The organism is Paraburkholderia aromaticivorans, assembly GCF_012689525.1.
In the GTDB taxonomy this organism is placed as follows: domain Bacteria; phylum Pseudomonadota; class Gammaproteobacteria; order Burkholderiales; family Burkholderiaceae; genus Paraburkholderia; species Paraburkholderia aromaticivorans_A.
This window is the reverse complement of sequence record NZ_CP051514.1, coordinates 1095010-1152680: the sequence shown is the minus strand read 5'-3', so window position 1 is coordinate 1152680 and position 57671 is coordinate 1095010. Positions and strand designations below refer to the sequence as shown.

General features: G+C 61.4%; 49 protein-coding genes and 8 pseudogenes (2 of these 57 only partly in view). 32 read left to right on the top strand and 25 right to left on the bottom strand.

Features of this window, described 5'->3' with window-relative positions; genetic code table 11:
• From HF916_RS05340 to HF916_RS05315, 6 genes are all read right to left on the bottom strand, one after another.
• Nucleotides 1–329 carry the beginning of a crotonase/enoyl-CoA hydratase family protein gene (locus HF916_RS05340; protein ID WP_168788074.1) on the bottom strand. It extends 454 nt beyond the left edge of the window, so only the first 329 of its 783 coding nucleotides appear in the window; its start codon is at nt 327–329; its stop codon lies beyond the left edge, outside the window.
• 55 nt (nt 330–384) lie between these two features.
• Nucleotides 385–1368: a PDR/VanB family oxidoreductase gene (locus tag HF916_RS05335; RefSeq protein WP_168788073.1), complete on the bottom strand. Its 984-nt coding sequence runs from the start codon at nt 1366–1368 to the stop codon at nt 385–387.
• Between the two features lie 19 nt (nt 1369–1387).
• Complete coding sequence (locus tag HF916_RS05330) at nt 1388–2626, bottom strand: aromatic ring-hydroxylating dioxygenase subunit alpha (RefSeq protein WP_168788072.1); 1239 nt, start codon at nt 2624–2626, stop codon at nt 1388–1390.
• Between the two features lie 33 nt (nt 2627–2659).
• A complete protein-coding gene (locus tag HF916_RS05325; protein ID WP_168788071.1) occupies nt 2660–3661 on the bottom strand; it encodes an amidohydrolase family protein in 1002 nt (333 codons plus the stop codon).
• Between the two features lie 75 nt (nt 3662–3736).
• Nucleotides 3737–4114 (bottom strand): RidA family protein, encoded by a 378-nt coding sequence (locus HF916_RS05320; protein ID WP_168788070.1) that lies wholly within the window; start codon nt 4112–4114, stop codon nt 3737–3739.
• Between the two features lie 36 nt (nt 4115–4150).
• Complete coding sequence (locus tag HF916_RS05315; protein WP_168788069.1) at nt 4151–4894, bottom strand: GntR family transcriptional regulator; 744 nt, start codon at nt 4892–4894, stop codon at nt 4151–4153.
• Nucleotides 4895–5221: 327 nt separating this feature from the next.
• On the opposite strand from HF916_RS05315, the gene HF916_RS05310 reads away from it, so the two are divergent.
• The 15 genes from HF916_RS05310 to HF916_RS05240 all read left to right on the top strand — a co-directional run bounded on the left by HF916_RS05310 (nt 5222) and on the right by HF916_RS05240 (nt 20584).
• Nucleotides 5222–7372, top strand: coding sequence for an acetate--CoA ligase family protein (locus HF916_RS05310; RefSeq protein WP_168788068.1), 2151 nt, complete (start codon nt 5222–5224; stop codon nt 7370–7372).
• Between the two features lie 26 nt (nt 7373–7398).
• Nucleotides 7399–8580 carry an acyl-CoA dehydrogenase family protein gene (locus HF916_RS05305; RefSeq protein ID WP_168788067.1) on the top strand — a complete coding sequence of 394 codons (1182 nt, stop codon included), beginning with the start codon at nt 7399–7401 and terminating at the stop codon, nt 8578–8580.
• A 14-nt stretch (nt 8581–8594) separates the two neighbouring features.
• Entirely contained in the window at nt 8595–9740 is a 1146-nt protein-coding gene (locus HF916_RS05300; RefSeq protein WP_168788066.1) for an acyl-CoA dehydrogenase family protein, read from the top strand.
• Complete coding sequence (locus tag HF916_RS05295; protein ID WP_168788065.1) at nt 9737–10900, top strand: thiolase domain-containing protein; 1164 nt, start codon at nt 9737–9739, stop codon at nt 10898–10900. Before HF916_RS05300 ends, HF916_RS05295 begins: the two co-directional genes overlap by 4 nt.
• Nucleotides 10901–10902: 2 nt before the next feature.
• The gene (locus HF916_RS05290) at nt 10903–11364 is read left to right on the top strand and encodes a Zn-ribbon domain-containing OB-fold protein (RefSeq protein ID WP_168788064.1); all 462 of its coding nucleotides are present in this window, start codon (nt 10903–10905) and stop codon (nt 11362–11364) included.
• A gap of 25 nt (nt 11365–11389) precedes the next feature.
• A complete protein-coding gene (locus HF916_RS05285) occupies nt 11390–12619 on the top strand; it encodes a CaiB/BaiF CoA transferase family protein (protein WP_168788063.1) in 1230 nt (409 codons plus the stop codon).
• A gap of 40 nt (nt 12620–12659) precedes the next feature.
• Nucleotides 12660–13658 carry a protocatechuate 3,4-dioxygenase gene (locus HF916_RS05280; RefSeq protein ID WP_168788062.1) on the top strand — a complete coding sequence of 333 codons (999 nt, stop codon included), beginning with the start codon at nt 12660–12662 and terminating at the stop codon, nt 13656–13658.
• 77 nt (nt 13659–13735) lie between these two features.
• Entirely contained in the window at nt 13736–14389 is a 654-nt protein-coding gene (locus HF916_RS05275; RefSeq protein WP_168788061.1) for an RraA family protein, read from the top strand.
• Nucleotides 14390–14419: 30 nt separating this feature from the next.
• A complete protein-coding gene (locus HF916_RS05270) occupies nt 14420–15079 on the top strand; it encodes an RraA family protein (RefSeq protein WP_168788060.1) in 660 nt (219 codons plus the stop codon).
• A 2-nt stretch (nt 15080–15081) separates the two neighbouring features.
• On the top strand, nt 15082–15744 hold the full coding sequence (locus HF916_RS05265; RefSeq protein ID WP_168788059.1) for a 4-carboxy-4-hydroxy-2-oxoadipate aldolase/oxaloacetate decarboxylase: 663 nt from the start codon (nt 15082–15084) through the stop codon (nt 15742–15744).
• A gap of 7 nt (nt 15745–15751) precedes the next feature.
• The gene (locus tag HF916_RS05260) at nt 15752–16531 is read left to right on the top strand and encodes an enoyl-CoA hydratase/isomerase family protein (protein ID WP_168788058.1); all 780 of its coding nucleotides are present in this window, start codon (nt 15752–15754) and stop codon (nt 16529–16531) included.
• 68 nt (nt 16532–16599) lie between these two features.
• Nucleotides 16600–17019 (top strand): PaaI family thioesterase, encoded by a 420-nt coding sequence (locus HF916_RS05255; RefSeq protein ID WP_168788057.1) that lies wholly within the window; start codon nt 16600–16602, stop codon nt 17017–17019.
• A 50-nt stretch (nt 17020–17069) separates the two neighbouring features.
• Nucleotides 17070–18611, top strand: a complete 1542-nt coding sequence (locus HF916_RS05250; protein WP_168789014.1) for a methyl-accepting chemotaxis protein — start codon at nt 17070–17072, stop codon at nt 18609–18611.
• Between the two features lie 245 nt (nt 18612–18856).
• Nucleotides 18857–19606 (top strand): electron transfer flavoprotein subunit beta/FixA family protein, encoded by a 750-nt coding sequence (locus HF916_RS05245; RefSeq protein ID WP_168788056.1) that lies wholly within the window; start codon nt 18857–18859, stop codon nt 19604–19606.
• 33 nt (nt 19607–19639) lie between these two features.
• Nucleotides 19640–20584 carry an electron transfer flavoprotein subunit alpha/FixB family protein gene (locus HF916_RS05240; protein ID WP_168788055.1) on the top strand — a complete coding sequence of 315 codons (945 nt, stop codon included), beginning with the start codon at nt 19640–19642 and terminating at the stop codon, nt 20582–20584.
• A 24-nt stretch (nt 20585–20608) separates the two neighbouring features.
• Here the strand turns inward: HF916_RS05240 and HF916_RS05235 are convergent, their stop codons facing one another.
• The gene (locus HF916_RS05235; protein WP_168788054.1) at nt 20609–20809 is read right to left on the bottom strand and encodes a hypothetical protein; all 201 of its coding nucleotides are present in this window, start codon (nt 20807–20809) and stop codon (nt 20609–20611) included.
• Between the two features lie 1306 nt (nt 20810–22115).
• On the opposite strand from HF916_RS05235, the pseudogene HF916_RS50440 reads away from it, so the two are divergent.
• The 3 genes and pseudogenes from HF916_RS50440 to HF916_RS05225 form a co-directional block, all read left to right on the top strand.
• Nucleotides 22116–22417: pseudogene (locus HF916_RS50440) on the top strand (FUSC family protein); the annotation flags it as partial.
• A 95-nt stretch (nt 22418–22512) separates the two neighbouring features.
• Nucleotides 22513–22743: a hypothetical protein gene (locus tag HF916_RS50435; protein WP_240975377.1), complete on the top strand. Its 231-nt coding sequence runs from the start codon at nt 22513–22515 to the stop codon at nt 22741–22743.
• 119 nt (nt 22744–22862) lie between these two features.
• Nucleotides 22863–23024 carry a hypothetical protein gene (locus HF916_RS05225; RefSeq protein WP_168788053.1) on the top strand — a complete coding sequence of 54 codons (162 nt, stop codon included), beginning with the start codon at nt 22863–22865 and terminating at the stop codon, nt 23022–23024.
• A 536-nt stretch (nt 23025–23560) separates the two neighbouring features.
• Here HF916_RS05225 and HF916_RS05220 read toward each other — a convergent pair.
• The 14 genes and pseudogenes from HF916_RS05220 to HF916_RS05155 all read right to left on the bottom strand — a co-directional run.
• Nucleotides 23561–23986, bottom strand: a pseudogene (locus HF916_RS05220) (CoA transferase); the annotation flags it as partial.
• Nucleotides 23983–25188: an FAD-dependent monooxygenase gene (locus HF916_RS05215; RefSeq protein WP_168788052.1), complete on the bottom strand. Its 1206-nt coding sequence runs from the start codon at nt 25186–25188 to the stop codon at nt 23983–23985. The pseudogene HF916_RS05220 and the gene HF916_RS05215, both read right to left, overlap by 4 nt.
• Nucleotides 25176–26159: a cupin domain-containing protein gene (locus HF916_RS05210; RefSeq protein ID WP_168788051.1), complete on the bottom strand. Its 984-nt coding sequence runs from the start codon at nt 26157–26159 to the stop codon at nt 25176–25178. Before HF916_RS05210 ends, HF916_RS05215 begins: the two co-directional genes overlap by 13 nt.
• A complete protein-coding gene (locus HF916_RS05205; RefSeq protein ID WP_168788050.1) occupies nt 26156–27049 on the bottom strand; it encodes a fumarylacetoacetate hydrolase family protein in 894 nt (297 codons plus the stop codon). Before HF916_RS05205 ends, HF916_RS05210 begins: the two co-directional genes overlap by 4 nt.
• 91 nt (nt 27050–27140) lie before the next feature.
• Nucleotides 27141–28514 carry a spinster family MFS transporter gene (locus HF916_RS05200; protein WP_168788049.1) on the bottom strand — a complete coding sequence of 458 codons (1374 nt, stop codon included), beginning with the start codon at nt 28512–28514 and terminating at the stop codon, nt 27141–27143.
• A 229-nt stretch (nt 28515–28743) separates the two neighbouring features.
• Complete coding sequence (locus HF916_RS05195) at nt 28744–29898, bottom strand: porin (RefSeq protein ID WP_168788048.1); 1155 nt, start codon at nt 29896–29898, stop codon at nt 28744–28746.
• A 225-nt stretch (nt 29899–30123) separates the two neighbouring features.
• Nucleotides 30124–31122: an amidohydrolase family protein gene (locus HF916_RS05190; protein WP_168788047.1), complete on the bottom strand. Its 999-nt coding sequence runs from the start codon at nt 31120–31122 to the stop codon at nt 30124–30126.
• A gap of 62 nt (nt 31123–31184) precedes the next feature.
• On the bottom strand, nt 31185–32180 hold the full coding sequence (locus HF916_RS05185) for an extradiol ring-cleavage dioxygenase (protein WP_168788046.1): 996 nt from the start codon (nt 32178–32180) through the stop codon (nt 31185–31187).
• A gap of 39 nt (nt 32181–32219) precedes the next feature.
• On the bottom strand, nt 32220–32894 hold the full coding sequence (locus HF916_RS05180) for a 4-carboxy-4-hydroxy-2-oxoadipate aldolase/oxaloacetate decarboxylase (RefSeq protein ID WP_168788045.1): 675 nt from the start codon (nt 32892–32894) through the stop codon (nt 32220–32222).
• Nucleotides 32891–33547, bottom strand: coding sequence for an RraA family protein (locus HF916_RS05175; protein ID WP_168788044.1), 657 nt, complete (start codon nt 33545–33547; stop codon nt 32891–32893). The genes HF916_RS05180 and HF916_RS05175 overlap by 4 nt, the downstream gene beginning before the upstream one ends.
• 3 nt (nt 33548–33550) lie before the next feature.
• The gene (locus HF916_RS05170; RefSeq protein WP_168788043.1) at nt 33551–34234 is read right to left on the bottom strand and encodes an RraA family protein; all 684 of its coding nucleotides are present in this window, start codon (nt 34232–34234) and stop codon (nt 33551–33553) included.
• Nucleotides 34231–35448, bottom strand: coding sequence for a Rieske 2Fe-2S domain-containing protein (locus HF916_RS05165; protein ID WP_240975376.1), 1218 nt, complete (start codon nt 35446–35448; stop codon nt 34231–34233). The genes HF916_RS05170 and HF916_RS05165 overlap by 4 nt, the downstream gene beginning before the upstream one ends.
• A 56-nt stretch (nt 35449–35504) precedes the next feature.
• Nucleotides 35505–36317, bottom strand: a complete 813-nt coding sequence (locus tag HF916_RS05160; RefSeq protein ID WP_168788042.1) for a crotonase/enoyl-CoA hydratase family protein — start codon at nt 36315–36317, stop codon at nt 35505–35507.
• 33 nt (nt 36318–36350) lie between these two features.
• The gene (locus HF916_RS05155) at nt 36351–38234 is read right to left on the bottom strand and encodes an AMP-binding protein (RefSeq protein WP_206001789.1); all 1884 of its coding nucleotides are present in this window, start codon (nt 38232–38234) and stop codon (nt 36351–36353) included.
• Nucleotides 38235–38439: 205 nt separating this feature from the next.
• Here HF916_RS05155 and HF916_RS05150 point away from each other — a divergent pair, with 205 nt between their 5' ends.
• The 4 genes from HF916_RS05150 (at nt 38440) to HF916_RS05135 (ending at nt 44278) form a co-directional block, all read left to right on the top strand.
• On the top strand, nt 38440–39609 hold the full coding sequence (locus HF916_RS05150; protein ID WP_168789011.1) for a thiolase domain-containing protein: 1170 nt from the start codon (nt 38440–38442) through the stop codon (nt 39607–39609).
• Nucleotides 39610–39614: 5 nt separating this feature from the next.
• The gene (locus tag HF916_RS05145; protein ID WP_168788041.1) at nt 39615–41288 is read left to right on the top strand and encodes a 3-hydroxyacyl-CoA dehydrogenase NAD-binding domain-containing protein; all 1674 of its coding nucleotides are present in this window, start codon (nt 39615–39617) and stop codon (nt 41286–41288) included.
• Nucleotides 41289–41290: 2 nt separating this feature from the next.
• A complete protein-coding gene (locus HF916_RS05140) occupies nt 41291–43111 on the top strand; it encodes an acyl-CoA dehydrogenase C-terminal domain-containing protein (protein ID WP_168788040.1) in 1821 nt (606 codons plus the stop codon).
• A gap of 198 nt (nt 43112–43309) precedes the next feature.
• A complete protein-coding gene (locus HF916_RS05135) occupies nt 43310–44278 on the top strand; it encodes a PDR/VanB family oxidoreductase (protein ID WP_168788039.1) in 969 nt (322 codons plus the stop codon).
• Nucleotides 44279–44342: 64 nt separating this feature from the next.
• Here HF916_RS05135 and HF916_RS05130 read toward each other — a convergent pair whose 3' ends face one another.
• Nucleotides 44343–45026, bottom strand: coding sequence for a MarR family winged helix-turn-helix transcriptional regulator (locus HF916_RS05130; RefSeq protein ID WP_168788038.1), 684 nt, complete (start codon nt 45024–45026; stop codon nt 44343–44345).
• Nucleotides 45027–45242: 216 nt separating this feature from the next.
• Between HF916_RS05130 and HF916_RS05125 the strand changes: the two are divergent.
• The 6 genes and pseudogenes from HF916_RS05125 to HF916_RS05100 form a co-directional block, all read left to right on the top strand.
• Nucleotides 45243–45755 (top strand): annotated as a pseudogene (locus HF916_RS05125) (electron transfer flavoprotein subunit beta/FixA family protein); the annotation flags it as partial.
• Between the two features lie 713 nt (nt 45756–46468).
• Nucleotides 46469–46894, top strand: a pseudogene (locus HF916_RS05120) (DDE-type integrase/transposase/recombinase); the annotation flags it as partial.
• Nucleotides 46895–47203: 309 nt separating this feature from the next.
• Nucleotides 47204–47542: an XRE family transcriptional regulator gene (locus tag HF916_RS05115; RefSeq protein WP_240975375.1), complete on the top strand. Its 339-nt coding sequence runs from the start codon at nt 47204–47206 to the stop codon at nt 47540–47542.
• Nucleotides 47543–47552: 10 nt separating this feature from the next.
• Nucleotides 47553–48092: a hypothetical protein gene (locus tag HF916_RS05110; RefSeq protein ID WP_168788036.1), complete on the top strand. Its 540-nt coding sequence runs from the start codon at nt 47553–47555 to the stop codon at nt 48090–48092.
• A 413-nt stretch (nt 48093–48505) separates the two neighbouring features.
• Nucleotides 48506–48880: pseudogene (locus HF916_RS05105) on the top strand (SDR family NAD(P)-dependent oxidoreductase); the annotation flags it as partial.
• A gap of 367 nt (nt 48881–49247) precedes the next feature.
• Nucleotides 49248–49415: pseudogene (locus HF916_RS05100) on the top strand (IS6 family transposase); the annotation flags it as partial.
• Nucleotides 49416–49629: 214 nt separating this feature from the next.
• On the opposite strand, the pseudogene HF916_RS51940 reads toward HF916_RS05100, so the two are convergent.
• Nucleotides 49630–50109: pseudogene (locus HF916_RS51940) on the bottom strand (tyrosine-type recombinase/integrase); the annotation flags it as partial.
• A 427-nt stretch (nt 50110–50536) separates the two neighbouring features.
• On the opposite strand from HF916_RS51940, the gene HF916_RS05095 reads away from it, so the two are divergent.
• Together HF916_RS05095 and HF916_RS05090 are read left to right on the top strand one after the other, a co-directional pair.
• Nucleotides 50537–50848, top strand: a complete 312-nt coding sequence (locus HF916_RS05095) for a DUF4148 domain-containing protein (RefSeq protein WP_168788035.1) — start codon at nt 50537–50539, stop codon at nt 50846–50848.
• A gap of 494 nt (nt 50849–51342) precedes the next feature.
• A complete protein-coding gene (locus HF916_RS05090; RefSeq protein ID WP_168788034.1) occupies nt 51343–51639 on the top strand; it encodes a hypothetical protein in 297 nt (98 codons plus the stop codon).
• A gap of 866 nt (nt 51640–52505) precedes the next feature.
• Here the strand turns inward: HF916_RS05090 and HF916_RS51655 are convergent.
• Nucleotides 52506–55437, bottom strand: a pseudogene (locus tag HF916_RS51655) (Tn3 family transposase).
• A 331-nt stretch (nt 55438–55768) separates the two neighbouring features.
• Here HF916_RS51655 and HF916_RS05075 point away from each other — a divergent pair.
• Nucleotides 55769–56758, top strand: coding sequence for a zinc-dependent alcohol dehydrogenase family protein (locus tag HF916_RS05075; RefSeq protein ID WP_168789010.1), 990 nt, complete (start codon nt 55769–55771; stop codon nt 56756–56758).
• 152 nt (nt 56759–56910) lie between these two features.
• Here HF916_RS05075 and HF916_RS49790 read toward each other — a convergent pair whose 3' ends face one another.
• On the bottom strand, nt 56911–57372 hold the full coding sequence (locus tag HF916_RS49790; protein ID WP_206001788.1) for a hypothetical protein: 462 nt from the start codon (nt 57370–57372) through the stop codon (nt 56911–56913).
• A 297-nt stretch (nt 57373–57669) separates the two neighbouring features.
• On the opposite strand from HF916_RS49790, the gene HF916_RS05065 reads away from it, so the two are divergent.
• On the top strand, nt 57670–57671 hold a 2-nt sliver of the coding sequence (locus tag HF916_RS05065) for a trypsin-like peptidase domain-containing protein (protein WP_431311381.1). The gene runs 1576 nt beyond the window's last position; a 2-nt sliver of its 1578-nt coding sequence is all that appears in the window; only part of the start codon is in view: it crosses the right edge, with 2 bases visible at nt 57670–57671; its stop codon lies off the right edge, out of view.

Genomic DNA, 57671 nt, shown 5'->3' with positions numbered 1-57671 from the left:
ACCACGGCGCCGTGCAGCGCCGCGACGAACGGGATCGGGCCGCGCGCGATCATGTCGAACACTTCATGCCACGAGTGGCGGCGGCGCTTCTTCGGAGGCGCCGTCTGGCCGGTCGCACGGGACAGCGCCTCGCGCAGGTCGAGGCCGGCCGAGAAGTTGCCGCCATGGCCGTAGATCACGCCGCACATGGCTTCGTCGCTGGCGCGGTTGACCGCGTCGCGCAATTGGCAAATCACGTCTTCGTTGATTGCGTTGCGCTTTTCGGGGCGATTCAGACCGATCAACGCCACAGCGCCGTCGAGTTCATAGGTAACCAGAGTTTCGCTCATACGGTGCTCCGTTGGATATGTTGTTTAGTGATGTTCAGTAACGCTAATCGGCCGGTCACAGGTCGAGCACGAGGCGCTCGCTCTTGCAGCGCGAGATGCAGACCTGCATGACCTTGCCGGCGGCCCTGTCGCCATTCGAGAGGTAGGTATCGCGGTGGTCGATCTCGCCGCCGCAGACTTGCGTCGAGCACAGGCCGCAGTAACCGGCACGGCAGTCGTACATGACGTCGACGCCGTTATCGAGCAGGGTGTCGAGCACCGACTTGTCGGAGGGCACGGTCAGCACCTTGCCCGAGGACTTCAGCTCGATTTCAAAGGTCGTGTCGCCTGCCTGCGGCGCAGCTTCGCTGAACAGTTCGTAATGCAGGTCGCAGTCGTGCCAACCACGTTCGCGTGCCGCCGCGAGCACCGCGTCGATCATGCCGGACGGGCCGCACACATAGATCGGCTGGTTGACCTGGGCGCCGTCGAGCAGCGCGTCGATCGACAGGCGCGTGGCGCTGTCGTCGTCGGCGTGCAGCACGAGGCGCTCGCCCGCGAACGCGCGCAGCTCTTCGACAAACGGCAGCGCGTCGCGCGTGCGGCCCGAGAAGTGCAGCGAGTAATCGCGTTTGAGTGCGCTCAGTTCTGCTGCCATGGCCGCCATCGGCGTGATGCCGATGCCACCGGCAATCAGGATTACCGAAGGTGGGGCGGCGAGCGGAAAGTGGCTGACCGGTGCCCGCACCGTGAGCGTGGCGCCGGCCTCCAGCGTGTGCATGAAGCGCGATCCGCCGCGGCCCTCGTCCTCGCGTCGGATGCCGAGATGGTAGGTGCGCACGCCGGCGCGCGTATCGATCTGCGGATCGGTATTGATCAGCGAATACGAGCGCCATTGCGCCAATTGTCCGTCGGCACCCGGGATCTGAACCTGGATATGCGCGCCGGGCTCATAGCCCAGCAGCGGCGCGCCGTCCTCGGCTTCGAGCGTGAAGGACTTGATCAGCGAGGTCGGTGCGTCAACCGACGCGACACGCAACTTGAGGGTAGGTGCGAGCATGGTGGTCATTCCGTAGGTATTACTTTGCGTCGGTCAGGGTGCGCCAGTCGGCGCCGGCCTCGACCACGCCGCCCACAGAGACGGCCTTCGAGTAATCGAGTTCCGGGCTGTCGGCGAGCGTCGGCGTCTTGCCGCCCATGAACTCGCGCGCGGCCTTGAGCAGCAGTGCGCGCACGCGCAGCACGGCGCCGTCGGCCGAGCACAGTTGTTCCTGGGTGCGGTCGTAGATCGGGCCCTGGCCGAGGAACATCGCGAAGTCTTCCGTGCCGAGGTGCTGGTAGAAGCCCGTCGCGTGGCCGCGCTTCATCAGGTCGCGGTTCTGGCCGAACGATTCCTCGCGCGTGCCCGGCGGCAGCGGCGGGAAGTTCCAGACGTCCGGCGTGGCTGACATGATCGTCATACCGAGTGGGCGGTGCGGGTTGTACTGCACGAACCACGCGCGGTGCGTCACGTCGTCGACCGGGGTCGAGAAGAACACCGTGGTCGGACCCTTCGCGTCGGGCGGACAGATGATGCCGTACCACGGCATCACGAAGTTGTTGACGCGCGCGTAGACCTTCTCGTCTGAAATGTCCCGCAGGGCCGCATAGCGGTAGCCATACGGGCGGTCTTCAAATTCGAAGCGCGGCGCCAGTGCCTTCGTCATGATCATGCGCTCGTTGCCGCCGCCCGCGGTGATCTGCGTGGTCGACTCGTGCAGCACGCCGACGTGCGACGAATCCATTGACGCTTCGACAGCCTGCACCCAGTTCGTCGGCACTTCGACGCTCGTGACGGAGCGGTGCTCGGCCGGCAGGTCCATGAACGGCAGTTCGGGGAAGCGCGGCGGGGTCTCGCCCTTGCCGAGCCACACCCAGATGAGACCGCCGCGCTCTTCGACGCGGTACTGGCCGGTCTTCACGCGCTTGCAGAACTGCGCCTGATCGCCGACCTGATTCGGCGCCTCGACAACGGCACCGCTCGCGTCCATCTTCCAGCCGTGGAAGATGCAGCGCAGGCCATTGTTCTCATTACGCGCCATCATCAGCGACGTGCGGCGGTGCGGGCACAGTTCGTCCACGATGCCGACGTGGCCGTCGGTCGCGCGGAACGCCACATAGTTTGTTCCGAGCAGACGCACGAGCACCGGTGCGCCATCGGCCACGAGCTTCGCCGACGGCACGGCCGGAATCCAGTAGTGCTGGCGGATCATGTCGCCCATCGGCGCGCCGTTCCCGACGCGCGTCAGCAGCTCATTGTCCTCACGAGTCATTGCCATGATGTGTCTTCTCCGAGTTTTGGGTCTGGCGCGTCAGGCCTTGTAGTTGCGGAAAGCACGCGTGTAGACGCGCGTGCAGTTGCATTCGAAGATGTTCTTGCGCTGCTCGTCGGTCAGCCACTCGATGCTTTCGATAACCGGCTTCATGTCGTCGTAGTCGCGGCCCGAGATCGGATCGCGCGCGCTGCCCGTACCCGGCTTTTCGGTGCCGAACATCACGTTGTCGGTGCCGGCGACCTTAAGCAGCAATTCGATCGAATCCTTCGAGTAGTTGCAGGTGTCGAAGTAGAGCTTGCGGAGCTGCTCGTCGAACGTCTGCGGGCTGTTGCGGCGCGCGGCCCACGAACGGAAGCGGCCCATCTGGTAGGGGATCGCGCCGCCGCCGTGCGCGACGATGATCTTCAGGTTCGGATACTTCTCGAACACCTTCGATTCGAGCAGCGAGATCACGGCGATGTTCTCTTCGTTGATGAACTTCAGCGTGTACGACTCGCGCGGGTTGCAGCTGCCTGCCGAGTGGATCAGCGCCGGCACGTCGAGTTCGGTCATCGCGTCATAGAGCGGGTACCAGAACGGGTCGCCAAGGCCAGCCGGTGCGGGGCCGTCGCCTTCGGTCGGGTCCGGGTTCAGCAGCGTGCCGACGAAGCCGAGTTCGTTCACGCAGCGCTTGAGTTCGGCGACGCAGCGCTCAGCCGGCGAATCGTTCATGAACTGCGGCAGGCCGGCCACGCCACGGAAGCGGTCCGGGAACATGTCGACAAAGCGCTTGATCAGGTCGTTGCAGTGACGCGTCCACAGTTCGGTCACGCGCGCCGGCTTGACCGAGTGCATCTGCAGGTAGGGGCGCGGCGAGATGAACTGGATGTCAGTGCCGACTGAATCCATGCTGCGCACGAGTTCCTCGGCCTGCTTGCGCACTGCTTCGTCGGGGATGTTCGGCGTGGTCGACGGGTTCGCGCGGCCGCCGACGAGTTCCGCCATGTAGCGGAAGCTTTGCGGGGGCATCACGACGTGGGCGTGGGAATCGATGATCATGGATGAGCCTTTGTTGGGTTCGGAGTGTTCAGTAAAAGAGTGCGATAACTTGTGTCCGGCGCGCTTTTGTGGCGCTCAAGCGATTACCGCAAGGGTTTCGAGCTGGATGACCATGCCGTGCTGCAGATCGTGCACGGTCACATGCCGAGCCGGGCGATGCGCGGTATCGGGCCAGAAGTCCAGCCAGTGCGCGTTGATGTATTCGCGCACCGAGTCGTCCTTGACGTAGACGGCGAGCTTCACCACGTGGTCCAGCGTGGCGCCGCCCGCGTGGAGGAAGCGCTTGAGGTTTTCAAATGCGAGGCGCACCTGATCGGCCGGGCTCTCGGCGAGCTTGCCAGTGGCGGGGTCCTTGCCCGCAATCGCCGACGAGCACAGCACGTTGCTGACGCGCGAACCGACAGGGATCGGTACCTTGTGCGCGAGGCCAGGAACGTCGATGGATTGGGGCATGTCTCCTCCGTGTTTATACGTGGTGAAGGGCGCGCGTCAGTCCGCGCCCAGATCGAAGAAATGGCGCGGCACGGCCGCGAGGAATTCAGAGAAACCGCTTGTGCCGGCCGGCACGTGTTTCATCATGACTTCGGCGGCTTTGCCTTCGTTGCCGCTCTGGATCGCACGCGCGATGTCGAAGTGCTCTTGCAGCGAACGCGCGATCTGGCCGCGGTTGCGCAGGTCGGCCATGCGATAGCGCTGTGAGCGGCGGCGCGCCGTGCGGATCTGCTCGGCCAGGTACCGGTTGAGGCTGCCTTCGTAAATCAGGTCGTGGAACTGCGCGTTGGCGATCGCATACTGGTCCGGATCGCCTTCTATGGCTGCCTGCTGGCATGCCATCAAGGCCCGGTCCAGTTGTTCGCGCAGCTCGTCGCTCGCGCGGCGCGCGGCGAAACGGGCGCACAGTGTCTCAAGCTCGCCTATGTATTCGAGCATCGCGCGCACCTTGCCAATCGACAGGCGCGCCACGGTAATGCCCTGACGCGGCGAAATCACCACCAGATCGCGCGCGACGAGATGCTGCAGCGCTTCGCGCACCGGCGTGCGTGACACATTGAACCGTGCGGCGAGCGCGCGCTCGTCGATCGGTGTGCCCGGGGTGAGCTTGCCCTGTTCGATTTCGTCCTGCAGGGTGGCCCGAATATCGCTCGCGAGACTGGCCCTACCACGCGCAGGCGCCTCGGGCGCTTCGCCCGGCGCGCCGCTTCGCTCAAGAGTGGGGTCGATTGCAAGTTTCATTGAGTTGCCAAGGTTTGGTATGTTGACGAGTCACAACAATATACCAATAGTAATTTCTGGTATGCAATACGGTGTTTTCATTGATGGATCTCCGCCGCAACCCGGCGGTCGCTCCTCTGAAACGTAAAACCGTTTTATTTCAATGGGATAGATTGATATGCGACGCTCCTTCTCCCATTGCCCAGGGAAAATACCAGGGAGTGCCAAGGCGGGTTTTTGCTGTCTGGTGTATTGAGAATGGCATTCTGGTATGCCAGAATGCGTCATATCGCAACGGAGTCTGGTATGCCAGATCCGGATTCAATCCAACATCACAGGTCAGATCAGATGAGCAAGAGCCTTATAGGTGTGGCCGGCGTGCAGCCGGTCGAGCGTGTGCTCAAACCGAAGTCGATCGCGATCGTCGGTGCATCCGCCGATTCGCGTGCTTTCGGTAATTTCGTGCTGCAAAACCTCGAGCGTTTCGGTTATGCAGGCGATATCCACCTCGTGTCGCGCAGCAGCCAGGAAATCAATGGCCACCCCTGCGTGAACAGCGTCGAGGCGCTGCCGCAGGGTATCGATCTGGCCGTGCTGTGCATTCCCGAGTCGGGCGTGCTCGATACGGTGCGCACACTCGGCACGCTGAAGGCCGGCGCCGCCGTGATCTTCGCGTCGGGTTATGCCGAGGCGGGCGACGAAGGCCGCGCGAAGCAGGAAGAACTGGCGCGTGTGGCAGCCGAAGGCGGCGTTGCGCTGATCGGCCCGAACTGCATGGGCTTCACGAACTTCGAGGCCGGCGTGCCGGTGACCTTCGAAGCCGTGGCGCCGTACCCGCTCGGCGGCCGCCGTGGCGTGGGCGTGGTGGCGCAGAGCGGCGCGATGGCCGCGAACCTGCGCGATGCGTTCATGGGCCGTGGCCAACCGCTGACGGCGACCGTTTCGACCGGTAACGAGGCGAGCCTTGGTATCGAAGACTATCTGGCCTGGTTCATCGCCGATTCGCAAACGAGCGCGATCGCGGTGTACGCCGAGCAGATTCGCCGCCCGCAGACGTTCCTGCTGCTCGCACGCGAAGCACGCGCGGCCGGCAAGCCGATCGTGATGCTGATGCCGGGCAAGAGCGCGCGTGCCCGCGAGGCGGCGCAGTCGCACACCGGCGCTCTGGCAGGCGATCACGCGACAGCGAGCGTGCTGCTGGCGCGCGAAGGCGTGGTGGTCGTTGATTCGCTCGACGAACTGTTCGACACGACGACGATTCTGGCGCGCTTCCCCGTGCCGCCGTCGGCCGGCACGGCGGTGATGACGGCTTCGGGCGCGGTCAAGAACATCACGCTCGATTTCGCCGAGGACATCGGCCTGACGCTGCCGAGCCTGACCGAGCCGACCATCAAGAAGCTGACCGAACTGCTGCCCGACTATGCTGTGGCCGACAACCCGCTCGACTACACGACCATCGGCGTGCGCAACCCGGGCCTGATCGGCGAACTGATCGATGTGATGCTGGCCGATCCGAACATCGGTTCGCTCGTGCTCTCGATCATGGGTGGCCCATCGATTGCCCAGCGTGACAAGGCCGATTACCTCGTTCCGGCTCTTGCGCGCGCGACCAAACCGGCCGTGCTCGCCGTGATGGGCGACAACAACAAACTCGAAGATTTTTTCGCGGAAGCGATCGCCGCGAGCGGCGTGCCGTTCTTCCGTTCGCCGGATCGCGCGCTGCGTGCGTGCGCCCGCGTGGCCTCATATGGCGAATCGCTGGCACGTGCCGAGCGTGCCCGCGCCGAAGCGCCGAAAGCGATCCCGCTGCCGGGCGCCGTGCCACCGAACGGCATCTTCGCCGAATACCAGGGCAAGGGTTGGCTCGCTGCGGCCGGTCTGCCGGTGCCGAAGGGCGGTCTAGCGAAGTCGTTCGACGCAGCGCTCAAGATCGCCGATGAAATTGGCTACCCGGTCGTGCTCAAGGCTCAGGCGAGCGAACTGCCGCACAAGAGCGATGTCGGTGGCGTGGTGGTCGGCCTCGCCGATGCCGCCGCGCTGCGCGCCGGTTGGGACAAGCTGCACACGAGCGTGAAGTCGCACCGTCCGGAACTGGTGCTCGACGGCGCGCTGGTCGAAGCCATGGGCCCGCGCGGTCTGGAACTCGTGGTGGGCGCCAAGCGCGACGCCGATTGGGGTCCGGTCGTGCTCGTGGGTCTCGGCGGCATCTTCATCGAAGTGCTCAAGGACGTGCGCCTCGTGCCGGCAGATATGTCGGAAGACGACATCGTGGTCGAGCTTGGCCGCCTGAAGGCCGCAGCGATGCTCGAAGGCGTGCGCGGCGCGGCAGGCGTGAACACCAGGGCCGTCGCGAAGGCCGTGGCGGCGATTGCCGACCAGATGCGCGCGAACCCCGAAATCACCGAAATCGACGTCAATCCGCTGGTGGCCTATCCGGACCGCGTGCTGGCGCTCGACGCACTCGTGGTATGCGGCGGCCACGGCCCCGCCCGTCACTGAGCCCCAGATCAGAGGAGACATATCGAATGAAGCTGGAATTCTCCGCCGAGGACCAGGCATTCCGCGCCGAAGTGCGCGAGTTCGTGAAGCAGAACCTGCCGCCGCGCCTGAAGCGAAAGGCCGAACTCGGTCTGCGCATCGAGCGTGAAGACTACGTCGAGTGGTATACGAAGCTCTACGAGAAGGGCTGGATCGCGCCGTCGTGGAAGAAGGAACACGGTGGCCCGGGCTGGACGCACGTGCAGCGCTACATCTTCGACGAAGAGACGCTGCTGGGCGGTGCGCCGCGTATCGTGGCGAGCGGCATCAACATGCTCGGCCCGGTGCTCAATGCATTCGGCACGCCTGAGCAAAAGGCCAGGTACGTCCCGAAGATCCTGCGCAGTGAAACGTGGTGGGCGCAGGGCTTCTCGGAGCCGGGCGCGGGCTCGGACCTCGCTGCGGTGCGCACGACGGCCGTGCTCGACGGCGATTACTTCGTCGTCAACGGCCACAAGGTCTGGACCTCGTACGCGCACTGGTGCGACATGATGTTCGCGCTCGTGCGAACCGATCCGGGCGCGAAGCCCCAGGAAGGCATCTCGTTCCTGCTGATCGACATGCATGCGCCGGGCGTCGAAGTTCGCCCGATCAAGATGCTCGAAGGCGGTACCGACCTCAACGAGGTCTACCTCGACAACGTGCGCGTGCCGAAGGAAAACCTCGTCGGCGAACTGAACAAGGGCTGGACCTACGGCAAGTTTCTGCTCGGCCATGAGCGAACCGGTATCGCCGGTATCGGTTCGTGCAAGCAGCAGCTTGCGCGAGCCAGACACCTCGCGAAGCAGCAGGGCCTCGAAAACGATCCGCTGCTCCAGTCGCGCATCAGCCGCTTCGAAGTCGAGCTGATGGCGCTCGAATTCACCGGCCTGCGCATGCTAAGCGCGAACCAGGCGAGCCGGGTGCCTATAGTCGAGGCGCCGATGCTCAAGGTGCGCGGCACGGAGCTACGTCAGGGCATCTACGCGCTCCTGACAGAAATCGCCGGCCCGTTTGCCGTGCCGTTCGACGAGCAGGCCCTGCTCGATGCGCCCGGTTGCGAAGGCCCGAGCCCGGACGAACTGATCGCGGTCGCGGCGAACTACTTCGACGCACGCAAGGTGTCGATCTACGGCGGGACCAACGAAGTGCAGCGCAATCTGATTAGCCGCGCGTTCTTCAATGCTTGAGGCGGAATAAGAACATGGATTTTTCTCTGACTGAAGATCACGTCACGCTGCAGGACGCCGTGCGCCGCTTCTGCGATGGCGAATATCCCGCGCATCTGCGCGGCAACGCCGAGAATAAGGAACTGGCCGCAAAGCGTCGCCATGGCCTCGCCGAGATGGGCCTGACCGGCCTCGTGATCGACGCCGATCATGGGGGCAGTGGCTACGGTGCGGTGGAAACGATGCTCGTCGCGCAGCAGCTCGGTCGCGCGCTCGGCGGCGCTGGCTGGCTCGCGAGCGGCCTGCCGGCTACCATGCTGATCGGCTCGGCCGGCAGCGACGAACAGAAGGTCGCATGGCTCGAAGCCGTGGCAATGGGCGAACAGGTGCTGGCGTTCGCCATTAGCGAAGCCGAGGCGCGTTACGACATCACGCGTCTGGCTGTGCCCGCCACTGAAACCGGCGACGGCTGGAAGATCAACGGCACGAAGACGATCGTATTCGACGCCGCAATCGCCGATGCCTTCGTGGTGGCCGTGCGTACGGCGGGCCAGCGCGGCGACCAGCAAGGCCTGTCGCTTTTCCTCGTGGACGCGAAGGCGCCCGGCATCAGCCTGCGCAACTTCGAGACGATCGACGCACGCGAAGCCGCGCACGTCACGTTCGACAACGTGGCCGTGAACAAGGCCGATCTGATCGGTGCTGCCGGTGCGGCCCACGACCTGATCGAAGCTGCCCTCGACCGCTCGAATGCGGCGCTGGTGGCGGAGTCGGCCGGCGTGCTCGAAGCACTGCTCGAACACACGTCCGAACACCTGAAAACACGCACGCAGTTCGGCGCGCCGCTCGCGAAGTTCCAGGCGCTGCAGCACCGCGTGGCCGACATGCTGATCTCGCTCGAACAGAGCAAGTCGATGGCCTGCGCAGCCGCGATGGCCGTGGACGGTAACGACCCCGAGCGTCGCCGCCGTTTCGTGTCGGCTGCGAAGGCCTATGTCGGCGACGCGTGCCGCTCGGCCGGCGAATGGGGCATCCAGCTGCACGGCGGCATGGGCATGACCGAAGAGTGCCGCGTTGGCCATTACGCCAAGCGCATGTTCGCGATCAACATGACCTATGGCGATGCGGGCTGGCATCTGCAGCGCTTCACCTCGCAGCGTCTCGCCGAGGGGGCAGCATGAGCCTGAACGGAGCAGCCTATATCGTCGGCGCTTACGAGCACCCGACACGCAAGGCCGACGACCTGTCAGTGCTGCGTCTGCACGCCGATGTGGCGAAGGGCGCGCTCGAAGACGCGGGCCTGACCAAGGACGACATCGACGCTTACTTCTGCGCCGGTGACGCGCCGGGTCTCGGCACCACCACAGTCGCCGAATACCTGGGCCTCAAGCTGCGCCACGTCGATTCGACCGAGTGCGGCGGTTCCGCGCCGATTCTTCACGTGGCGCACGCGGCCGAAGCGATCAAGGCCGGCCGTTGCAACGTGGCGCTGATCACGCTCGCGGGCCGTCCGCGCGCAGCCGGCGCCGCGCTGTCGCTGAAGGCGCCGGACCCGGACGCGCCAGAAGTGCAATTCGAACTGCCGTTTGGCCCGGCCACGCAGAACCTGTACGGCATGGTCGCGAAGCGTCACATGTACGAGTTCGGCACCACGAGCGAACAACTCGCGTGGATCAAGGTCGCGGCCTCGCACCACGCGCAGCACAACCCGAACGCGATGCTGCGCAACGTCGTGACCGTCGAGGAGGTCGTCAATTCGCCGATGGTGTCCGATCCGCTGCATCGTCTGGACTGCTGCGTGATGAGCGACGGCGGCGGTGCGCTGATCGTCGCGCGCCCGGAAATCGCGAAGAAGCTCAAACGTCCGCTCGTCAAGGTGCGTGGCAGCGGCGAGGCGCCTAAGCACTCGGCTGGCGGCAACATCGACCTGACCTGGTCGGCAGCGAAGTGGTCGGGTGCGGCTGCGTTCGCCGAGGCCGGTCTCACGCCGCAGGACATCAAGTACGCGTCGCTGTACGACAGCTTCACGATCACGGTGCTCATGCAACTCGAAGACCTCGGCTTCTGCAAGAAGGGTGAGGGCGGCAAGTTCGTGATGGACGGCAACCTGATCTCGGGCGTCGGCAAGCTGCCGTTCAACACCGATGGCGGCGGCCTGTGCAACAACCATCCGGCCAACCGCGGTGGTGTCACAAAGGTAATCGAAGCAGTGCGCCAACTGCGTGGCGAGGCGCATCCCGCCGTGCAGGTCAAGAACTGCGATATCGCGCTCGCAAACGGTATCGGCGGCGCGCTGGCGTCGCGTCACACCGCGGGCACGCTGATCATGGAACGGGAATAATCATGAGCACGACCCAACCGACTACCGGCGCGCCGGCTCAGCGCGCCACGCCTGCTGCCAGACCCGCAGCGAAGCCCGCTGGCCCGCGTCGCATCCACGCGCCGCGCGTGCTACCCGAGGCCATGCCGTACTGGGAAGCCGCGAAAGAAGGCCGCCTGCTGATCAAGCGCTGTGAGGACTGCGGCGAAACGCATTACTACCCGCGCGACATCTGCCCGCACTGCATGAGCTCGAAGACCGAATGGCTCGACACGAAAGGCCTGGGCACAGTTTATTCGTTCAGTTCGATGGGCAAGGGCGAGGCGCGCTACACGCTCGCGTACGTGACGCTCGACGAGGGCGTGACGATGCTGACCAATCTGGTCGACTGCGATCCCGCAGAGCTTTCGATTGGCCAGCGCGTGAAGCTCGTCTTCAAGCCGAGCGAGGGCGAATACCCGGTGCCGATGTTCACACCGGCCTGAACGAAATACAGAGAGGAGACAAGGCATGTCAGCCGATTTCAAGGAACAGCACAGGCGCCACGATCCCAGGAAAGGTCCGCTGTCGCGTTTCACCATCATCGACGCCTCGCGCGTACGCGCCGGTCCGACGGCCATGCGCGTGTTCGCGGACATGGGCGCGCGCGTAATCAAGCTGGAGATTCCGTCTGGCGCGCCCGGCGGTGACGACATGATCGGCGGCCGCGACCATAACCGCGCCGACTATGAAAACCTGCACCGCAACAAGGAGAGCCTGACTCTGAACATGAAGGATCCGGCCGGCCTCGAGATTCTCCGCGAGCTGGTCCAGCGTGCCGACGTGTTCATCGAGAACTTCCGCCCCGACGTTAAGGATCGCCTCGACATCGGCTACGAAGCCTTGCGTGCCGTCAATCCGCGGCTCGTGTACGCAAGCATTTCGGGCTTCGGCCAGGACGGCCCGTATGCGAAATGGCCCGGTTTCGACTCGATTGCGCAGGGCATGGGCGGCTTGATGAGCCTGACCGGCAAGCCGGGCGAAGGTCCGATGCGCGTCGGTATCCCCATTGCCGACTTGTGCTCGGGGCACTTCTGCGCGCAGGCGATCATGACCGCGCTGCTCGAACGCGAAGCCTCGGGCGAGGGGCAGTGGGTGCAGACCTCGCTGCTCGAAGCACAGATCGCGATGCTCGACTTCCAGGCCGCGCAGTGGCTCGTTGACCACAAGGTGCCGCAGCAGATCGGCAACGAGCATCCGCTCACGGTGCCGACCGGCGTGTTCCCGACCAGCGATGGCTTCCTTAACCTGGCCGCGATCGGCAATTCGATGTTCGCGCGCCTGTGCGAGGCGCTCGGCCTGTCGCACCTGCTCGGCCAGCCTGGATACGAATCGGACCCAGCGCGCGTCGAAAACCGCGATGCGGTCAACAAGGCGGTCGGCGATGTGTTCCTCACGCGTACCACGCGCGAGTGGACCGAGCTGCTGATCAAGGTCGGCGTGCCGTGCGGCCCGATCTACAAGGTTAACGAAGTATTCGACGATCCGCAGGTCAAGCATCTGGGGATTGCGTGGCCGGCCAACGTGCCGGGCAAAGGCGAAGTGTCGTTCGTCGGCACGCCATTCCGTCTGTCGCGCTACCCACGCGCGCAGACGCCGCGCCTCGCGCCGGAGCAGGGCGAGCATACGCAGGCGATCCTGAACGAGCTTGGCTACGACGATCAGCAGATTGAGCAGTGGCGCTCGGCCTTCGTGGTCTGACGCGCGTTAACGGCAGGAATTGAAGAGAGAGGGAGACGAAATGGCACGACTGGTCGCCGGATTCGGTTCATCGCACAGCATCATGCTGGTTTGCCAGCGCGAAGACTGGCAGCATGGTTTCAAGCAGGTCGATCCGAAAAATCCGTATTACTTCGATCGCCTCGGCAACCCCACGACTTACGAGGAGCTGCTCAAGATCGCCCCGACGGATTCCGAGGCGATGGTAGTGGCCGAAAGGATGGGCGAGCGCTACGATCAGGCCGAAGCGGCCATGGACGAGTTGCGCGAGCGTATCCGCGCGGCGAACCTCGACGTGCTGCTCGTGATCGGCGACGATCAGACGGAATTGTTTCGGGTGACGAATAATCCGGCCTTCGCGATCTACTACGGCGAGACGATCCGCAACGCGAAGCGGGTGTCGAGCCCGAACGAAAGCTGGTACGCGAAGGCGCGCACCATGCGCCAGGAGCCGGATGCCGACGTTCACTATCCGGTAAAGGCCGACATGGCGCGCTGGCTGATCCGCGAGCTGTGCGACCGCGATTTCGACATCACGGCGATGGACGGTCTCGAGCGCGACCAGTACGAGGGCCATGCGTTCTCGTTCATTCACCGCCGCTATATGCAAGGTCTTGACCTGCCGGTGATCCCGGTCATCATCAACACGTTCGATCCGCCGAACCAGCCCACGCCGCGCCGCTGCGTGCAGCTCGGCCGTGCGCTGCGCGAGCTGATCGAGGCGTATCCGGAAGACCTGCGCGTCGGCGTGCTGGCTTCGGGAGGACTGTCGCACTTCGTCGTGGACGAGGAACTCGACAACGGCATCATCGACGCGATCCGCCGCAAGGACAGCGAATGGCTGGCCACGCTTCATCCGAAGAAGCTGCAGGCCGGCAGCTCGGAAATCCGTAACTGGATCATCGGCGTCGAGGCACTGAAGTCGCTCGACCTCGAATGGGTCACGTACGTGCCTGGGTACCGCACGGCGGCACTGACCGGCACGGGCCTCGCTTTCGCGGCCTGGCATACGCTCGACTGAATACGGCAGCCCGGTCCGTCCAGGACGACGCGCTCGCATAGCACTTCAAAGTTTCTTTCAGGACAGTACAACACATCATGGTTGACCAAAACGTACAGCGCCTGCGCCGGCTCGATTGCTGCGCCGTGTCGGACGCGCTCGACAAACTCGAACTCCCTGGCGTCGTGAGCGGCTTGCCGCAGCGAGCGGGCGCGGGACGCATCGCCGGTCGCGCGATCACCGTCAAGCTTGGCACCGGCGAAGCGCCGCCCGGACCGCCGGTGCACCTCGGCTGCACCGCCATCGAACAGTCCGACGTCGACAACGTGATCGTGATCGAACAGCGCAGCGGCGTCGAAGCCGGCTGCTGGGGCGGTCTCCTCTCGCTCGCGGCGAAAGTGCGCGAGGTCGCGGGCGTGGTGGCCGACGGCCCGGTGCGCGATATCGACGAAGCCATCGCCTATGAACTGCCGGTGTTCAGCCGCGCAACCACGGCGCGCACGGCGCGCGGCCGCGTGGTCGAGAAGGGCACCAACGTGCCGGTGCAGATCGGCGAAGTGCAGGTGGAGGCAGGCGACTATGTCGTGGCCGACAACAGCGCCGTGATCTTCATCCGCGCCGGCGACATCGGTATTGTGCTCGACACTGCCGAGACGATTGTCGCGAAGGAGGCCGCGATGGCCAAGGCGATCCTGTCTGGCTCGCCGGTCGGGAAAGTGATGGGTGGCAACTACGAACACATGCTCAAGTGAGCACATTCACAATCCACCAGGATAGATACCATGACGAACGACAACCGCAACGTTGAACGCGCCGGCAAGCTGGATACGGCCACCCTCTCGGATGCGCTCGACAAACTCGGCATCGCTGGGCAGTGCTACAGGATCAAGGCCCGCAGTACTGACTTCCGGCTCGCGGGGCGCGCCTGGACACTCAAGTACGGTCCTGCCTCGAACCCGCCTGGGACGGTCGGCGACTATATCGACGACGTGCCGCCCGGCGCGATCGTCGTGCTTGACAACGGTGGACGCGAAGACGCGACCGTCTGGGGCGACATCCTGACCGAGATCGCACACCGCCGCGGCCTTGGCGGCACGGTGATCAACGGCGTGTGCCGCGACGTCGCCCTGTGCCTGAAGCTCGGCTATCCCGTGTTCAGCCGCGATCACTGGATGCGCACAGGCAAGGATCGCGTGCAGGTCGAGGCGACCAACATTCCGGTCAACATTGGCGAGGCTCGCGTTCAGCCGGGTGACATCCTGCGCGGCGATGCCGACGGTGTGGTCGTGATCCCGCGCGAGCATGAGGCCACCGTGCTCGACGCGGCCGAGACCATCCAGCATGCAGAGGACGCAATCCGCGAAGCCTGCCGCGGCGGCATGCGTCTCGACGAGGCGCGCCAACAGTTCAAGTACCACCAGTTGCAGACTCGGGGAAAATAAACATGAAAGAACACGATTCGGCAACGACGGTGCGTACCGCGATCGAACGCGTCGAGGCGAGCGTGGTCAAGGCCGCGCGCACGTTGCCCGCGGCGACGCTGCACGAAGCAGGCGGGAAGATCGGGGCGCTGCCTGCCGCGATCAAGCCGGTGGCGCCGGGCTTCAGGATCTGCGGCACGGCAATTACCGTGCATTCGCCGGGTGGCGACAACCTCTGGCTGCATCGCGCGCTTGTGCTGGCGCAACCGGGCGATGTGCTGGTGGTCTACACCAGCGGCATCTACGAGCACGGATACTGGGGTGAAGTCATGACAACCGCGGCAAAGGTGCGCGGTCTCGCCGGTCTCGTGATCGACGCTGCTGTGCGCGACGCGGACCTGCTTGAGCAGATCGGCTTCCCGGTCTTTTCGCGCGGCCTGTCGATTCGCGGGACGGGCAAGGATTATGGTGCGATTGGCTGGATCAACGAACCGGTGTTGATCGGTAACGTAACGGTCAACGCGGGCGACCTGGTTGTCGGCGACCGGGACGGCGTCGTTGCCATCCCGCGTGCGCGTGCGGCTGACGTTGTCGAGATGGCCGCGAAGCGCGAGGCCGATGAGGCCACGATCTGCAAGCGCATTGAGTCCGGCGAGACGACCATGCAGATCTACAACTTCCATTGAGCTCGAGATGACCCCGAAGGCCGCCACCCGTTCGTCCGGCTTTGCGCCGGAACTCACCGTCGCCGGTCCGATAGCGACGATCACGTTGCGTCGCCCCGAGATGGCGAACCGTCTCGAACCAGAAGACCTCGCGACGCTGCGCGGCTTCATCCGCGACGTAGACGCGCGGCGCGACGTGCTCGTACTGCGGCTGTGCGCCGAAGGTCGGCACTTTTGCGCTGGCTTCAACATTGGCAGCATTGGCGACGGAGACGCGGCCGCGAGTTTCGAGGCGCTCGCCAACGAGCTGGAGCGCGCGCGGCCGGTGACGATCGCAGCGATCAACGGTGGCGTGTACGGCGGCGCAACCGATCTCGCGCTCGCCTGCGACTTCCGGATCGGCATTGAAACGAGCCAGATGTTCGTGCCGGCTGCGCGCCTTGGCCTGCTGTTCTATCGCGACGGCCTGCAGCGCTATGTTTCTAGGCTCGGACTGAATACGGCAAAGAAGCTGCTGCTTGCGGCCGCGACGTTCGATGCCGCGCAGATGCAAGCCTGCGGGTTTCTCGATGCGGTGGTGGCGCCAGCCGCGCTGCGCGACGAAGTCGAACGCCTGAGCGGCGAGCTGGCCGGGATGGCGCCGCTGGCGCTGCTCGGCATGAAGAAGCACCTGAACCGGATTGCATGCGGCACGCTAGACGAAGACGAGTTCTGGCGCGACGTCACGCAGGCGGACGCATCGCAGGACCTGCGTGAAGGCGCGCTGGCGTGGCAGGAGAAGCGCAACCCGGTGTTTCGCGGCGAATAGGCTTCGAAGCAATGCGAAAAGCGCTTGGGCTTCGAACCGCAAGCTGCCTCGAAAAAAGGAGACCATCAATGGAAATCGACGAAAAACACGCTCTCGCGCGCCTGTATGGCACGAACGGCTCGCTGCCGCCGGTGACGACGATGCTTGGCGGGGTGTTCCTGTCACTAGAGGACGACACGCTCCAAGCGCAGTACGTGGGCGCGCCGGCGTTTCTCAACCCGGCGGGTCAGGTGCAGGGCGGCATGCTGTGCGCCATGCTTGACGACGTGACGGCGACGCTCGTGATGTCGACACTGGCTGAAGGCGAACACTGCGCCACGCTTAGCCTGAACACCTCGTTCCTGCGGCCCGCGAAACCCGGCCGCCTGACTGGCCGGGCGACGCTGATGCGCAGGGGACGCGGTGTGTGCAACGTGAACGGAGAGCTGTGGCAGGACGATAAGCTCGTTGCAACGGCGTCGGCTGTCTGCATGATCGTCGCGCGTTGAGCCCGGCGCGCGCGTCGGACCGAAATGTATCGCCCTCCTTATCCATGAAGATGACATTGAACCACAAGCTTCTTTCGATGATTGCCTTGCTGTGGATCGGCCTCGTGCTGATCGGCGCGTTTGGCGCGTGGCAGGCGCGCTCGTCCATGCTCGCCGATCGCCGCGGGCAGTTGCAGACGCTCGTTCAGCAGGCCGAGAGCCTCGCCGGCCACTACTATCGGCTCGCGCAGAAGGGTGCGCTGAGCGACGTGGACGCACGCAGGCAGGCGTTGGCGGCGTTGGCCGACCTGCGCTATGGCGAGGATGGCTATGTGGCGATCATTGATTCGCATCTCGTGGTCGTGATGAATCCATTCCTGCCGCAGATGGCCGGCAAGGATGCCAGCCAGATGATGGATGGCGCCGGACAGCCTTTGTTTCCAAAGCTGGTCGCTGCCGGTGATCGGCCTGGCGGCGGCTTTGCCGACTACGTGGGCCGCAAGCCCGACAGTGACGTTCGCGCAGTCAAGACCAACTACGTGGCGCACTTCGCACCGTGGGACTGGTACATCGCGACTGGCATTTACATGGACGACATCGATCATGAGTTCTACGCCAGTCTGGCGCGGTGGCTCGCCGTCACTGCGTTCCTTGCCGGCGTCTCCACGCTGGTAATGGGCTTCGTGGTGCGTAGCGTTCTCGGTGCGCTTGGCGGCGAAATGGAAGTGGCGGTCGCCGCGGCGCAGCGGATTGCGCAGGGCGATCTCGGCGCCAACGTCCCGGTGCGTAACGGCGAGCGGCCGAGCCTGATGCTGGCGCTTGCCACCATGCGCGACGGGATCGTCGAAACTGTAGCGCGCGTGCAGGCCGGCGCGGAGAACGTTGACGTCGGCGCGCACGAAATCGCTTCCGGCAATGCCGACCTTTCCAGCCGCACGGAGAAGCAGGCTGCCGCGCTGGTGCAAACGGCGTCGAGCATGGACGAGATGACCGCCAATGTGAAACGCAACGCCCTAAGCGCCGAGCAGGCGGCGCATCTCGCGAGCGAGGCCGCCGATGTTGCGAGACAAGGCAGCCGGGCCGTCGACGGCGTGGTGCTTACCATGGGCGATATCACCAGCACTTCCCGGGAGATCGGCAACATCATCGGCGTGATCGATGGCATTGCGTTCCAGACCAATATCCTCGCGCTGAACGCCGCGGTCGAGGCGGCGCGCGCCGGCGAGCAAGGGCGCGGCTTTGCGGTGGTCGCTTCGGAAGTGCGCAGCCTTGCGCAGCGCTCGGCGGCGGCGGCGCGGGACATCAAGGATCTGATCAGTGCATCGACGCAGGCTGTTGAGGCGGGCGCCGAGCAGGTATCGAATGCGGGCAGGACGATGGGCGACATCGTGAAGGCGGTCACGCGCGTCCACGCAATCCTCGACGAAATCAGCTGCGCGTCGCTGGAACAGAGCGCCGGTATCGAGCAGGTCAATCGTGCGATCGGCGAGATGGACGAGGTGACGCAGCAGAACGCAGCGCTGGTCGAACAGGCTGCGGCTGCCGCGCACTCGTTGCGCGATCAGGTCGCCAGCCTGCGCGATGCAATTGGCCGTTTCACATTACCAGGCTAGAAACGGGGCAGGGAGTGAGGTCCGCTGTGCTAATTGAACGGTCGGACGTTGGATGAGCGGGTCTGCGGAAGATAACTAATGGTCGTATCCCCGGTGATCGGTGCAAGCCTTGCAGCTCTGCTTTGCAGGGCGGGTTAGCCTCGTTTTTATCGTCCCCCCGACGGGTAGCGCGCGCATTCCCAGGTTTCGCAGGCGCATAAGCAACATCGTCAATTCAGTAGGCCCATGATAGTCAAGGAATAGATATGAAGATCCTGGTCGCGGTCAAACGCGTAGTCGACTACAACGTGAAGGTTCGTGTGAAGTCGGACGGCGCGGGTGTCGACATTGCGAACGTGAAGATGTCGATGAACCCGTTTGACGAAATCGCCGTGGAAGAAGCGGTTCGTCTCAAGGAAGCGGGTGTGGCGACAGAGGTGATCGCTGTGTCCGCGGGTGTCGCGCAGGCGCAGGAAACGCTGCGCACGGCGCTGGCGATCGGTGCGGATCGCGCGGTGTTGATCGAATCGAACGAAGACCTGCAGCCGCTGGCCGTCGCCAAGCTGCTCAACGAACTGGTCGACAAGGAGCAGCCTTCTTTGGTCATCCTCGGCAAGCAGGCGATTGATGACGATTCGAACCAGACCGGCCAGATGCTGGCTGCGTTAGCCGGATTTCCGCAGGCAACGTTCGCGTCGAAGGTTGTCGTGGCCGACGGTAAGGCTACGGTTTCGCGCGAAGTCGATGGTGGCGCCGAAACGCTGTCGCTGACGTTGCCGGCTGTGATCACGACAGACCTGCGCCTGAACGAGCCGCGCTACGTGACGCTGCCGAACATCATGAAGGCGAAGAAGAAGCCGCTGGAAACGATCAAGCCCGAGGACCTCGGCGTCGACATCAAGCCGCGTCTGAAGACGCTGAAAATCAGCGAGCCATCCACGCGCTCTGCTGGCGTAAAGGTGGCGGACGTGAAGACGCTGGTTGGGAAGCTGAAGACCGAAGCGAAGGTGCTTTGATCAAGCGAACACGGAAAGTGGAGACGAAAACAAATGACGATTCTGGTAATTGCTGAACACGATAACGTGTCGCTGAAGGCGGCGACGCTCAATACGGTGGCGGCCGCAGCAGTTGTCGCCACGTTTACGGGTGGTGACATTCACGTATTGATTGCGGGTCACCGTACAGGTTTAGCAGCAGAGCAGGCGTCGACGATCGCAGGTGTATGCAAAGTTCTGCTCGCCGATGCGCCGCAACTGGCCGATGGCCTCGCGGAAAACGTCGAAGCGACAGTGCTGAACATTGCGAAGGAATACTCGCACATCCTCGTGCCGGCAACGGCTTATGGCAAGAACATCGCACCGCGCATTGCGGCGAAGCTCGACGTCGCGCAGATCAGCGAGATTACGGCAGTCGATTCGCCCGACACGTTTGAACGCCCGATCTACGCGGGCAACGCAATCGCGATCGTGCAATCACAAGACCCGATCAAGGTCATCACGGTGCGCGCTACGGGCTTTGATCCGGTGGCAGCGCAAGGGGGCAGCGCACCGGTCGAGAAGATCGAGGCCGCAGCCGACGCAGGCATCTCGCAGTTCGTGAGCCGCGAAGTAACGAAGCTGGATCGTCCGGAACTGACCAACGCGAACATCATCGTCTCGGGCGGTCGGGGTCTGGGCAGCGGCGAGAACTACACGAACGTGCTAGAACCTTTGGCCGACAGGCTCGGTGCAGCGATGGGCGCCTCACGCGCAGCCGTCGATGCGGGTTATGTGCCGAACAACTATCAGGTCGGCCAGACGGGGAAGATCGTCGCGCCGCAACTGTACGTTGCGGTCGGCATCTCGGGTGCGATCCAGCATCTGGCGGGCATGAAGGATTCGAAGGTGATCGTCGCGATCAACAAGGATCCGGAAGCGCCGATCTTCAGCGTCGCGGACTACGGCCTCGTTGGCGATCTGTTCACGCTCGTGCCCGATCTAATTGAAAGCGTTTGAAACCTCCTGATCTGCCAATCGCTTTCACTGATGGAGGAACTGTTGGCTCTCGCAATACAGATCCGGCAAAGCGCTGCGAACGCGGCCAACGCCGAGGATGCGGATATCTGGAGATGGTTTGCTGGTCTGGTTGAGGAGCGTCGCATTCGTTGGTGTTTTGCGGATGGCAGGTGGTTGGTGAGCGTCGATCACCGTCACGTTGCTACAGACGAAAACTTCGATCACGCAATCCGGACCGCCAGACGCAGCGGAAGAGGCGACGAAAGGGGAACGAAGACCTTCTGAGATGACGCATCGCATAGAGCGGAGTTTGAGTTGGCACACATTTGCGTGAGGTCCAAACCTTCTGGATGATCGCGCACGAGAGTGCGAGCTTTTGCCAGGTATTTCCCGAGCTTTTTGGGATCAGGTATCCAGACACCCACCCAATTCGAAACGCTCGGAAAACCGCGTCGTCGGCGCGTCCAACGTTTCAAGGGCGTATCAACCATGATGCAGGGAGATGCAAAATGAGTTTTCGCGACGCTTCCTTGCGATCGCTAGTGGAAAAATGGCTAGGCGCCGAGTTAGCTGCATGCGCACGGGTGACGCGCTTTAGCCACACGCGGCGCAAGCAGTGGCGATATATCTGCGTCCAGGCGAGAGGTTCGTCAAGCAACCTTGCATTTGTTTTCTTTAGGCACGACGACGGCTCGTGGTGTGTGTTTCCGCCCGACACCGGACGACTGACAATGGATGTCGCGAAAATGGACGCGGGTCTAGCCTCAGCGCCACGCGGAGACCAAAAGATCGAAATAGCCCTGTGACAGATCTACCGGTGTGTCCGATAGAACAGATGGTTAATGGATCACCTTTTGGTCGCGAGAGTCAATGTCAGCAGCACGACCAATGGCCATGGACAGACGCAGGGATACCGATCCTCAACTTCAATGGAACAGATCAAATGAACTACGAAGCAAACGGAAGACAACCGCTATACCCCAGCCATGACGTGAAGCGCCAAGTCGGCGATGGCCGCTCGAACGATGAAAGTCGCAAGAACACGTTCAATCCCGTCTCGGACTGGGCGTGGACGAGTGCGCACGTTTACTGTGACCGGATGGACTCGCATGCGCCATTTGCCTGTTTTGACTAGCGATTAAACACGAAGTCAGTCCGGTTGCTTGCCAAACGGTCTATGTTTTGGACCAACGTCGCATGACGCGGCCAATCTCTGTACGCCCCACGGCCGCGCGAAGATTTTCTCGTTGCAGCCCGATGTCGACGTTCTGGTCAATAACAATGCGGGGCTGCCCCTTGGCAACCTCGACGAATGCGACTAAACCGCGCTGCTCAGCACACTGGGCGCCAACATGGTTCCCGCTTTGCAACTGATGCGCACCTACATCCCAGGCATGCGGCAACGCAAGTTCGGCCGCATCATCAACATTACGTCGGCAATGGTGAAGTCGCGGCACTACATTATGGGCCGGTCCACTTCAGCGCGCACGGCGCTGACGGCGATCAGCAAGGCGGCCGGTACTGAAATCGCATTCCGAATGTCACGGCGCCGCACGATCTGTTTCTGGCGGCGCTTACGCGCGCGGCGGAAGTGGCGGTCGGTATCGCGTGTTCAAGCGCGATGAGTGCGCTGATCGTGCCGCAGCGCTCGAGTCTTGCGCTGCGGCGGGCGCTGCAAATCGATTCGCCAATTTTACTGCGTTCGCTGCCGACGTGCTGGATCGTGGTATCGAGCGCGGCCAATTCGAACGGCGCTTTGCGGACCTCGTCGACGAAATCGTCGGTTTCGAGGCGACGCGTACCTTCGCCGCCTTCGAAGACCCGGCGTTGCGCTGGATGCTCGCCACGCTCGAAGTCGGCCACGCGGTGATCGATCTGCGCAACTACGCGCGCCACTTATGCGGACGCCCTTCATCCACGCTGGAGCGGTGCTATCGAGCACTCGCGCCGACCTCGCGCTGCTCTTCGATCGGTCCGATACGCGAGCGCTCGAAAGCGCGCTCGTCTCCGTGTGCTCGGCCACGTGGATCGCGCAGGACGTGCTGCAAACGGTGCATGTCGATCGCGACAGACGGCACGACCTGCAGCGCATCCTGGGTTGCCTGCACTTCATTCGCACCGCGTTGCTCGACAAGGACGCGCCGTTCAACGCGCGTTGATCCCCCGATCCTTCCGCTAATCGGGAAGGTCACTTCCGGCCAACCCCGTTTATCTGCGTGGGTGGCAGTCATATAGTTTCGCCAAAGCCACGCAGTATCCGTAAGTCATGGAGAATGAAATGAAAGTGTTGAATTCTGCCCTGATTGCCTGCTCGCTCGCCGGTGTAGAACTTTGCAATCTGGCGGATCAATTGGTGAACGAGCGTTGGGATATGGCTACAACCGATCGCACGCCAGATTCAATTCGGATCGCGCTATACGGGACCGGTGGGCGAAATTGAACGCAACTGCCTGGGCAACGCGCTGTCCCGCGCCCAGCCTGTCGGTCGTCAGAAGTCGGCCCCCCAACAGCACCCTTCGGTCTCGTACGGTAGGCGCGGGTAAATATGTATGTCAAGCTGTCAAAGGAGATAACGATGTTTTACGACCAAACGAAATTCCGAGATATCGATCACCGAAGTGATACGCATGATCGGACCGACGAGGGTTCCGCGTCGAACCACGCCGTCGAGGTGATCAATCTCCCTCCAGCAAGGAACTGGGCATGGGCGCACCACGGCGACCCATACGACTGGATGGACGGGCACAGTCCGTTTCCTGCGAAAGGCACGTCGGAGTGAACCTGGCATGGCGGCGACACAGCTATCGCTGTGGCGACGCAACCGCTGGCTCAAACCAGGCTAACACGCGAGACGCCTGATGGCGCTGTTATGGTCAATAATGGCAGCCCATTTTTTCAGACGTGGTGCGTGCATGAGTCGAGCCGCCAGCGCGGCAGCGAAGTTGTCTGAGAGTGAACGCAAGCAACTGGCCGTTCCGCGGGCGCTGACGCGAGCGGCCCGCTCTGCCCGAAGCCGGAGATCGCGCAGTAGATGAGGTCGTCGCGTACTTCGCGTAGCGCGTCGTAGCCGGGGCCGAGCCGGTCCATCACGCCGGGCCGGAAGTCTTCCAGCAGGACGTCCGCGCTGGCCAAGAGGCGCCGGTAAATCGCCTTGCCGCCCGCGCTTTTCAGGTTCAGCGACAACGAACGCTTGCCGGCGTTCTGCGCGAGGAAGGACGTGCCCATCCCGCGCTGGTTCAGCGCGGGATGGGCGCCGAGCTGGCGTGCGAGGTCGCCGGTGTCCGATGTCTCGACCTTGATGACGTCAGCGCCGAGCAACGCGAGCTGATAGCCGGCGAACGGGCCGGCCAGCACGTTGGTCAGATCGAGCACCCTGACGCCGGTCAGTAGTTTGCTGCTCATGAATGTCCTAACCAGATTTCGACGGTAGTCGCGTTGTACGAATAGAGCCAGTCGTAGCGCTCGGCTATTGGCGCGGCACTCCATTCACGTTCCAGGTATTGGGCCGCTGAAGCTTCAGTGGCGAGTTCTGAACTGTGAAAGCGTTCGGTGTTGTCCGTCGCGCCTCGCACCATCCGACTGGTACGTTCGATTCGTGCATGTTCGTAACGCAACAGCGCGGCCGGTACGTCTGACGGCTCGGCACCCGCGAGGCAACGCGCCAGCACCATGCCATCTTCGATAGCGTGGACTGCACCCTGCGCGAGGAACGGCAACGTCACGTGTGCTGCATCGCCCAGCAGCGAAATGCGCGCCTGCGTCCATTGCGGGATCGGCTCGCGCTTCATCAGTCCCCATTTCAGCAGATTCGGCGCGAGCTTGATCATGGTCTGCACGTCCTCATGCCAACCTTTGAAATCGCCGAGGCACTCTTCGACGGTACCTTGTTCGAAGCTGGCTTGAGCAGTCCAGCGCTTGCCTTCGATGGTGGCAGCGAAATTCATGATTTCGGCACGATGCAGCGGATAATTGACGGCATGGCCGCCCGGTCCGATCCAGGTCGACCCGACCGATTCGCGCATATGCTCGGGCAAACTCTTCATCGGGATCAACGCCCGCCATGTCACCATGCCGGAGAACGCCGCGTCGGTGTTGGGCCACAGTGCGTTGCGGACGACCGAACGCACACCGTCGGCACCGATCAAGGCGTCGCCCTTGATGCGCTGGCCGTTGTGCAGGATCAAGGTGGCGCTGCTGTCGTTCTGCTCACAACCGATCACCGCGCTGTCGAGATGAATCGCATTAGGCTTCAGCGCGCGTACGCGATCCGCCAGTGTCTGATGCAGATCCGGCCGGTAAACGGTCAGGTAAGGATAACCATAGCGCTCGATCACGGACTTGCCGAGGCTGAACATCGGCCAAGGCTTGCCCGTGTTCCAGAGGCGAAACTCTTTGCGCGCCGGATCGCAGGAGAGGGACCTCAACTGCTCGAACACGCCGAGCGAGTCGAGCACTGCATTTCCATTCGGACTGATCTGGATACCGGCGCCGACTTCCCGCAACTCGGGTGCGCGTTCGTAGAGGTCGACGTCGATCCCTTGCTGCAGCAACGCGACTGCTGCAGCAAGGCCACCAATTCCACCACCTGCTATCAAGATATGCATGAAATTTCCCCTCGTATTACGTGGCTAGACGGCGAAAGTTCGTCGCGCAAAACGTCCAGTGCGCGCATGACCGGCTCGTCACTTACTCGTACGAGATGCGCGTCGCCGTCCACCTTGTGCTGATAATTGCGCCATGCCGGCATGGCGAACATATCGCCTTTTTCCCACTGCATTTCCGTGTCGCCGCAGCGCGTCGTACCGCGGCCTTCGACAACTGTGAATATCGCATTGGCGGTGGTGCGGTATCGTTGCGACACGAATCCCGCTCCCATGCGTTGAACGTGGATCGCCGTGCTCTTCATCGCCGGCGCGCCCAGTTCGATCTCGCGCTGTGCCATGCCGTTCGCGGGCGCCGCGGCCTTGTCGAGCGCCTCGAGCGACGCCTCCCACCTGAACGCGACCGGCGACTCCGCGACGGTCACTACGTCCCGCTCCAATTTTTCGGGGTGGCGCTCGAAGAACATCGGCTCGAGCAGGTGGATGAGCGGCACGTCCAGTACGTCCACCCAGAAGCAGTCGTCCGGACCGCCATTCGCATGCGAATGCCAGCACCAGCTTGGCGTCAGGAGAATGTCCCCAGGCCGCATTTCAACCCGTACACCATCGACTACCGTATAGGCGCCGTGCCCTTCGAGAATGATCCGCAGCGCATTGGGCGTATGCCGGTGCGCGTCCGCGACTTCGCCCGGCTTGATCGACTGATAGGCGCCGACGAGTGTGCGTACCGTCGCATACAGGTTCCCTTCCACGGGGTTCCGTAGTGTCAGGTTGCGACGATCCGCCATTCGATGATCGACCAGGTCGCCGGCACGTTCGAGAATCGGCTTGACGTCGGCATATCGCCAGAGCGCAGGCAAGAAGTTCTCGCGCGGTTCGCTCCACAGTGCAGGCGCCTTGCGATGCCATCCGCCCTCCATGTGGAGGCTGTCGATTGCGGCGTAAAGTTCGTCGAGGTCAGTGAGGTCGTTCATTTTTGCTTGATGATGTCGGGAGTGTAGGGCTGCGCGAACACTTCAGTTGCACCACCTGTGCCTCTCACGATGTCAACGGTCATCTCGCCGACCCGCTCAATCCGGATTCGCACCTTGTCGCCATCGCTGACTTTCCCGACGCCCGCTGGCGTGCCGGTGGCCACGATGTCTCCGGGATACAACGTCATTACCGCGGACGCCATCTCGATCATACCGGGGATGTCGAGCACCAGATCCCGCGTGTTGGCGTGTTGCTTGAGCTCGTCGTTGACCCACAGCTTCATTTCCAGATTGGCCGGGTCGCCGACTTCATCGGCCGTGACGATCCATGGGCCAACGGGGCAGAAAGTGTCGTAAGCCTTGCGAAATACGCGTTCCTCTCGTCCGCGCACAACCATGTCGAGCAGACAGGCGTAGCCGAACACGTACTGCCGCCAGTCGTCACGCGCAATGTCACGACCTTGCTTGCCGATGACAATCGCAAGTTCAGACTCGTGATGGACCTCGCGGGTGGGTACATTCGGCAGGACGACGGGTTCGTCGGCGCCGGACAGGGACGAGTTCGGTTTCAGGAAAAAGCCCTGATGCGTGGCCCGATAACTGGCCTGCATTTCCCGTCCGTGGTCGTGATAGTTCACCGGAAAGGCGATGACCTTGTTCGGCCATGGCACCGGCGTAAGCAGCTTCACATCCTCGATCGGCACGCGTGGAAGGTGCTCCAGCCCGGCCTCGATGAACGGCTTCAGCCGCTCAAAGTTCGCGATGAGGCGCGTAGCACCCACGGGCGGCCACATGGCCGTATCCTCACCAAGGGTAGTCGTGACATCGACGATGTAGCGATCGTCGATGACGATACCTAGTTGTCCTTCATTAAAACGCGCAATTTTCATGGCTGTCGAAAGTAATATGAGCAAGCGCTAGTGCTTGCCTGGTGCTGTCTGACATGACTGTAGCTGCCAGCAGTCATGTCGGGTCTGGAAATCAAGCGCCCCGGCTGGCCCGCAGACTGTATTGCCGTTCAGTGTCCTTGAGCCTCGCGTATTTGCTGCCCGCCAACCAGTAGTGAACGGCGGCCCAGAGCAGGATCGGAACGGCGCTCATAAGGGCGTACTTGAGGCCCGTGGCACTCGCGGAAGCGCACAACGCAGCGATGTTCGCGGGCACGTCGCCCGGCGCATGGGTACCTGCCGACGCGCCGTGTTTCGCGACCACGCAGAGCTGCGCGAAATCTGGTCGATTGAAGATGCGTTTCGCGAAGAAGTCGCTGAGAAAGCCGACATAGCCGGGGCCAAGACCTTGTCCGACCAGTGCCATGGCGGAGAGCGTTAACGCGGACGCCGTGGCGCGCATACGAGGCTCCAGCAGCGAGAGGATCACCGAAAAGGCCGGTCCGTTCCAGAAGTTCATGCCAACGGCGAAGCCGACCAGAAGCGTCACGCCTGCGGCAGCAACGGGCTGCAGGAATGCAATGCACGACAGGAATGCCGCTGCGATACACCCAAGCGCGGGAACATAACCATGCCAGGCAGCGTTGCGTTTTCCGAGCCTGTCGGAAAGATAGCCGCTCAGGATGTTGCCGGTGAGACCGCCCACTCCGCCGATGATCCCGAAGGCAAGACCCGCCTGCCCGAAATTCATGCCGTAGACGCGTACGAAATAGACCGGCAGAAAGAGGAAGATCGCGGACATGGCGAACATGCCCAGCATGACTGCGAAAAGCATGTTGCGTGATGCGCGGTTGCTCACCATTCTCCAGATTACATCGGTAAGTCGTGGCACGCTGTCACCGCTCGCGGTCGAGACGGCAGCGCCACGTGCCGGCTCCTTGATTGTCAGGAACGCGAGCAGGCCAAGCAGTACGCCCGGGATTCCGATGTAAAAAAACGCCTGCTGCCAACCGTAGTTCTTGATGAGCGGTGCGCCGATGAACGATGCCATCAACACACCGATCGGCACGCCGCCGGCATAAAGTGCGAATATCAACGAACGCCGCTTGCCTGAAAAATAGTCGGCAAGAAGCGAATAGGCGGCCGGTGCTGAGCCGGCCTCGCCAATGCCCACGCCGGCGCGGAAGGCAAACAGCTGAGCATAATTCGTCGCGGTCCCGCATCCGATCGTCATGAACGACCAGAGGACGATGGTGACGGATATGATCATCACCCGACTGAAACGCTCGGCGAGCCGCGCGATCGGAATGCCAAGGATGGTGTAGAACAGCGCGAACGCCAGGCCGATCAACAAGCCAAGCTGGCCGTCGGTCAGGTGCATTTCCGCTTTCAACGCAGGTGCAGCGATCGACATCAACACGCGATCCATGAAGCTGAACGCGTAGATCAATGTCGTGAGCGACAGCACCCAGATTGCGTATGGTCTGGAAACGGCCGCACGTGAGCTCACGTGCGGGTCGGCAGTGGTTTCAGCGAGATTACGGGGCAACATGGTGTGCTCCAGAGCATCGGCAATTCAATTGGGAGATGGCCGCGCTTCACAATTTCGACGCCTCCGTTCGGCCGATCATCGGCACAATTCGGAGGCCTCGTCATTCAGTTGGTGAAGTCAGGCGCGATACGACAAAGGGGACGCTCTAGAAGAGATGACGAATTCCCGCCACCACAACCGTCTGACTCGCACTGCTGGAGGGCGCGAGCAGATAGGTGTCGGCGATCGCGTCGGTGGCACGCTGATAATTGGCAAAAACGTAGACGTTCGTACGCTTCGATAACAGGTAGTTCAAGCTGACCTGCCCCATGTTCCAGTGCGGGGCAGTATTGATTCCGCCGCCATATTGCCCCTTCGTGTAAACATAAGCCGCGCCCAGCACGATATAAGGCGTGAGAGAGTACGAAGCGTTGACGTCAAAGTTGTCCAGATGCAGTGACGTGTTGTCGAGATAATTGTACCGGACGTCCGTGATCATTCCGTTCACGCGCACCTCGCCGAAGGTGTACTGGGCGGCGCCGCCGAATTCGCGCTGACGGCGCACCCCCACATTCTTGTTGATCGGGCTGGTATGGAACAGCAGGAACGGTGGCCCGACGTAATCGTCAGTGACCGCGCCGTTCGGGTTCAGCGTTGGGCCCGGATAGTTGGTATTCAATCCAGCTACCGCCAGCTTGAGCGGCCCGTTTTCGTAGGCAGCGCCAGCGCTCACCGAGCGATTCACACCCCACTGGCCGGGCGCGTTGCTCATCGCGTACATCACCGAGCCACGCAGGCCGTTCACCGTTGGCGACTGGTACTTGATCGAATTGTTATAGCGGTAGCTGCCGAACACATTGTCGTTATCGCCGATATGTGTCGCAAAGCCCAGCGCAGCGACCGGCGCTTCGAAACGATCAAGATAATCGAACGGAATGTCGTATTGGCGACCGAGCGTCACCGTACCCCAGGACTTGCCGTTAAGACCGACGTACGCCTGGCGTCCGAACATTCGCCCGCCCTGCTGGAATTTTCCGCTGGTACTGTCGAAGCCGTTTTCGAGCACGAAGACAGCGTTGAGACCGCCTCCCAGATCCTCAACGCCGCGCAAGCCCCAACGGTTATTCTGCATGGTGCCTGGAATCATCTGGGCGGCCGAGTGCCCACCCACGTTACTTACCCAGGCGACTCCCGTGGAAAGGATGCCGTAGAGTGAAACTGAACTCTGCGCGTGCGCTGTCGAGGCGCCCGAGAGCAGGGCGGCGAAAGATGCCAATGCTGCGCTCCGGCTCAGGGTGGTATTGAGTAGCGTGGTTTTCAAACGGGTCTCCGATGCATACGTTGTTTTGGGATGGGAGTGCAAAGCAAAAAACGGCTTGCCTGGATGCGGTAGCTGCCATGACCGAGGGCAGTTCAAAAAAAGCGCTATCAGAGGTTGTCGGCTTTTCCGTCATCCGAGAATCTCAGTTAACCGAACAGAGATGGACTATTGAACTGGTCTTTTGGCGGGTGTCGTGTTGCCGAGCGCCCGGACTTCGGTGGTCCTTCAGCACGCGAGGCCGAATACCTTACGTGCGTTGTCCTCAAAGATGAGTTTCTTGTCGCTCTGGCTGAGCCAGTCAAACCCTGCGATAGTCGGACGGATGTCATCGAGTGCGCGCCCGGTGGTTTTGTCGACCGTAGAGCCGACGCCAGGACACTCCGAGCCGAAAAGACAACGGTCAGCGCCCACGGTCTTAATGAGCAGGCGCAGCGCCTCTTCGGAATAGAGCACCGTGTCGTAGTAGAGATTGCGCATCCCATCGAGGAAATCGACGCCGCGACGACCCGCGCCCGACTGGAAGCGCCCGATCTGATACGGAATCGAGCCGCCGCCATGCGAGCAGATGACTTTCAGTGACGGGAAGTCCTTGAAGACGTTCGAATGCACGAGTCCGTAGACGGCGATCGATTCTTCATTGACGAAGTGCAGGGTATAGGGGGAGCGGTCCGAATGCGAGCCCGTGGCGTGAACATGCATTGGAATGTCGAGCTCGCAGAGCTTTTCGTAAAGCGGATACCAATAACGATCACCAAGCGGCGGCGCTTCGGTGCCGGTATTCTCGTACGGATCAGGGTTGAAGAGCACGCCGCGAAAGCCCATCTTTACGCAGCGCTCGAGCTCCGGCAGCGCGTGAACAATCGGCTCGCCTGCCGCCTGCGGCAATCCGGCCACCGGCACGAATCTGCCGGGAATCAGTGCAACGGTCCGCGCGATGATGTTGTTAGTCTCTTCCGTGAACCAGTGCACGAGCTTGGCCGGCTTGGCACTGTGCATCATCTGGAAAGGGCGGGGCGAGAGCATCTGCATGTCTGTGCCGACCCGGTCGAGCGCTTCCACATGGCCGCACGGGCCCATTTCCCGGCGGTTCATCGCCTGGACGATCTGCTCGTCGCTGACTTCGGACATACGGCGTCCGTGCGCGCCCAGATGCGAAAGCAGATTGGCTTTGTAGACCCAGAGTTCGGCGGGAGCGCTGACGTGGCCGTGGCAATCGATGATCATGACTGTATCGTATAAAGAATAGTGTTGTCAGGTGGTGGTCGGCGGTTCGTTTGGTGCGGCAGTCATTGCCAGACCGCGAACCCGAGGCCGATACCGGTGCCAGCAGGAGTGCGATAGACCGGGATGTATTGGTCGTAGACGCAATCGAGCTCCCCGAGGGCGCCGGCCATCGTGATCCAGTTGCGAATTTCGGACGATCCCGAGCAGAGCGATTCCTGCGGAATGCTTGTTAACGTGTCCTTGTCGCGGTTCTTGATGGCGTCGATGATCTTTCGGTCGAACGCCGCTTCGCAGAGGAAGTGACTGAGGCCGCCCGAGGCGATGATCGCTACTTTCGCGTCGATAGGGGACGCGGCCAACGCCTCGGCGATGCAACTGCCGACGTAATGGCAACGGGCCGAGGTAGGGTTGTTCGGCGGGAAGTACGTGTTGAGGAGCACGGGCAACATCGGAACCTGAAGGTTCTTCATGAGCCGTTGATAGACGAAACCATAGGCATGACCAAACGCACGGCGCTGCGGGTCAGGTACATCGTTGCTGGTCGCGACGTCGACACCGCGAGCGATGAGCTCACGAATCAGATCGTCGGCCAGCTTCGGTGCGCCGGGGAAGCGGCGAGGCAGATCCATTGCATAGCCTGCCCAGAACTTCTTGTCGCTCCAGGTCAGCTTCGGGTGGGGCAACTCCGTTTCCTTCATGACAATCTCCTCGCCCCGATAGACGGAGATGGCGGGCAGGTTGTCATAACCGAAGAGTTCATCCTGATCGTCACCGATCACGAGGACGACGTCGGGACGCGCAGCGTGCAAATAGGCTTCGATGCGGTCCAGGGCGGCTTCGGCTTCGCTGGCGAGCCGGGGAAAGTCGCGTGGATCGCTCTCTTTGATGTACGGCGTACCGCGCTCCGTGACGAGTTCGTCATAAGTGAGCTTGCGGCCGTCCAGCATGTAGAGCGCCCGGCTGCGAAGGTCGTCCTCAGCGCGTCGCTGCCAATTGTCCCCAGGCAAATTCAGGATCGGACTGTGCGAAGTGCCGATGCCAAGTGTGATGCAGGCCATATCAGATTTCCCACGTAGAGCGGACCGCGCGGTCCAGCTTCAGAAGTTATAGAGTTCAAGCGTGCGCTCGCCCGAGCGCAGGCGCTGCATCACCGAGATCTCTTTGGCTTCGCGCGCCGCGGAGCGGGACACCGCTTCCTGAACGCGCTCGCGCGGCACGGCCACGACCCCATCGCGATCGCCGACGATCAAATCGCCCGGCTGGACGACGACGTCGCCGAGTCGCACCGCATGGTTGATCCAGCCGCGCGCGCTTTGGTCCTTGCTGGTGCCGCGAATGCTGAGCCCGGTCGAAAACACCGGGAAACCGAGCGCTTCGAGCTGATCCGCGTCGCGCACGCAGCCGTCGATGACGAGTCCGCCGAGCCCACGTTCGCAGGCAGCGGTGGACATGATTTCTCCCCAGTACCCGAAATCAGGCTTGCCGCTCACGTGAACGACTAGGACGTCGCCCGGCTCGGCAATGTAGAGCGCGCGATGCAGCCATAGATTGTCGCCACCCGGCGAGTGCACTATGACGGCGGGTCCGCAGATCCGCATGGCGGGCGCTACCGGTCTGATGGAAGAGGGGAGCGCGCCGACGCGCCCGAGCGCCTCGTGCAGTGTCGAGGACGGCATTCCGGATGCCTGTGCGATAAGGTGTGCTTCCGGACGCTGGATCGATGTACGGACGGTCGGCAATCGTTCCGGTATGCAGATGAAGGGGGCGCTCATGATTCGTCGCGCGTCTGCAGTTGATGGTAGCGATGCGCGTCTCTTGCGTCGCGCAGGCTCATGCCCGCGCGAACAGCCTCACGAATGGCGTTTTCCGCGGCTTCGATGGTCTCGGCCACGTCGAGCAAGCGCGCCTCGTGTTCTCGCGGAATCACGACGACGCCATCCGCGTCGCCGCGCACCAGATCGCCAGGCACGACACGCGCGCCACCGATATTGACGGTAACCTGAGTTGCTTCGACCTGAACGCGGTCCTTGCCGGTACGCATGTAGTTGCCGCGGCTATACACGGGATAACCGAGTTCGCGGCACAGCGCGACGTCACGATTGACGCCGTCGATGAGCGTGCCCGAGAGTCCGCGCCGATGGGCGACTTCGGTAAGAATGTCACCCCACACCGTCGCATCATCGCGGCCGCCGTTGTCGAGGACGATGACGGCATTGTCCGGCACCGTATCGATATAATCGCCAACCGTGCCCGCTGGTTTGCCTGCCGGGCCATAGCGAAGCGTCCAGGCGCGGCCGGCCATGCGAAAGTCGGGGGAACTCGGCTTGATATGATGGCACTGGCCGTTGATCCCGCATCGATCGAGCGCATCGCTCAGTGTCGCCGTGTCGAGCTTGCCGACGCGCTGTACATTAGTGTCTCTCATGATTCATCCTTGTATTGCGTCGCCGACGAGCATGTGCTCGTAGTCTTTGCCCATCACCTCGGTGACAGCGCGTCCCGCCAATAGGTCCTTCGTCATGGCTGCCTCCCGCGCGGCGATGTGCTCAGCCACTGCAATGATTTCGGCCGCCCTCGCTGCATGCAGGAACACAACCGCGCTGCTGTCGGCGATGATCAGATCGCCGGCCTGCACGACCACACCGCCCGCGCAGACTGGCGCGTTGACCGACTCTTCCTCGACTCGTCCGCGTGCGGTCCGTGCCGTGAGGGCACTGCAGAACACTGGCAGGTTGTATTCGCGCGCCTCCTCAATGTCACGCACGGGGCCATCCGCCACCACGCCCGCGATACCCTTGAGCGACGCCGCGAGCGAAAGGATGCCGCCCCAGCAGCCTGCGTCGATGCCGGTGCGCTGTTCGACGACGATGATGTCACCGGAGTTGGCGAGTTCGATGGCCGTGGTGCCAAGGTGGCGAGCCGGCGTGTCGCGGCGCAGCGCTTCGCCTGCGCGAACGAGCCGGCAGGTCACCGCAGTGCCGGCAATCTTCAGATTCGAGGCTCGCCGCGGCAAATTGGTCGCGACTTGTCCGGTAATACCGAGACGATCGAGCGCATCGGAGACAGCGCACGTGTCAAGCCGCTTCAGGCGTTGTAGGAGATCGTTTTTCATAGCAGGGCGCGCCACTCAGCCTCGTCCTTAAATACGCCCGAAATCGGGCCAGCGGTGCGATAGTCGATTTCTTCATGGCGTGCGAGAGTCGGCACGGATTTGTTCATGAATTCGCGCATAGCCTTCAAAAGACAGCGCCTCACCGCCAGAATCGCACCGTCCCCAGCGCCGAGATATTCCTTCGATCGGTCCACGATCGACCCCATGCTGACCATGACGGCGAAGTCCTCGGTGCCCAGCATCTGCGTAAAGCCGGTAAAGTGTCCTTGCTTCATGGCTTCGCGGTCCTGCCCCCAGTTGTCCTCGGGCGGGCCTGGCGGCAAAGGCGGCCACGTATCGGGGTCCTCGTACGCGTGCGTCTTGTTGGGCAACAGCTTCTCGTTGACGCGATAGGTGATCTGCCAGTAGTAGATGTTCTCGTCGTCGATTGGCACCGAGAAGAAGATGCTGCCGCCCTGGATGTCAGACTGGTTGGGCGAAACAATGCCGAACCACGGCATGACGAACGAGTTCGTGCGAACGTATGCGCGACCGTCCCTGAGCGCACGTACGGCCGCATAGCGGAAGCCGAAGGGCTTTTGCGCAATGTGATACACGGGCGCCATGTTTTCCGACGAGAATTCGATGTCGCCGAAGCCGACGAGCCAGCTTTGGTGAAGCACGCCGAGATGGGCGGAGTCCATGGTGGTCTCCACGCCCTGCAACCAGTTGGAATTGACTTTCTGCCGGAATACGACGAAGTTTTCGCGCGGCAGGCCGACGAGCGGCAGCTCAGGGAATTTCGGGGGCGTAGCGCCTTCGCCCAGCCAGACCCAGACAATTCCGCCTTCCTCCCGCACCGGATAGTGCTTGAGCGGTACATGCTTGCAGTACTCCGCTTCGTTGTTCGGCTGTGTCGGCACACCCACCGTCACGCCGTCAACGTTAAATTTCCAGCCGTGAAAAATGCACCGCAGGGCGTTGTCTTCGTTGCGCCCCAGCGCGAGCGACGCGCGCCGATGCGGGCAGGCTTCATCGAAGAAACCGACCTTGCCATTGGTTGCGCGAAAGGCGACGTATTGCTCACCGAATAGTTGCACTCGCAGTGGTTTTCCGTCTGCTTCCAGCTTGTCCGACAAGGCCGCCGGAATCCACCAGTTTTGCTTGAGCATCTGCCCCATCGGCGCCCCATTGCTGACGCGGGTCAGCAACTCGTTGTCTTCTTTAGATAACATTTCGGTATCCTTATAACATCGTTCGCTTAACCAGATATCCCGAAGCGGACGGTTCGTCAGGTAGCGGAGGGGGCAGTCTGGTTGCGGCGGCCGTCGAAGAATTCGGCAATCCGTTTCGCTGCGTCCGTGTTGGCGGACCGGGTCATCGCCGTGATCATGGTTTCGGCGAACAGTCCCTCGCCGACTGGCATCTCCGAGATCCGGTTGATGCCGTTGATGATTGCGTAGTTGGTGGCCGCCGCGTTGCCGGCGATGCGTTGCGCCAGCTCGCGCGCCTTTGCAAGGCCAGCACCATCGTCGACGACATAATGCGCAAGGCCAATCTGATGCGCGTCGTTCACATTAAGCACGCTGCCCGTGAGCATCATTTCGGTTACCCGCGAGGCGCCAATGAGCCGCGGAATCCGAACGGAGCCGCTGCCACCGAGGAAAATGCCACGCTGGCCTTCTGGCAGCTGAAAGAACGCCGAGCGTTCGACGACGCGAATGTGCGTCGCTGCGGCAAGCTCGAAGCCGCCGCCGATTACGCCGCCCTTCAAAACGCTGATGACCGGTAGCTCACCATACTGGATCAGGTCGAAGGTACGGTGCCATGCCCGGGAGCGACGCATGCCTGCGAGCACATCGGGGCTGCGCTTGCTCATGAGCTCGAAAAGGTCCAGGCCTGCGCAGAAGTGCTCGCCCTCGCCCTGGAGAATGACGGCGCGCGCGCCTTCCAGTCCATCGGAGAACACGGACGCGAGTTCGGCAAGTAATGCGTCGTTGATGGCATTGCGCTTATCAGCACGATTCAGTTTCACGAGTGCGATCTCGTCTTCGCGTTGGATCTCGATCAGCGGCTCGGCGCCGGTGGAAATATCGGTGGTCATAATTCCTTGTTGGAAAAAAATCTCTTCGGCACACTACGCTTCGATTGTCACAACGTTAGCGTCGGGTTTGTCCGCGTATAGCGCTGCGACTGCGCTCGCCCGCTGCGCGAGCACGGCCCGCTGATTGATATAGCCCTTGTCGGTGATCTCACCGCCGTCGCTCGACGGCGGTTCGTTTAACAGCATCACACGGCGTATGCGCATGCTGCTACCGGTGTGACGTCCGTTGTGGCGCTGCAGTGATTCGTGCAGCGCGTCGTGGAATGGCGCGTGACAGGAAAGCGCCTGCGCGTCGCTCACGCCGAAACGTTCCTGACATGCTTCTAGGTTCGGCCATGCGAGAAGCGCCACATAAGGCAGATCGGCGCCCGCGACGACCACGTCGCGCAGCAGGGGGGCAGTGCTGCTGATCACCTCGACGCGCAGCGTGCCGACACGCACGAAGATGCCCGACTGCAATTTGAATTCTTCAGCGACGCGACCGGCAAAGGCAAGTCCTTCCTCCGGTTTTGTCCGATCCACGAAGGTCACGGCATCGCCCAGACGGTAATAACCTTCGTCGTCGAAGGCGAGGCGTGTCAGCTCGGGCTGTTGCAGATAGCCCGCCATGACGGAGGCGGCACGCGCGCGGATTTCATAGCGTTCTTCATCGAGCGGCACCAGCTTCAGCTCGACGCCAGGCTGCGGAAGGCCAACCAGCCCGGCCTGTCGGGTAGGCCAATGCACCACCGTGGTGGCGGCGCACGTCTCGGTCGAGCCATAGCTGGCCACGAACGGAATGCGGTGCCCGAGGTGGCGAACGGCCTGGGTCTGCAGACGTTCGTAAAGACTGTCGGGTAGCTTGGCGCCGGACGAGGTAAGGCGGCGCAGGCGCCGGAAAAACTGCTGACCGAGCGTCTCGTCCGCTTCCAGCGCATCTGCAAGCATGGCGTAGCCTGCGGGCACGCTGCTAAAGCGGGTCGGCGAAACCTCCTTGAGGTTACGCAGCGTCTTGCCGAACTCGCCGGGTACGGGGCGTCCGTCGTCGATGTACATCGTCCCGCCATCGTGCAGGATGCTGTTGAAGATCGCCGTGCCGCCGGCTACGTGGCTCCACGGCAGCCATTCGAGCAGTACGGATTCCGGAGCGGCGGGATCATGGCCCACAGTCTGCGCGTGCATGGCCATCGATACGCAAAGCATGCGCTGCGTGACCGGCACGGCCTTGGGCTCGCCTGTCGAGCCCGATGTGAACAGGTACTTGCCGACTGTATCGTGCGTAATGATGTCGATGGACCTCTGCACCTCCGGGCTCACTGGCGTGGCGAGAACCGCGTGCCACACCGTGGCGTCGATGTCATCCACCGGATCGTCGACGTAAATGACGCGCGTGTCACATGAATCGACGGCGTGCAGCGCCGCGCGGAACTGGCTTGCGCTCTGCACGAAGATCACTGCGGGCTTGATCAGGGTGACCATCGCCTTGAGCTTGGCGCAATCGGTGCTCAGGACCGAATAGGCGGGGGTCACCGGCACATAGGGCATGCGCGCCTGCATGGCGGCGAGTTCGATGACCGCGTGTTCCACGGTGTTGCCGCTCAGCACCATCACGCTCCGTCCGTCGAGACGTTGTGACAGCAACCATTGGGTCGCGGCGTCAACCTGGCGGGCGGCCTCGCCGTAGCTGAGCGTGCGCCATTCGCCGGTCTGCGGGCAGCGCTGTTTCAGCCATGGCCGGTCGGGACGTTCCAGCGCACGACACCTCAGCACGGCCGGCAGATGCGCCTCGACCGGACCGAGCGGCACCTTGCTGCGCATAAGGACCGCGCTGTCGTCTCGCTCGATGACCTCGAGGTTGCGCTCGAGGAAGGGGAGATTGATGAAAGGGAACTGGGCAATCATGTTCAAGAAGGTATCTAAGAGATCGAGCAACGGCACGACCGGGTCATGTAATAAGGCTACCTTATATAAATTTACGGGTTGAATCCACTTGGTACAAACCCTGTTAGCTGAGTTTTGGCAATCCTTCGCGACGCATGATATAAGGTTACCTTATTATTTAGAATGTATTGCACCTCAAAGCGCGACACGCCGGTTCCCCGCTGGCTCGATGTCGCGCGTAACCACGGAGAGAACCTTCACCATGAGTATCCAAGGCGCGGCATATATTGCGGGGATCTACGAACATCCTGTTCGTCGGGCCGAGGGCCTGTCGACCGCCCAGATGCATGCGGACGTCGCGCTCGGCGCACTGGAAGACGCTGGATTGTCGCTTGATGATGTCGACGGTTACTTTTGCGGTGCCGACGCGCCCGGGCTCGGAGCCCTCACGATGGCCGAATACATCGGCCTGCGCAATCTACGTCATGTCGACACGACGGAATCGGGCGGCTCGGCCTACCTGCTGCACGTCGCGCACGCCGTGGAGGCAATCGCGGCCGGGCATTGCAATGTGGCGCTGATCACGATGGCTGATCGTCCGCTCGCGGCAGGTACGGGCACAACGCTCGCCGGCGTCGATCGCGACACGATGCCGAACCTGCCGTTCCAGGCCGCAGTGCCGCCGCATCCGATGTATGGGTACGCAATGGTGGCGCGGCGGCATATGCATGAATTCGGCACAACGTCTGAGCAGCTCGCCTGGGTCCGCGTCGCAGCCTCGCGTCATGCCCAGCACAACCCGAACGCCGTGCATCGCGAAGTCGTGTCGGTCCGGGATGTGCTCGATTCGCCGCTCGTCGCCGATCCGCTGCACCGTCTGGATTGTTGTGTCGTGACGGACGGCGGTGGCGCCGTGGTCGTCACGCGCCCGGAAATCGCGAAGGGACTGGCGCGCCCCAAGGTCAAGGTCATCGGGACGGGCACGGCGGTGAAACACCCCGATGGCGGACGTATCGATCTGCTGACCTCTGCCGGCGTACGTTCCGGGGCGGCTGCATTTGCCGAGGCCGGCATCACCCCTGTGGACATCGGCTATGCCTCGTTGTACGACAGCTTCACGATTACGGTGATCGTGCAGCTCGAAGACCTCGGGTTTTGCGCCAAAGGGAAGGGCGGGTGGTTCGTCGCCGATGGCAACCTGATCGCAGGCGAAGGCCGCCTGCCGTTCAACACCGATGGCGGCGGCTTGTGCAACAACCACCCGGGCAACAAAGGCGGAATGACAAAGATCCTCGAAGCTGTGCGGCAATGCCGAGGCGAGGCGCATCCGGCTGTCCAGGTGGCGCGCCGCGAGTTCGTGCTGGCGCATGGCACGGGCGGCAATCTGGCTGGCACGCACGCGGCGGGCACCTTAATTCTGCAAGCGGAGTAAACCACATGAAACAGAATCGCGGAATTCCTCCGGCACCGGTAGTGTTTCCCGGCGACGAACCTTTCTGGGAGGCGACTCGTTCGGGAGTCCTGCAAGCGAAGCATTGCAGTGCCTGCGACACGCTGCACTACTACCCGAGATTGCACTGCCCGTTCTGCGGCAGCCGGGAAATGTCGTGGCGGCTTTTGTCGGGGCGCGGCACGATCTATTCGTATTCGATCGTCGAGCGTAGCCCCCGGCCGACGGCGCCAGCCATTATTGAAACAGAAGAAGGGTTGCGTCTGAATTCCGTGATCCTCGACGCGGACGTGAACTCGCTGAACATTGGCGACCCGGTGACGCTGCATTTCGAGCCGACGCACGATGGGCAGCACGTGCCCGCCTTCACCACACCTCGCGCCGAGGCTGCGAGGACGTATTCGCATGGGGCACGCGCGGAGCTGGAAGCGCAGGCGCTACGCAGCAAGCGTGTGTTCCGTCGCGCCGTGGTGATCGGCGCCGGCAACATGGGTGTCGGAATTGCAATTGCCGTGTTGGCCGGTGGCCTTTCGGTGCACCTGATCGACCAGTCGGAAGTGTCGCTTGCCGTGGCGATGGAGCGGATCCGCGAGTCGTACGGACGCGATATAGAGCGCGGGCGTCTTACCCCAGTCGAGCATGACGCACGGCTCGCACGTTTGACGTCCGGTCAGGACATGGCGCAGATCGCAACCGCCGACGTGGTAATCGAAGCGGTCTGGGAAGACCTGGCGCTCAAGCAGCAACTGTTCGCTCAAATCGATCGACACGCGGCGCCCGAAGCGTTACTTGCGACCAACACGTCCACTCTCGACATCAACCTGATTGCGGCCGCTACGCAACGTCCGCATTCCGTCGTCGGGCTTCATTTCTTCAATCCCGCGAACGTGATGCGACTCATCGAGGTGGTCCGCACATCGTCGACATCGATTGAGACACTGGATGCCGCGCGGAGTCTTGCCTCGTCGATCGGCAAGGTCGCGATCGTGGTGGGTGTGTGCGACGGTTTCGCTGGCAATCGCATGATGATCGCCCGCGAGCGCCAGGCCGCCCGTCTGCTGCTCGAAGGTGCGCTGCCCGACCAGGTCGACCAGGTGCTTCGCAAACTCGGCCTGCCGATGGGAACGTTCGAGCTTCAGGACATGGCTGGCGGTATAGAACTGACTTTCCGCGCGCGCCAGCGGGCAGGGCAGAAAGACTGGCTCATCGAGCAGCTGCATGCGCGCGGCCGTACCGGGCAGCGCGCCGGGCGCGGCTATTACCGCTATGAGCAAGGAAAGCGGCGGCCGCTCGTGGATCCGGAGGTGACGGCGTTGATCGAGGAAGCTTCGAGCGTCGAAGGCATTGAGCGGCGTGCGCTTTCGGACGAAGAAGTTCACGACCGCCTTATCCTGCTGATGATCAACGAGGGTGCAAAACTGCTCGCCGAAGGCATCGTCGAACGTGCCAGTGACATCGATCTCATCTGGCAGCTCGGCTATGGGTGGCCGGACTGGAAAGGCGGCCCCATGTACTACGCCGACATGCTCGAACTGCCATCCGTCGTCGCGAAACTCACCGCGCTTCGCGCCCGCCATGGCGACCTTTTCCGGCCGGCGGAGCTGCTCGTGCAGCTCGCCGAGGCTTCGGAACGCATCTCCAACGTCAGAACATCACGCTAACCATGCCGACTTATCGCGCGCCAGTCAAAGACTGGCTCTTCATCCTTCACGACTTCCTGCGCGTGGAGGAACGCAAGCAGGTGCCCGGCTTCGCCGAGCTCACTCCCGATCTGACTTCGGCCGTCCTCGAAGCCGCCGCTCAATTTCACGAGGAGGTGCTGCATCCGCTTAATCAACCCGGCGACACCCAGGGCGCCCAGTTTCACGATGGACAGGTTCGCACGCCCACAGGCTTCAAGGCCGCCTGGGATGCGTATCGCGAAGCGGGCTGGCATCGCCTGAGTCTCGCAGAAGCACTGGGCGGGGCTGGCCTGCCGCCCGTCATGTCGGTGCCAATCTCGGAGATGCGGGCATCCACTGGCCAATCGTTCTCGATGTACAGCAGTTTTTGTGCGCCGGCGGCCAGCATGCTGGCCGCGCTTGCGCCGGAATGGATCAAGCGTCATGTCGTGCCGCGCCTCTCGGACGGCGACTGGACCGCCACGATGTGCATGACGGAGCCGCAGGCGGGCACCGATTTGCGCCAGATTTCGACACGCGCGACATGCCAGCCTGACGGGACATGGCGGATCACCGGACGCAAGATCTTCATATCCGGTGGCGATCACGACCTGGCTGACAACATCGTGCACATCGTACTCGCCAAGGTGCCCGACGCGGAAGGACGCGTACCGGCCGATCTTTCGTCGGTGCACGTCTTTATGGTGTCCAAGCGGATGATCGATCCGCACACTGGCGAGCCGGGCGAGCTCAACAACGTCTATGCACGCTCCATCGAGCACAAGATGGGCATCGAGGGCAGTGCGACCTGTGCACTCGATTTCGAAGGTGCGGTGGCGTGGCGAATAGGCGAGACGGGCGGCTGCGGCACGGCGGCCAACATGGCGCCGATGTTCCACCTGATGAACTACGCCCGCGTGGGCACAGCCGTGTCCGGGGTCGGTTACGCAGAAATTGCGCGACAGAACGCGGCGGACTATGCGCGCGAACGGCGCTCGGGGCGTGCCGGCCCGAAGCTGCGCGACCCGGCGAAAGCGGCGGACCCGATCATCGCGCATGCTGACGTGCGGCGCCTGTTGATCGAAGCGCGATCTTTCGCCGAAGGCGCGCGTGCTGGCGCCATGCGAGCGGCGATGTGGCAGTCGATTGCCCAGTCGGCACCCGACGCGGAGGAACGACAGGCAGCCGCCGACATGCTCGACATCCTGACACCAGTGATGAAAGCATTCTTTACCGACCGGGGCTTCGACGCCGCAGTCGCGTGCCAGCAGGTGCTCGGCGGACACGGCTACATCAAGGATTACGGCATCGAACAGTTCGTGCGTAATGCCAGGGTTGGTCAGCTTTACGAAGGCGCTAACGGAATTCAGGCCACTGACCTGGTACACCGCAAGCTGTTCTCGCACGAAGGTCGCCCATGGAAACACTTTGCGCGAGCGATCGCCGATTTCATCGAACGTCACTCCAATGATGTGCAACTCAAGGCTTATACAGTGCCGCTGGACGATGGACTGCAACGCCTGAGCAAGTCCATCGCATGGCTGAATACAGACGGCTCCGCGAACTACGGCCAAGCCGATGCTGCCTCATACGACGTTCTCACCGCAATGGGTATCTTGTACGTCGGCTGGAATTGGGGTGAAATCGCCGCGATAGTACTCGACCGCTCAAGATGTCGGTACGTCGACGAGACCACACGCGTGACCAAGCTGGCATTGGCAAAGGCGTGGATGCAGAGACAAATGCCGCTTCTGGAAGCTATGTGTCGGCGCATCGAATGCGGCAACGACAGTCTTCTTTCCATGCCCGACGACTGGATTTGATAATGCCGTCTACATGCGTGCTCGAAACCCGGCATGTTGCGTGCCGAGCACGCCGGTTTCGCGTCTTGGGCACGGCGCGAGCCTGGCGATAGAAGCAGCGGTTGGATCAGCAAACACCGGGCTGCAATTAGGGCGCGCGATGCGCGCTAGTCGCGGCCGTGAAGATTTTTTTTACCCTATGAACGGATCAGGTATTTTATGAGCGAATTACCGCTGACCAACGTCCGCGTCAAATCGATGACCTCGCTGGCGGACAGCGTCGTTAGCCTCATTCTGGAAGCGCTGGACGGACGCGACTTGCCCGCTGCGGACGCTGGGTCGCATATTGATGTCAACCTGAACGGGAAGCTCTCACGCAGCTACTCCGTCGTCCGCTGGGTCGGCACGCCGAAACGCTATGAAATCGCAGTCGCAAAGGACGCCAGCAGCCGTGGCGGGTCGCGGCACATTCACGAAACACTGCGCGTCGGCGATGTCTTGCAGATTGGCGTGCCTCGCAATTTGTTCCCACTGGTAGAGGACGCGAGTCTGAGTGTACTGATCGCAGGTGGCATTGGTATTACACCGCTTTGGTCTATGGTGCAACGGCTCGAAACACTGGGGCGCTCGTGGGTGCTGCACTACGCGGCGCGTGACCACGGCCGCGCAGCCTATATTTCGGATATCGAACGAATCTCCCGGGCTTCAGATCACGGCAAACTCCACGTCTATTTTGACAACGAACCTGGCGGACAACGATTGGATATCGCCACGGTCCTCGGTGAAACCCCGAACGACGCACACGTATATTGCTGCGGCCCCCAGTCGATGCTTGACGCATTCGAGGCGGCGACTGCGGGCCGGCCCGCGGAAACCGTACATCTGGAGCGGTTCGCACCTGCGCACCATGAGGGTGTCAGTCGGGAGTTCACGGTTGTGTTGGCGAAATCAGGTCAGTCATTTGAAGTTCCGCCTGACCACTCGATTCTCGACGTGCTGCTCGAAAACGGCATCGACATGCCGTTTGGCTGCATGCAAGGGGCCTGCGGGCTTTGCGAGACGCGTGTCCTCGGTGGGATGCCGGATCATCGAGACAGCCTGTTATCCACCGAAGGTCGAACCGCCGCGCAAAGCATGCTCATCTGCTGCTCGCGCAGCTCGACACCCGTGTTGACGTTGGATGCGTAGATGTCACGTCGTCTAGGGAGGTCAAAGACGGGTTGACAGATGTGCTACGCGATCAGGTGCAGTGTTAGCTCGAAGGCGTGGTTGAATCGATTTCCTTGGCGTGCTTTCCGAGTTGTGCTCTGCGCACCTGCCTCATCAGGATGCGCAGGCTGGCGACGTCTTCACCGCTCAGGCAACTGAAGAAGTCACGTTCGGCTTCGTCTATTTTCGATTCGCACCGAATGAGAACCTTACGTCCAGCAGCGGTCGACGAGATCAGCATGGTGCGCTTGTTAAGTTGAGTCGATTGCCGTTCGACGAGTTTTTTGGCCTCAAGCGCCCGAATGAACTCGCCCATCGACTGCGCTGTCATCATCGTCTTACGAGCCAGATCGGCCGACGATATGGGCTCGTGGTGTGCAATCAGGTTGAGGACCATGTATTGACCAGCCGTAATGTCGATCGCCAGCAGACATTCGTCGAGTCTACGACGAATCAATTGCTCGACTTGCTGGATATAGAAGAACGTGCGAGCGCTAACGGACATCGGATTCCCACGTGTTGTCTTGGGGCTCGGGCATTCGAGCGTTGGATGTCGTGAGTATACCGTTATTTCGGGTGACGATAACGATCCGCGGGGTTGACACAGAGTCAAGATCATCCAAGATGTTACGGACGGCTGGAGCATTGTGAGCGTGGGTGTCGCCGCAGTCGGGCAAATCAAATGCTTGTTCTCCCAGTCGCCGCTGAAGCCAAAAATCTTCTCCACGGCGTAGCTACTCGATTGTGGCACACCGCGGCTTTCCACATTGGTGCATTCCGGCTTGAACGGTTGTTAGGCAAGGTGCGACGTGCGTTGACCGCAGGCGCGTTTAGGCGGAAGTGAAGGTATCGCACTCCTTCGACCTGTCGGTCTGGAGAATGCCGACAAGTGCGATATCGCCGTTATGAGCAGTCGTTTCATTGGTCTATAACGAGAATCGAAATGAGAATTCTGGTGTCAGTCAAGAGAGTGGTCGACTACAACGTGAAGGTTCGTGTGAAGTCGGACGGCGCGGGTGTCGACATTGCGAACGTGAAGATGTCGATGAACCCGTTTGACGAAATCGCCGTGGAAGAAGCGGTTCGTCTCAAGGAAGCGGGTGTGGCGACAGAGGTGATCGCTGTGTCCGCGGGTGTCGCGCAGGCGCAGGAAACGCTGCGCACGGCGCTGGCGATCGGTGCGGATCGCGCGGTGTTGATCGAATCGAACGAAGACCTGCAGCCGCTGGCCGTCGCCAAGCTGCTCAACGCACTGGTCGACAAGGAGCAGCCTTCTTTGGTCATCCTCGGCAAGCAGGCGATTGATGACGATTCGAACCAGACCGGCCAGATGCTGGCTGCGTTAGCCGGATTTCCGCAGGCAACGTTCGCGTCGAAGGTTGTCGTGGCCGACGGTAAGGCTACGGTTTCGCGCGAACTCGATGGTGGCGCCGAAACGCTGTCGCTGACGTTGCCGCATCACCCGTTTTTCCGGTACTGCAGGCAATGCACATCGCTTGGTCATCACAGCGTGACGTACCAGATGTTCAGTGAAAACCGCTGTCCCGCGCACCGACAGAAGCTTGAGAGGAAATGCCGGCATTGCGGGCAGGAGACACCCTACATCATCAACGCGCGTCTTGTGGGCTCGCCGTATCGTTGTGCGCGCTGCGGCGCGCTCTACGCGACCCAATCTCCTCCAGCCTTTGCAGCGAAGCCAGCGATGCGCAAAGAGCATCGAATTGACGGGATGGCGAAACATTCTACAACGACGCAAGGTCTGACCGTTGGGGGGAGAGATTTATCCCTTGACCTTGGCCTTTCAATGGGCGACAACTTTACTTCGTTTTTGGTGACGAATTTACTTCGCTCTACGTTTGCCGAAGACCACGGACCCAATACTTCTTTCAATGACATTCATTCTGTAAAGAACGATGTGCGCCCCGCTCGTTGAGCGCGGCTGCCGCCATGACCGGTGTCGTCGATATTTGGCTGAGGCATGTGCGAACGAACGTATATTGCGAGACTACCGAGGTAACAGGCAATACCACTCCGGAGGTAAGGGCAGCGGACGATCAGGGGCATCTACGCTCACGCATGACATCCATGCAGGGGTATTTCTTTTTGCCTTGATTACGGTTACGGCGTGGCAGGAGCGCGCGCCAGCCCCCGGAATGACGCGCTCTCCTGCATGGCGCGGTGCTCGATGTGCTGGTGCAAAGCCGGCGCGACCGGCACGCTGCCAGGCGCCTGATGCGCAAGTTGCTCATGAAGCAAGGGCGCGCCCCACGTGTACTGATCACCGACAAGCTCAGGAGCTACGCGGCGGCGAACCGGGATCTCGGGATCAACGTCGAACACCGCCAGCACGAGGGGCAGAACAACCACGCGGAAAACTCGCACCAGCCGACCCCAGTGCGCGAGAAGGTGATGTGCCGCTTCAAGTCCGCGCATCACCTGCAACGTTTCGCTTCGGTCCACGATCAGGTAGCCAATCTGTTCACGCATTGCCGTTACCACACTGACGCAAAGCAAAAACGGGCGCTACGCACCCAGGCCCTCAAGGCTTGGGAAAGCGTGATGAGAGCTCCGATGCTGGAGCGTCTTGCCGAATAGGTTAGCTGTCCTAACATACGACGTGTTACGTCGCACGCAGGCTAACAAGTTGACAATCACCAATATCCATCTGTCCGCTATGTTACTGACTTATGAGTAAGCTGTCGAACCCGGGGGGCCGTACATTGTTCGACTAAAAAAAATGAAGAGCGCGCTGATGCGGTGCACTGGTTTTCCCCGAACCAATTTTTCATTTGACACCGACGCACATATTGGGAAATAGTTGTGAATATCAGTTTTGGCAAGGTAGTGTGAAGATGAGCGGCGGTACGGGGTCATCATGCTGCCATGACGGACGCGTAGCATCGTTTGACGCCGCCGAAGGGCCGGCGCCAGATGCATGAAAAAATAAATGCTGAGAGACGTAACAACAAGATGAATCTTCATGAGACGCATATCGGTCACCTCGAGCGTAGCATCGAGAACGACCGCCTGAGGCGGGTCTTGGCCGCACGCCTCGACAGGGCCTTCAAACGGGCCGACATCAGTTCGGCGCGCGCAGCAAGGTGGGTTGGGGTGACCGAACACGACGTGCAATATTGGCGACATGGCATCACTGTCCCGCCGTTGAACGCGTGTACGCATCTCGCCGCCGCCCTCAATCTCGACGTTCAGTGGCTTTGCACCGGGCAGGCTCGCGTCGCCTGAATCGCATTTCGTGGCGATGGCGGAGTATGGAGTCAGTGCACCGTACGCCGAGACTCACTTTCCCGTCACGTCTATCGACGTATTGCTTGCGGCGAGGCGTCAGCATGCCTTAATAAGTTGCAACGACGGCCGCTTTCTGCAGAACCGGGGTAACGATGTGAAGGCAGTTAAACGTAAGCGGTCGTCTGAGGACGTCCGGCGCTTCAATGGTTCTGAGATGGAGTTGGCGCGAGGTGTTTCGCACATCGCGAGCATGCTGTACGAGCAAAGCATTCACGCGGCGGTCAGGGAAACACTTCTTCAGTTCGAGGCGTCACACGGGCGCGACGACCTGAAGGGATTTGCGGATGCACTTCTCCGGAAACTGGAGGAGCGCGGCAAGCCGGAGGCAGTCGAGATGCTTTGCGGCTTTATCAAGCATGGTCGCCTGCCAGAGCAGACGCCCGATGTGCCGCCCGGACCTGTATCTATTCGGAAGCCCATCGCGCGGAAGCGGCAACTAACGCCGTCACGGCGGGGTAAGACGCGTGCAACGTCATCGGGCGCCTGAATGCCGCCGGACGGCCCGGCGGGGAAGAGTCTCGTATGAGTCGGTCGTCCCATCCGGCGAATAAGGTCGCCACGTTCGGACTAGTGTCGGTGCGCGCTGAAACGTTAACGTGAAGCATTTGTAGAGGTATGCTAACTGAACTTAATGAATGAAGTCGGGTGCGAGAGAGCGTACGGGGTGTGGCGATGCTGTCGCCCGGAAGGGAAAGCCGTTGGCGACAGGAAAAAATCGCCTGATAGATAGGGTCAAGGGAACGGGTGGCTCGGCTTCGCTTCAATCGACCGTCATGACCTGACTATCCGGTTGGTCATCATGGCAACAGTCCTATGGAACCGGACTCGTCGTCAACACGGGTTGGCTTACCAGGCACGAGAATGTTGGTCCTTAACCGTAACAAAAACCGGGGGTAGAACATGTCACAGCGAATTGCATACGTAACCGGCGGTATGGGTGGAATTGGTACCGCGATGTGTCAGCGACTGCACAAGGATGGGTTGACCGTTGTGGCAGGATGCGGGCCCAAATCGGCGCGGCGGGAACGGTGGCTGGCCGAGCAGGCCGAGCTTGGATTTTTCTTCACGGCATCGGACGGCAATGTCGCCGACTGGAAGTCGACCGAAGCCGCCTTTGCCAAGTTCAAGAAGGAGGTGGGTGAGATTGACGTGCTGGTGAACAATGCGGGCATTACGCGGGACGGGGTGTTTCGCAAAATGTCGCGCGAGAACTGGAACGATGTCATCAATACGAACCTGACGAGCTTTTTCAACGTGACCAGGCAGGTCATCGAGGCTGAATCGCTATACATTCAATCTCGTCTCAATTTGAAAGGATCGGGTCAATGTTGAGCGTTTTGACACATTTCTTGTGTTTCATATTAGGCGTGCTCATCGGCGTTTTCGTATGCGCATTATGTGCCGCACGTTCCAGAACGCCGCGAGACGACAAATAATTTTCGTTTTTGGCACGTGCCGAGAGGCAGCGTTCTGGTGTGGCCATCGGCAATAAGGCATTGATACGCTGTCGGCAGGTTGAGGGGATGCGGGCGACAATCTCGGGTATGAAACGAAAAACATTGCCACGGCGCTGTTGGGTTGTGTCGCGCTAAGGATGCAGGAGCAAAATCCAGGCGGACATTTTCCTGAAGTGAAGTGTGGTATGAAGAAGGCGACTGCGAGAAAAGCCCTGCCTGCCGGCGTATCGAAGGTACTCAAGCGCCTGCACTATCCGCTGGACGTGATCCTGCTGTGTGTGCGGTGGTATGTGGCCTACCCGCTGAGCCTGCGCCATCTGGAGGAGATGACGGCCGAACGGGGTTTCGAGGTGACCATGACGCAAGGTAGTCCTCGGCGAGCGATACCATCCTGACTGAGGGCTTCATGATGCTCTCCCCGGCTAGGGCAGCGCGACGCGGGCGAGGCTGCTGATATCGATCGTGGTGTAAATCGCGGTAGTATCCAGGCAGCGGTGTCGAAGGATGTGCGATCTCCTTCAAGGGAACTCCTGCCTGGACCAATCGGCTTCCTACGCTGTGTCGCAGAACATGGGTTCCCCGCCGACGCGGATCACTGCCGCATCGCGCATGAGCGGCTCGGACGGTATTGCGAACGACACTCGAGCCGACGGGTTCAGTGAGTGGATCGCGATGCCGCAGAAATACCGCCCGGCTATCGGAGACCGGGCGGCCATCAGTCAGGTATTGAGCAATTGCGCGGCCGGTCCGGGGCGGCAATGGAAGCACATCTGTTCGCCGCGCCTTGCCTGCTGATAACCGCAACGTCCCGTCGTGCCAGTTCAGGTCGTCCAGCTGTAGCGAAGCGACTTCGCCGGCGCGTAGTCTCAGGTCGACCATACATCGGGCCATCGCGTAGTCTCTGCGGCCGATCGCGGATTTGCGATCGAATGCGTTGAGAAACCGTTCCAGCTCCGCCTCAGATAGCGTGTCTGGTAAAGATGCGAACCGCCACTGGGCGATTTGCGGAATCGCGGCAATAAGGCCCCGGACGTAATCTCCGTGCATACCTCGGAAACGCAAGTAGCTTCGTAGTGCAATCCCGAGGACTTTGCCGGTGCTCGGCTTGCATCCTTCGAGGCGGCTGACTACAAATCGATGAACATGTTCCGGTTTGACCTGTGTCCTATTGATAGGGGGGGTGCCAGCAAGGGCTGCGTCATCACGCCGCGCAGCGCGATTCAATATTAGGGTTTATACTTATTTCCGTCTCCTCCATGTCTCTGACTCCTCGGAATATGGATTACGCCCACCTCTCGTAGGTGGGCTTTTTTTTGGTGCGGCGACCGCCCGCGCGAATCCGGTTTACCCAAATCCAACAACAATCCTCTCCAGACACAGGCCTTAATTTTAAGCGATTATTTACTTAGACTGTTGTTACTGATTTACGAACAGGGCTGTTCGTAAGACAAAACAAAGTCTCGAGGTGAGTACCATGAAGTCCCTTATTCAAGCTGTTGTCATTGCCGCTGCCCTTGCTGCTCCGGTTGCCGTGTTCGCCCAATCGAGCCAGCCGGTGACCCGTGCTCAGGTGCGCGCCGAACTGGTTCAACTCGAAAAGGCTGGCTATAACCCCGCCCGCGGGAAAGATCCCTACTACCCAGCCGACATTCAGGCGGCCGAAGCCAAGGTAGCGGCGCAGAACGGCGCGGCACGCGGTTACGGTGGTGCTGTGAGTGGTTCGTCGGACGCGGGGCGGCCGGCCGTGTCGCAGGCCGACTGGAACGCGATGTACAGCCACCCGTAATGCCGGCAGGACGCAGAACGCGTCTGATCATCGCCCTCTGCGCGGTCTCTATTTCAAGAACTGGCTGCTATCCCGGTAATGCCCGGTAGCGGGCCAGTTTCATTTCGAATACCTCCGTCATCGGGCTCCCGATGGCTTCGCCCAGGCCTTCACGGTCTGGGATCTTTTTTTCCCACAGCGTAGCCCTAATTGGCTTGCACCCGCGCTACATACCGCTTCTACGTCATCCTAATCAATTTACGACGCCATTCTGTGTGAATGCCTCCCGGACAAAACGTACCCCACTACATTTTCTCCTCCCCGTGCTCATCAAGACACCGCCAGGCTTACCCATTTGACCGACCGTGACTTCTGTCGTTTGCAACTATTCGCCCGTTCTCGTCAAATATAGCTAGGCCAGACCGGTTCAAAAGCCATTTATCCAGACCGTCGCGGCCCATCTGCAGTAATCAGCGCGGACAAAAGGTTGATGCACCCCGATGTCCGAAATACGGGTGACCTATCAGGAGAACGTCATGAAAAGCCAACAGGACCTGCGGTGCGAGATCAACCAGTGTGCGATCCGCATGGAATCGCGGGTCGTGCAGTTGGGCGACCACGTAGGCGCGAACCTGCGCACCAAGATGCGCACCGACGTCCATGAAGGCGCGAACGGCATATGGGTCGACGTCGATGCCTGCGACGTATCGATCTCGCGGATCAGAACCGCGTTGAGAGAAGCTGGCATTAAAGAGAAGCAAGTGCCGGTTAGGCCGAACGGCAAGACGATTGCCATCGCGGCTGCAGAATGATCCTGCGCATCGCCGGACATTTGGGTATTTTTACCCGAGTGTCCGGCGACGAGACCTGCCACATCAAGCATTACTGGACAGTTGGTCAAGAGGACACCTTTCGCAACCGAAGATCTTGGCATAATTTCTTTCATGCAGCGCAGCTTCAGCCCGGGCCTTTAATAATCGGCGTATTGTCGTTTTACTTTCAGGAGACGACATCAACGCTGTGTGCCCGCTGCACTGGCCTACAACCATCATCGGCACGAATGCGTACGGGTGCGGCGCGACAGTCTGGATGAGACGCCTCTCATCTCGATTGACGCGCGGCATACGGGTTTCCGGTCTATGCGTGCTGCTGCGAAGACGTAACCTATGTGACGCATCCCAGATGCGTGTACGAGGGGGCGCCTACGCAACTTAGACCTGACCAACCACTCAAGCAACCGAAGGCGACCAAGGAATGACGCCGCCAACGTCGAGCGTTATGCGGACGCTGCGCTGAGCACTCGGTGTAGATCCTCGATCGGGCCGCACCTCGCCGTCGCAGGATCGGACTCAATCCGGGGTATTCGTCCTTTTCGTGCTAAATCTGGCGGTTTGACTTGTTTTCTCTTCAAAAATCAATGGTGTGCGAAGTGTTCGATTTCACCGGAGGTCGTCCCTTTAACGTAAAATCTGGCGCTTTCGTCGGGCCGTGTGGCGAGCGCAGGATCGAAGGTGGCCAGCAAATCCGCACCCTCCACCTGCTGTTCGCGTCCACGCTTCGTCTCAGCGCGCGGCTTGGACGACGAGGCGCGCGCTGCCCAGGTTCAACTGCGTGATCTGGCTTTGCCAGACGATGGCTTTATTATCGATGTTCATCGTCCCTCCTTTGCAGACCCGCTTCACGTTCCGGCCATACGTCGCCAAGGCGCCGCATCCAGCAGCATGTCGCGATAGCGGTCGATCGGAAAACTCAACGTTCCGCGGAAATTGACATGCGCGAAGTGCGCCGGCCCCAGCCGCCGCAACCAGTCGTCGTCAATCCTTTGCCCCTTGCTTTGCCAGTCATCAAGCGTGGTTTGCATGCGCTGCGTGTTCCACGCAATCACCAGGTTCGTCAGCAACGTCAGCGAGCCGGATATTGCAATCATTTCGTCGCGGCGCCGTCCGCGCTCAGGTGCGATCTTGCCGGTGTAGATCGCGCGCTGCAGTTGATGAACCGATTCGCCGCGGTTAAGCAACGTATGCATTTCGCGCCGAAACTCCACGTTGCTGAAGTAATCGCACAGGAATAGCGTGCGCAGTAGCCTGCCAAAGTGGTCTGCCGCCCGGTACACGGGGTCGCCCTGCGCCGCGCTGCCGAACCGCTGTAAAGCGACACTTGCACTCACGCGTCCCGAGTGAATCGACGCGACGAGGCGCAGCAGTTCCTCCCAGCCATCCCGAATTGCCTTGACGGATATCTCGTAGGCAACGACCGATGCCAACCCGTCGGGAGCGGCCACTCGTCTGGGCAAGTGCAGTTTTCGTTCCGAGAGGTTGCGCAGCCCCGGGCAGAGATCGAAACCGAGCAGCTTCGACACGGCCATTCCTACATTTGTGTACCCGTGCGTATCTACCGAAAGTCGCAGCACCCCGCCGTCGTCACGGTTCTCGTTGTGGCGGATCACGCCCTCGATCGCCACTCCAGCCTGACGTTCGTTCAGCACGATCGGCTGGTTATAGACAATGCCGTGCTGGTCCGGCACGTGCGTGTACATGCCCACTGCATGAGTGCGACGTCGCGGATCGACCCGCGCATAAAAGAGGTGCCGTGAGGTATCCAGACTCTTTGAGTCGCTCGATGCCTGACGCCCGGTGCCCCAAAGTTCCGTAATCGGATGCGTGCGCTGGAATTCCACCACGCGGTCGTTTGCACGCGGCAGCCGACCGGGCATCTCAAGGAGGCGCATTGCCGTTGAAATATGCGCTGGATCCAGTTGCGGAATCATGGCGGCGACGTTCTTTGCGTCCATTTCCGTGCCGTGGGCGATCAACGCAGCGTACAGCGAGACGAGTTCGTTCGCATCGCGCGCTTCACGTGACCGGAGCACTTCACTGAAGCCAGTGTGGGCATCCATCTCCATGATCAGATCGGCGAACTGCACGGTTCCGATCTCCTTGAATATCAGATCCCGAGTGCGTTTCGGTATGCCATCGGCCGGCAATGCCTCGATCGCCGACAGGTGCAGCACTCCGTCGGTGTTGATCGTCACGCGGCCCGCCTCGCGCGCTTCGTACAGCGCAGCCAGGCCTGCCTTCAGGTGTTCCGTCAACCGTTCAGGAAACGGTTCTGCAGTTCCCGGCAACGCGAGCGACGACAGATAGCGGTCGCGATCGCTTTCCCATTGCGCGGTGGAATGAGCATCTGATCGCGCTCCCGGAACGACAGGCTGTGGTTGATCCAGACCGAGCCGCGACGAAGCCCCTTACGCAGCCCCGTGATTGCCGATGCTTCCAGTGCCCGCAACGCTCGCACACGATCGTCACCCTTGACGAGATCGCGCCAGGCGACGCTAACCGGCACATCGCAGTCGGGCGGCAATTCGGTTGCGCCGCTGTCATGCAGTGTGCCGATAAGTTCAAACTGTCGCAGGCTTGGTTCCGCTTCGCGGCCCACGAAGCCTAGCTCGCGAAGCGGCCCCGGCAGATTGCGGATGCGGTGATGATCGTCGGTGAGCGTCTCGCGTACGCTGGCGGCGTGACTTGCCGGTGGCCTGTCCTCGAGGTCTTCAGGCAACTTGCCAATATCGTCGAGACGTTCTTGCGCCGTTCGCTTGCTATCGTGACCAGCGCCTTGATCGCGACCAGTTGTTGCCGGTATTCGACAGCCGAGCGTGCCTGCCTGACCGTCGTGCGGTCGTACGCTTGCCGCACGAGGTCCGAAACCCGGCGTCCTGCTTGATAGAGTAGCGCGTCCGTCGACTCGAGCAGCGTGACGTGCAGGAAAAAGATCAGCTCGATGGTGCGGCTCGACTCTTTGAGTTCACGGACCTTCGCAGGCCGACGAGCCTGGATGCGCAGCGCGTACGCACGCTGCTTTTCGATTGGCACGGCATCGAGTACCCACGTATGCGCACCGAGTTCCTTGAGGAACCGAACCTTCAAAAGGGTTTCGGTGAGCGTCGTGGGGCTGTGTCGCGCAGGCGGTGTCTTCAGCCATTCGAGAACTCTCATGCCAGAGGTCTCATGCTGGGCGGAGAGGACAGAATCGGCCTGAACCAACTGCGTTTTCGTGACTGTTGCCTCGATAAGTGCGAGCAGACCACGTTCAACGTTCGACCAGATCGAACGGCCGAGATCCCGCAGTTTTCGTTCGGAGGGCATCAGGATGCGACGCTCATACAGCCAGCAATGGGCGTGCTGGGGCAACTCGTCAAGGGTAAGTGCTTCGGTGGCATCCTGTCGCAACCACGCTTCCAGTGCCGCCCAGTGGTTCGGTCCGATCGACGTCAGGCCGAGATATTCGCAGGTCCAGCCCTGATGCTCGTACAGCGTCTTATAGCGCTGATAAAGTGTGCGAAGTGAGGCGATAGTCGGGGTGGGCAGGCCGAGCCGCTCGCCGATGTAGCGCAGTAACAGGCGCGGGAGTGTGCCGACATGATCGAGGGTGTGGCCACTGGCCCGCAGAAAGACCAGCTGGATGGCAACGCCGGCACGGCGATCGCGCCGAAAGCGCTCGTTGACTGCAGCAATGTCACTGTCAGTCAACGCAAAGTAGCGCTCAACGTCGAATTCCGATAATCGGGCGGGCAGGCGATCCTGTCCCACATAGCGAAATTCCAGGCCTGGCATCTCCTGCTTCCCGTCAAGGTGGCGCGATCTGTAATCGCGGGCAGGTATGTTATCGCAGATGCTTTTTGGTCCTCCGGACAAAAGTCGGACCCCACGGCAGCCCATAAATTAAGGTGCTGCAGAGAAAACCGCCAGATTTAGCACGAAAAGGACGAAGACCCCGGTCACGAACTCGCGTATGCCGTCGAAACATTCGTCCATTGTCGATTGTGGAATTCAGGGATGGAAATTCTGGAATGGTAACCGCGTACTGGATTTTTCGGATACGAATAGACTTTCCTCATTGGCGGCAACGTGTGTCGTCTGCAATGCGTTATTCAGAGGTGGCGAAATGTCGAGAGTAGTTCGTTTCCACCGCGTCGGCGGCCCCGAGGTTCTATGGATCGAAGATATCGATGCCCCGGCGCCCAAGGCGGGCGAGGTTCAGATCAAGGTAAAGGCGCTTGGCATTAATCGCGCAGAAGTGATGTATCGAAGCGGCCATTACGTCATCAAACCGCGCTTTCCGGCCATGCTTGGCTATGAAGCCGCCGGAGAAGTTGTCGCGGTCGGCAGTGGCGTCACAGGGTTCGCGGCGGGCGATCGCGTTGGCGTCATCCCGGCATTTTCTTTCGCCGACTACGGCATGTACGGCGAGGTGGTGAATTCGCCAGCGTCTGCGGTCGTCAGGACGCCAGTCGGTGTTTCTTTCGAGGAAGCCGCTGGAACGTGGATGGCGTTCACCACCGCCTATGGCGCGCTAATCAGTCTCGGCGGGCTGAAGGCCGGCGAGACGGTCGTCATTGGCGCCGCGACTAGCAGTGTTGGAATGGCGGCCATACAGATCGCCAATTTCGTGAAAGCGACGCCTGTTGCCTTGACGCGCAGTCTGGCGAAAAAAGACGCCTTGCTGAAGGGCGACGCCGCGCATGTTCTGGTTGGCGACGATTCCTGCCTGCGGCAGCAACTGCGCGATGTGACGGATGGAAGGGGGGTGAACATCGTTTTCGATCCGGTCGGCGGCCCTCATGCGAAAAGTCTTGTGCAGGCTCTCGGCCATGGTGGAACGTTCTTCCAGTATAGGGCGCTCGACGCTCGCGATATTCCGGTGCCGGTCATGGATATTCTCGGAAAACACCTGACGTTCCGTGGCTATGAACTCTTCGAAATCACGACCGATCCGCAACGACTTGAGGAAGCGAAGCAGTTCATCAGTCGAGGGCTGTCGGAAGGGGCACTACGCCCTGTGATCGATCGCACTTTCAACTTCGACGAGATTGCTGAAGCGCATCGGTATATGGAAACTGGAAACCAGATCGGCAAGATCGTGGTGACGATCTAGTGCTACTCCCCGAACGGTGAGCAGCAGCAAGCCGCTTCCGTTTACGACCACTAGCGTTTCCAGGCCACGCGACTGAGGCACGCTCCTCATTGTCTTCAGCAGGTCAACTGCGAACCGACGCGGCCGATTAGCTCGCCGACCAACCTGGCAGCTCAAGGTCGGACCGGGTTCGGCAGAGAGCGCGTAGGGTTGGTCGATGCCTGCCATCGCCCGCAGGAATGTGAATGCGCCGCCGTGCGCCGCTGGCGGGCGTCGAACGAGCCTCGATGGAGCAAAGCGCGGAGTGCCCCGATACGCTCGGAGTCCTGGATGCTATGGCGATTGATAGGCCGGGGATGGCCAGCAATGTTGAAGGATGCGTGGTGCGGTGCGATTCTGGATGCGCGATGACGCAGTGATGAAGCGGTGCAGTGCCGGCAGACGAAGACCTGAGCGGCGGCAACCTCGGGATCGTCGGGCTGGGTAGCGACCTCGGGCACGATGTCCAGCAAATCACGCACCTTCGCGAGGCTGGCGCGACGCGCCGCCTGACTATCCAGGATTTGTACTCGCTGCAATTTGCTCGCCTGTTCTCTATAAATAAATGAGGACAAACGCTCCATTTTTTTTCGCATCGGGCGAGGCCGGAAGAGCCGCGCGTGCGAGCAAACCGTTCACGTCGTGATTGTGCATTGCGGGCAAACATGCAGGGCGTAATCTCACGCCGACTTCGATCCATCGATAAATGTCCGACGCGTCGATAGCATCCGTACGCGCTCGCGTACGGAGTGCTCAACGCTGTCCCACGCGTTGGCAGCGCCGTTTGCTTTCGTTATCGAATTCACGGGTGCGCTGCGCACCAGTCAATAATTGTCATGCACGAAATAATTTCTCCACAGTGCCAGGCATCACGACCGCCATGGAGGTGCGCTGT

Excerpts from the sequence above, each read along its gene's own strand:
- HF916_RS05330 (WP_168788072.1), bottom strand. The coding sequence starts at position 2,626 with ATGGCAATGACTCGTGAGGACAATGAGCTGCTGACGCGCGTCGGGAAC.
- HF916_RS05210 (WP_168788051.1), bottom strand. The coding sequence starts at position 26,159 with ATGAACGACCTCACTGACCTCGACGAACTTTACGCCGCAATCGACAGC.
- HF916_RS05335 (WP_168788073.1), bottom strand. The coding sequence starts at position 1,368 with ATGCTCGCACCTACCCTCAAGTTGCGTGTCGCGTCGGTTGACGCACCG.
- HF916_RS05300 (WP_168788066.1), top strand. The coding sequence starts at position 8,595 with ATGGATTTTTCTCTGACTGAAGATCACGTCACGCTGCAGGACGCCGTG.
- HF916_RS05180 (WP_168788045.1), bottom strand. The coding sequence starts at position 32,894 with ATGAGCGCCCCCTTCATCTGCATACCGGAACGATTGCCGACCGTCCGT.
- HF916_RS49790 (WP_206001788.1), bottom strand. The coding sequence starts at position 57,372 with ATGCGAAAAAAAATGGAGCGTTTGTCCTCATTTATTTATAGAGAACAG.
- HF916_RS05250 (WP_168789014.1), top strand. The coding sequence starts at position 17,070 with ATGACATTGAACCACAAGCTTCTTTCGATGATTGCCTTGCTGTGGATC.
- HF916_RS05190 (WP_168788047.1), bottom strand. The coding sequence starts at position 31,122 with ATGATCATCGATTGCCACGGCCACGTCAGCGCTCCCGCCGAACTCTGG.
- HF916_RS05075 (WP_168789010.1), top strand. The coding sequence starts at position 55,769 with ATGTCGAGAGTAGTTCGTTTCCACCGCGTCGGCGGCCCCGAGGTTCTA.
- HF916_RS05150 (WP_168789011.1), top strand. The coding sequence starts at position 38,440 with ATGAGTATCCAAGGCGCGGCATATATTGCGGGGATCTACGAACATCCT.
- HF916_RS05205 (WP_168788050.1), bottom strand. The coding sequence starts at position 27,049 with ATGAAAATTGCGCGTTTTAATGAAGGACAACTAGGTATCGTCATCGAC.
- HF916_RS05310 (WP_168788068.1), top strand. The coding sequence starts at position 5,222 with ATGAGCAAGAGCCTTATAGGTGTGGCCGGCGTGCAGCCGGTCGAGCGT.
- HF916_RS05320 (WP_168788070.1), bottom strand. The coding sequence starts at position 4,114 with ATGCCCCAATCCATCGACGTTCCTGGCCTCGCGCACAAGGTACCGATC.
- HF916_RS05290 (WP_168788064.1), top strand. The coding sequence starts at position 10,903 with ATGAGCACGACCCAACCGACTACCGGCGCGCCGGCTCAGCGCGCCACG.
- HF916_RS05275 (WP_168788061.1), top strand. The coding sequence starts at position 13,736 with ATGGTTGACCAAAACGTACAGCGCCTGCGCCGGCTCGATTGCTGCGCC.
- HF916_RS05325 (WP_168788071.1), bottom strand. The coding sequence starts at position 3,661 with ATGATCATCGATTCCCACGCCCACGTCGTGATGCCCCCGCAAAGCTTC.
- HF916_RS05315 (WP_168788069.1), bottom strand. The coding sequence starts at position 4,894 with ATGAAACTTGCAATCGACCCCACTCTTGAGCGAAGCGGCGCGCCGGGC.
- HF916_RS05215 (WP_168788052.1), bottom strand. The coding sequence starts at position 25,188 with ATGCATATCTTGATAGCAGGTGGTGGAATTGGTGGCCTTGCTGCAGCA.
- HF916_RS05175 (WP_168788044.1), bottom strand. The coding sequence starts at position 33,547 with ATGAGAGACACTAATGTACAGCGCGTCGGCAAGCTCGACACGGCGACA.
- HF916_RS05145 (WP_168788041.1), top strand. The coding sequence starts at position 39,615 with ATGAAACAGAATCGCGGAATTCCTCCGGCACCGGTAGTGTTTCCCGGC.
- HF916_RS05265 (WP_168788059.1), top strand. The coding sequence starts at position 15,082 with ATGAAAGAACACGATTCGGCAACGACGGTGCGTACCGCGATCGAACGC.
- HF916_RS05280 (WP_168788062.1), top strand. The coding sequence starts at position 12,660 with ATGGCACGACTGGTCGCCGGATTCGGTTCATCGCACAGCATCATGCTG.
- HF916_RS05095 (WP_168788035.1), top strand. The coding sequence starts at position 50,537 with ATGAAGTCCCTTATTCAAGCTGTTGTCATTGCCGCTGCCCTTGCTGCT.
- HF916_RS05255 (WP_168788057.1), top strand. The coding sequence starts at position 16,600 with ATGGAAATCGACGAAAAACACGCTCTCGCGCGCCTGTATGGCACGAAC.
- HF916_RS05170 (WP_168788043.1), bottom strand. The coding sequence starts at position 34,234 with ATGAAAAACGATCTCCTACAACGCCTGAAGCGGCTTGACACGTGCGCT.
- HF916_RS05140 (WP_168788040.1), top strand. The coding sequence starts at position 41,291 with ATGCCGACTTATCGCGCGCCAGTCAAAGACTGGCTCTTCATCCTTCAC.
- HF916_RS05295 (WP_168788065.1), top strand. The coding sequence starts at position 9,737 with ATGAGCCTGAACGGAGCAGCCTATATCGTCGGCGCTTACGAGCACCCG.
- HF916_RS05305 (WP_168788067.1), top strand. The coding sequence starts at position 7,399 with ATGAAGCTGGAATTCTCCGCCGAGGACCAGGCATTCCGCGCCGAAGTG.
- HF916_RS05225 (WP_168788053.1), top strand. The coding sequence starts at position 22,863 with ATGAAAGTGTTGAATTCTGCCCTGATTGCCTGCTCGCTCGCCGGTGTA.
- HF916_RS05240 (WP_168788055.1), top strand. The coding sequence starts at position 19,640 with ATGACGATTCTGGTAATTGCTGAACACGATAACGTGTCGCTGAAGGCG.
- HF916_RS05185 (WP_168788046.1), bottom strand. The coding sequence starts at position 32,180 with ATGGCCTGCATCACACTTGGCATCGGCACTTCGCACAGTCCGATCCTG.
- HF916_RS05165 (WP_240975376.1), bottom strand. The coding sequence starts at position 35,448 with ATGTTATCTAAAGAAGACAACGAGTTGCTGACCCGCGTCAGCAATGGG.
- HF916_RS05135 (WP_168788039.1), top strand. The coding sequence starts at position 43,310 with ATGAGCGAATTACCGCTGACCAACGTCCGCGTCAAATCGATGACCTCG.
- HF916_RS05285 (WP_168788063.1), top strand. The coding sequence starts at position 11,390 with ATGTCAGCCGATTTCAAGGAACAGCACAGGCGCCACGATCCCAGGAAA.
- HF916_RS05160 (WP_168788042.1), bottom strand. The coding sequence starts at position 36,317 with ATGACCACCGATATTTCCACCGGCGCCGAGCCGCTGATCGAGATCCAA.
- HF916_RS05270 (WP_168788060.1), top strand. The coding sequence starts at position 14,420 with ATGACGAACGACAACCGCAACGTTGAACGCGCCGGCAAGCTGGATACG.
- HF916_RS05260 (WP_168788058.1), top strand. The coding sequence starts at position 15,752 with ATGACCCCGAAGGCCGCCACCCGTTCGTCCGGCTTTGCGCCGGAACTC.
- HF916_RS05245 (WP_168788056.1), top strand. The coding sequence starts at position 18,857 with ATGAAGATCCTGGTCGCGGTCAAACGCGTAGTCGACTACAACGTGAAG.